The organism is Anaerocaecibacter muris (genome assembly GCF_943192945.1).
Taxonomy (GTDB): Bacteria; Bacillota; Clostridia; order Christensenellales; family Pumilibacteraceae; genus Anaerocaecibacter; species Anaerocaecibacter muris.
On sequence record NZ_CALPCE010000003.1, the window covers coordinates 173,015 to 230,685 of the forward strand.

The 57,671-nt window shown below is 53.0% G+C and carries 41 protein-coding genes (2 of these 41 running past the window's edge); 8 read left to right on the forward strand and 33 right to left on the reverse strand.

Annotated features, from left to right (window positions below; all coding sequences use genetic code 11):
- A protein-coding gene (locus tag NFR57_RS03920; RefSeq protein ID WP_251182530.1) for a DUF815 domain-containing protein crosses the window boundary here: on the reverse strand, positions 1-377 show its 5' portion. It extends 784 nt beyond the left edge of the window; the window shows 377 of its 1,161 coding nt (coding positions 1-377); it begins with the start codon at positions 375-377; its stop codon lies off the left edge, out of view.
- Between the two features lie 117 nt (positions 378-494).
- Between NFR57_RS03920 and NFR57_RS03925 the strand changes: the two genes are divergently transcribed.
- Positions 495-1,100, forward strand: a complete 606-nt coding sequence (locus NFR57_RS03925) for an AlkZ-related protein (RefSeq protein WP_251182531.1) — start codon at positions 495-497, stop codon at positions 1,098-1,100.
- A 95-nt stretch (positions 1,101-1,195) separates the two neighbouring features.
- Here NFR57_RS03925 and NFR57_RS03930 read toward each other — a convergent pair whose 3' ends face one another.
- A complete protein-coding gene (locus tag NFR57_RS03930) occupies positions 1,196-2,353 on the reverse strand; it encodes a hypothetical protein (protein ID WP_251182532.1) in 1,158 nt (385 codons plus the stop codon).
- 117 nt (positions 2,354-2,470) lie between these two features.
- Between NFR57_RS03930 and NFR57_RS03935 the strand changes: the two genes are divergently transcribed.
- On the forward strand, positions 2,471-2,776 hold the full coding sequence (locus tag NFR57_RS03935) for a DUF1540 domain-containing protein (protein WP_251182533.1): 306 nt from the start codon (positions 2,471-2,473) through the stop codon (positions 2,774-2,776).
- 97 nt (positions 2,777-2,873) lie between these two features.
- On the opposite strand, the gene NFR57_RS03940 is transcribed toward NFR57_RS03935, so the two are convergent.
- From NFR57_RS03940 to NFR57_RS03960, 5 genes are all read right to left on the reverse strand, one after another.
- On the reverse strand, positions 2,874-3,818 hold the full coding sequence (locus NFR57_RS03940; protein WP_251182534.1) for a hypothetical protein: 945 nt from the start codon (positions 3,816-3,818) through the stop codon (positions 2,874-2,876).
- A gap of 15 nt (positions 3,819-3,833) precedes the next feature.
- Positions 3,834-5,210 (reverse strand): asparagine--tRNA ligase, encoded by a 1,377-nt coding sequence (gene asnS, locus NFR57_RS03945; RefSeq protein WP_251182535.1) that lies wholly within the window; start codon positions 5,208-5,210, stop codon positions 3,834-3,836.
- Between the two features lie 185 nt (positions 5,211-5,395).
- A complete protein-coding gene (rhaD, locus tag NFR57_RS03950) occupies positions 5,396-6,277 on the reverse strand; it encodes a rhamnulose-1-phosphate aldolase (RefSeq protein ID WP_251182536.1) in 882 nt (293 codons plus the stop codon).
- A 1-nt stretch (position 6,278) separates the two neighbouring features.
- Positions 6,279-7,514 (reverse strand): L-rhamnose isomerase, encoded by a 1,236-nt coding sequence (locus NFR57_RS03955; protein ID WP_251182537.1) that lies wholly within the window; start codon positions 7,512-7,514, stop codon positions 6,279-6,281.
- A 57-nt stretch (positions 7,515-7,571) separates the two neighbouring features.
- Positions 7,572-8,870 (reverse strand): rhamnulokinase, encoded by a 1,299-nt coding sequence (locus tag NFR57_RS03960; RefSeq protein ID WP_251182538.1) that lies wholly within the window; start codon positions 8,868-8,870, stop codon positions 7,572-7,574.
- Positions 8,871-9,079: 209 nt separating this feature from the next.
- Between NFR57_RS03960 and NFR57_RS03965 the strand changes: the two genes are divergently transcribed.
- The gene (locus NFR57_RS03965; RefSeq protein ID WP_275557175.1) at positions 9,080-9,802 is read left to right on the forward strand and encodes a DeoR/GlpR family DNA-binding transcription regulator; all 723 of its coding nucleotides are present in this window, start codon (positions 9,080-9,082) and stop codon (positions 9,800-9,802) included.
- A gap of 465 nt (positions 9,803-10,267) precedes the next feature.
- Positions 10,268-10,795: a GNAT family N-acetyltransferase gene (locus NFR57_RS03970; RefSeq protein WP_251182540.1), complete on the forward strand. Its 528-nt coding sequence runs from the start codon at positions 10,268-10,270 to the stop codon at positions 10,793-10,795.
- 161 nt (positions 10,796-10,956) lie between these two features.
- Here NFR57_RS03970 and NFR57_RS03975 read toward each other — a convergent pair whose 3' ends face one another.
- Both NFR57_RS03975 and glpK read right to left on the reverse strand, forming a co-directional pair.
- Complete coding sequence (locus NFR57_RS03975) at positions 10,957-13,491, reverse strand: Tex family protein (RefSeq protein ID WP_476726952.1); 2,535 nt, start codon at positions 13,489-13,491, stop codon at positions 10,957-10,959.
- Positions 13,492-13,677: 186 nt separating this feature from the next.
- Positions 13,678-15,174: a glycerol kinase GlpK gene (gene glpK, locus NFR57_RS03980; protein WP_251182541.1), complete on the reverse strand. Its 1,497-nt coding sequence runs from the start codon at positions 15,172-15,174 to the stop codon at positions 13,678-13,680.
- 235 nt (positions 15,175-15,409) lie between these two features.
- On the opposite strand from glpK, the gene NFR57_RS03985 reads away from it, so the two are divergent.
- Both NFR57_RS03985 and NFR57_RS03990 read left to right on the forward strand, forming a co-directional pair.
- Positions 15,410-16,861 (forward strand): MATE family efflux transporter, encoded by a 1,452-nt coding sequence (locus NFR57_RS03985; protein WP_251182542.1) that lies wholly within the window; start codon positions 15,410-15,412, stop codon positions 16,859-16,861.
- A 144-nt stretch (positions 16,862-17,005) separates the two neighbouring features.
- A complete protein-coding gene (locus NFR57_RS03990) occupies positions 17,006-17,689 on the forward strand; it encodes a hypothetical protein (RefSeq protein ID WP_251182543.1) in 684 nt (227 codons plus the stop codon).
- Positions 17,690-17,813: 124 nt separating this feature from the next.
- Here NFR57_RS03990 and NFR57_RS03995 read toward each other — a convergent pair whose 3' ends face one another.
- The 12 genes from NFR57_RS03995 to NFR57_RS04050 form a co-directional block, all read right to left on the reverse strand.
- A complete protein-coding gene (locus NFR57_RS03995) occupies positions 17,814-19,637 on the reverse strand; it encodes a DnaJ domain-containing protein (protein ID WP_251182544.1) in 1,824 nt (607 codons plus the stop codon).
- A gap of 175 nt (positions 19,638-19,812) precedes the next feature.
- Positions 19,813-20,526 carry a GNAT family N-acetyltransferase gene (locus tag NFR57_RS04000; protein ID WP_251182545.1) on the reverse strand — a complete coding sequence of 238 codons (714 nt, stop codon included), beginning with the start codon at positions 20,524-20,526 and terminating at the stop codon, positions 19,813-19,815.
- A gap of 2 nt (positions 20,527-20,528) precedes the next feature.
- On the reverse strand, positions 20,529-21,065 hold the full coding sequence (locus NFR57_RS04005) for an inorganic diphosphatase (RefSeq protein WP_251182546.1): 537 nt from the start codon (positions 21,063-21,065) through the stop codon (positions 20,529-20,531).
- 265 nt (positions 21,066-21,330) lie between these two features.
- Positions 21,331-22,017 (reverse strand): SGNH/GDSL hydrolase family protein, encoded by a 687-nt coding sequence (locus tag NFR57_RS04010; RefSeq protein ID WP_251182547.1) that lies wholly within the window; start codon positions 22,015-22,017, stop codon positions 21,331-21,333.
- Positions 22,014-23,582 (reverse strand): ADP-ribosylglycohydrolase family protein, encoded by a 1,569-nt coding sequence (locus NFR57_RS04015; protein ID WP_251182548.1) that lies wholly within the window; start codon positions 23,580-23,582, stop codon positions 22,014-22,016. Before NFR57_RS04015 ends, NFR57_RS04010 begins: the two co-directional genes overlap by 4 nt.
- A gap of 130 nt (positions 23,583-23,712) precedes the next feature.
- Positions 23,713-23,859 carry a hypothetical protein gene (locus tag NFR57_RS04020; RefSeq protein WP_251182549.1) on the reverse strand — a complete coding sequence of 49 codons (147 nt, stop codon included), beginning with the start codon at positions 23,857-23,859 and terminating at the stop codon, positions 23,713-23,715.
- Positions 23,860-24,063: 204 nt separating this feature from the next.
- The gene (locus NFR57_RS04025) at positions 24,064-28,785 is read right to left on the reverse strand and encodes a hypothetical protein (protein ID WP_251182550.1); all 4,722 of its coding nucleotides are present in this window, start codon (positions 28,783-28,785) and stop codon (positions 24,064-24,066) included.
- 23 nt (positions 28,786-28,808) lie between these two features.
- Positions 28,809-30,383: an ABC transporter substrate-binding protein gene (locus NFR57_RS04030; RefSeq protein WP_251182551.1), complete on the reverse strand. Its 1,575-nt coding sequence runs from the start codon at positions 30,381-30,383 to the stop codon at positions 28,809-28,811.
- Positions 30,384-30,401: 18 nt separating this feature from the next.
- The gene (locus tag NFR57_RS04035) at positions 30,402-31,754 is read right to left on the reverse strand and encodes a hypothetical protein (protein WP_251182552.1); all 1,353 of its coding nucleotides are present in this window, start codon (positions 31,752-31,754) and stop codon (positions 30,402-30,404) included.
- An 83-nt stretch (positions 31,755-31,837) separates the two neighbouring features.
- Positions 31,838-32,716, reverse strand: a complete 879-nt coding sequence (locus NFR57_RS04040) for a carbohydrate ABC transporter permease (protein ID WP_251182553.1) — start codon at positions 32,714-32,716, stop codon at positions 31,838-31,840.
- Positions 32,717-32,735: 19 nt separating this feature from the next.
- Positions 32,736-33,758: a carbohydrate ABC transporter permease gene (locus NFR57_RS04045; RefSeq protein WP_251182554.1), complete on the reverse strand. Its 1,023-nt coding sequence runs from the start codon at positions 33,756-33,758 to the stop codon at positions 32,736-32,738.
- A gap of 22 nt (positions 33,759-33,780) precedes the next feature.
- Entirely contained in the window at positions 33,781-35,487 is a 1,707-nt protein-coding gene (locus NFR57_RS04050; RefSeq protein ID WP_251182555.1) for a glycoside hydrolase family 2 protein, read from the reverse strand.
- 296 nt (positions 35,488-35,783) lie between these two features.
- Between NFR57_RS04050 and NFR57_RS04055 the strand changes: the two genes are divergently transcribed.
- Positions 35,784-36,734: an ArsR/SmtB family transcription factor gene (locus NFR57_RS04055; protein ID WP_251182556.1), complete on the forward strand. Its 951-nt coding sequence runs from the start codon at positions 35,784-35,786 to the stop codon at positions 36,732-36,734.
- A gap of 602 nt (positions 36,735-37,336) precedes the next feature.
- Here the strand turns inward: NFR57_RS04055 and gyrA are convergent.
- The 5 genes from gyrA to NFR57_RS04080 all read right to left on the reverse strand — a co-directional run bounded on the left by gyrA (position 37,337) and on the right by NFR57_RS04080 (position 45,524).
- The gene (gene gyrA / locus NFR57_RS04060) at positions 37,337-39,871 is read right to left on the reverse strand and encodes a DNA gyrase subunit A (protein WP_275557173.1); all 2,535 of its coding nucleotides are present in this window, start codon (positions 39,869-39,871) and stop codon (positions 37,337-37,339) included.
- 44 nt (positions 39,872-39,915) lie between these two features.
- Complete coding sequence (gyrB, locus tag NFR57_RS04065; RefSeq protein ID WP_251182557.1) at positions 39,916-41,829, reverse strand: DNA topoisomerase (ATP-hydrolyzing) subunit B; 1,914 nt, start codon at positions 41,827-41,829, stop codon at positions 39,916-39,918.
- 279 nt (positions 41,830-42,108) lie between these two features.
- Positions 42,109-42,657 carry a DJ-1 family glyoxalase III gene (locus tag NFR57_RS04070; protein WP_251182558.1) on the reverse strand — a complete coding sequence of 183 codons (549 nt, stop codon included), beginning with the start codon at positions 42,655-42,657 and terminating at the stop codon, positions 42,109-42,111.
- A gap of 6 nt (positions 42,658-42,663) precedes the next feature.
- Positions 42,664-44,001 carry a TldD/PmbA family protein gene (locus tag NFR57_RS04075; RefSeq protein ID WP_251182559.1) on the reverse strand — a complete coding sequence of 446 codons (1,338 nt, stop codon included), beginning with the start codon at positions 43,999-44,001 and terminating at the stop codon, positions 42,664-42,666.
- A gap of 134 nt (positions 44,002-44,135) precedes the next feature.
- Positions 44,136-45,524: a TldD/PmbA family protein gene (locus NFR57_RS04080; RefSeq protein WP_251182560.1), complete on the reverse strand. Its 1,389-nt coding sequence runs from the start codon at positions 45,522-45,524 to the stop codon at positions 44,136-44,138.
- A 208-nt stretch (positions 45,525-45,732) separates the two neighbouring features.
- Between NFR57_RS04080 and NFR57_RS04085 the strand changes: the two genes are divergently transcribed.
- Positions 45,733-46,353 carry a thiamine diphosphokinase gene (locus tag NFR57_RS04085; protein WP_251182561.1) on the forward strand — a complete coding sequence of 207 codons (621 nt, stop codon included), beginning with the start codon at positions 45,733-45,735 and terminating at the stop codon, positions 46,351-46,353.
- Positions 46,354-46,578: 225 nt separating this feature from the next.
- On the opposite strand, the gene NFR57_RS04090 is transcribed toward NFR57_RS04085, so the two are convergent.
- From NFR57_RS04090 to NFR57_RS04120, 7 genes are all read right to left on the reverse strand, one after another.
- On the reverse strand, positions 46,579-49,326 hold the full coding sequence (locus NFR57_RS04090) for an alpha-amylase family glycosyl hydrolase (protein WP_251182562.1): 2,748 nt from the start codon (positions 49,324-49,326) through the stop codon (positions 46,579-46,581).
- 221 nt (positions 49,327-49,547) lie between these two features.
- A complete protein-coding gene (locus NFR57_RS04095; RefSeq protein WP_251182563.1) occupies positions 49,548-51,347 on the reverse strand; it encodes an ABC transporter ATP-binding protein in 1,800 nt (599 codons plus the stop codon).
- Position 51,348: 1 nt separating this feature from the next.
- The gene (locus tag NFR57_RS04100) at positions 51,349-53,097 is read right to left on the reverse strand and encodes an ABC transporter ATP-binding protein (protein ID WP_251182564.1); all 1,749 of its coding nucleotides are present in this window, start codon (positions 53,095-53,097) and stop codon (positions 51,349-51,351) included.
- Between the two features lie 38 nt (positions 53,098-53,135).
- Positions 53,136-53,582: a MarR family winged helix-turn-helix transcriptional regulator gene (locus tag NFR57_RS04105; RefSeq protein WP_251182565.1), complete on the reverse strand. Its 447-nt coding sequence runs from the start codon at positions 53,580-53,582 to the stop codon at positions 53,136-53,138.
- A gap of 152 nt (positions 53,583-53,734) precedes the next feature.
- Positions 53,735-56,077, reverse strand: coding sequence for an ABC transporter permease (locus NFR57_RS04110; RefSeq protein WP_251182566.1), 2,343 nt, complete (start codon positions 56,075-56,077; stop codon positions 53,735-53,737).
- 1 nt (position 56,078) lies between these two features.
- Positions 56,079-56,837 (reverse strand): ABC transporter ATP-binding protein, encoded by a 759-nt coding sequence (locus NFR57_RS04115; protein WP_251182567.1) that lies wholly within the window; start codon positions 56,835-56,837, stop codon positions 56,079-56,081.
- A 60-nt stretch (positions 56,838-56,897) separates the two neighbouring features.
- Positions 56,898-57,671: the 3' portion of a HAMP domain-containing sensor histidine kinase gene (locus tag NFR57_RS04120; protein ID WP_251182568.1), read on the reverse strand. 504 nt of this gene lie beyond the right edge of the window; only the last 774 of its 1,278 coding nucleotides appear in the window; its start codon lies off the right edge, out of view; the stop codon is at positions 56,898-56,900.

The following is a 57,671-nucleotide window of genomic DNA, read 5'->3' on the forward strand; positions in this document are numbered from 1 at the left end:
CCGACCGAAAACCCGCCGAACCCGAATTTGGGAAAGCAATCGCGCGATTCGTCCGTTATAAAATCGTCGGGCTTTATGAGCGACATTTGCTTAAACGTCAACAGTTCGGACTTGACCTGCGCTTTGAGCCTGTCCGACACGCGCTCGCCGCGTGCCGCCGCACGACTGAATACGTTGTCGTCCGACATTACGATTGACTTTATCCACTCGCCCGTGCAGTCGCACCCGCGTTCCGCCGCCGCGCGAAAAACGCACGCCGCCAACTCCACGCGTCGCGCTACGTCAGTGCACACGATGAGTTCGGCAAGCGGCGCAAGCTCCGCCGCGGTCTTGTGAAAAACCGCGATTGATTTATAACGCAGGTACAAACTGTTCATACTTAAAGTATAACACCGTTAGTCGCGGCTTGTCAACGACAATCGTTAATTCGGCGGCGGCTTCGATATTATTCGCGCTTATTTGACAAATACGGACGAATAAGCTAAAATGTGAATATGGATAAAATACACACGGCAGAAGATTTAATAGCGGCGGTGAACGAATACGGCGTGCTCCCGTTCTGGACGGACGAGGGGTTTTCCGCGTGGCAGATGAGCGGCGTAAACTTCAACGCGTTTTGGACGCTTCGGGAACAGGCGATTAACACCAACGAATTCGTTTACGGCAAGTTTGTCAACAAAAAGGCGACGTTCGTATCGAAAGAGGTTTTTCCCTATCTTGCCGCGCTTCGCCGCGACGGGTACGACTTCGATTCGCTGACCGACGAGGGCAAAGCCCCGCGCCGCGAAGTGGAAATAATGAACGCGGTCGGCGACAAGCCCACGCCGTCGTATACGCTCGGCAAATCCCTGCAAATGAAAGGGTTTGACGGCGCGGTCACTTCCCTGCAAAACAAAACGTATTTGTGCCTCAACTTTAAAAAGAGCGCGATGGGCACGGCGTTGCTGTGCAGACCGGAGGACGTGTTCGGTTACGACTACGTCCGCGGCAAGTATTCGCTTACGCCCCGAGAAAACGCGGTCGAGCTGTTGCGGCTTGCAAAAGGCTTGCACGAATTCGACGAAAAGACGCTCGACAAAATTCTGTCGCCCGCAATATAATTGCGTCGCCGCGCGCCCGTGCGTTTTACTGCGCCCCCGCTCTTATTCGATACAAATAACGGCTTGCTTATGCGAGCCGTTTTGTTTTTGGTTTATCACAGGTTTTTGATATATTCCGTCCAGAACCGCAGGTCGAGAATACAGTCGCAAACGCCGATTACGGAAAAGAAAAACAGCGCGACGGGGAACATCGCGGCGGCAACAGCGATCGCGCCCAACACGATATAAGCCGCGACGCGCGCTTTGCCCCTAAACAGCGTGGCGAAATACGTCGCGACAGTGATAAACGAAAACGCCGACGGCATGGTTACGAACAGATGCGTGCACGTTGCGGCAAGCGCGGAATAGCCGCCTACAAACTGCAATACCAAACCCGTTATCATTGCGGGAAGAACGCACGTCCAAAGATAGGCGCGCGGCATTTTCATTTGCGCGACGGGCGTGCGCATTACCCTTACCCCGCCGAGCGCGCGCGTGCTTGCGCGCAGGCTGTTTTCGGTGACGCATGCGTCGCGGCAACTCGACGTTTTTCGGTTGACTGCCAACGAAAAAAAGAAGCCCGCGGCGGCGACGATCGCTCCGTAATGGATACAGTAATACCACACGTATTCGCCCATTTCGTCGCTTGCCCAGTCGGCGAAAAATCCGATAGTCGCTTCCTTATAGCCTTTGTCCGACGGCTTTAACTTTGTTTCGCCGACGTTGAGCTTTACGCCGTTGTCGTAGTAATCGCGAGCGAAAAAGTCTATTACAAAGTCGTCGCTTTCGGCGGTGACATAGCTTGCCGCAATGTCGGCTATCGGCTTGCCCTCGGCTATCCTTACAACGGCGACGCCCGACATTGCCCCGACTATCGAAAACAGCGCGGCGACCGCGGCGGCGGCGAGATAGGACGCGCACTGCGCCGACAGGCACAGCCCGACAAGCGCGAACAACAGCGTGACAGAATATATTACCGTCAAAATATCGTAATTAAAAGTAAGCGCGACCGCGGCGTAACCCGCGACGCAGGCGGCGGGAAAATACGCGCCGAACCGACGGAAAAGCAAGTACAGCAATACTATAATTGCCGGCATAACGGGCAAAGCCGCCGTCGGCATTGCGCCCGCCATGATAAACAGGAACGGCAGTATTACATACGACAGCAGTTCGCACACACCGACGGGGCGTTGCGGCACACGCAAAAGCGCGGCGGATTTTTGTGCGTCGCGGGGCTGTATACGTTTGCAAATCGATCGCGTTCCCATATTCATTACCGTATATTATAGCTTAAAACTCGTATTAAATCAACATAATCGCACGGCGGCGCGGTATAATCTTTTAAGGTTTGGCAATACTATTGTTACAAACGACTTTTAGAGGAGCAAACCATGTACGATCTTAAATGCGGACAGAAAAACTGCAAATACAACCACGGCTACTGCTGCTGTGCCAAAGACATAGCCGTTTCGAGCGGCACGTGTTGCACGACCTATCAAAAATCGGACAACCCGAACAAAAACATCAACACCGAGAGCGCGGCGGAATTTGCCAAGCCCGACTATTCGGTTGACACGTCGGTCAGTTGCAACGCGCCCTGCCTTTTTAACCACTCCGCCAAGTGCATAGCCAACGGCATAACCGTTTCCACCGCCGACGACGGCACTGCGGAATGTTTGACGTTCATCAAGAAATAAACGTCTTGATTTTATAGTCAACTTAAATCGAACAAAACAAAACCGACGCGCGACTGTTGTTTGCGGGTCGGTTTTTTATTGTTTTTATTCGATTATATTACATTGCGCCGTCTATATTCTTTTTCATAAGTTCGGCGAGCTGTAAATATTTTTTGATTACCGCCGAGTCCGTATGCTGTGCGTACTCGCGCAAGTCGCGGATAAGGTCGGGCAGAGCCGCGCCGTCCTTATCGCGCACGACGCGCTCGGTGCGCGACGCGGCGTTCCAGTTCATAAGCCCCGCGCTGTCGGGGTAGCATGCGAGCATAGCCGTCGAGTAGTCGCAAACAAAATCGACGTCGCCGTTTTTCATGCGCTTTTCAAACACGTCGAATATGTATTCGCGCCGTAAATCCATAAACGGCTTATACCATTTGAGCAATTTATCCGCACCGTCCAGTTCCGCCTCGTCGCCGATAAGCGCGGATCCGCGCACCTCGACGGCTTGTTCGTACACCTTTTTGTCGTGCAGAATATCGAACAGCTTTTCGTCAAACTCCTCGTCAACAGGCTCGTTCGTAGCGTCGAGATAAAAATAATACGTAAACCACAGCGGGCGAAGTTCTTTAAACAGGTTGCACACGCAATATACTGCGGCGTACAGCGACAGCCCGTCGATAGGCGGTCTGTCCTGCGGCGGAATTACGCCCGACAGCACAAGTTTTTCAAACAGCGGCGAACCGTAGTCGTACTTGATAAAGTCCGAGCCGCGCCGCGTATACCACCGCCCGCCGCTCGGCAAAACGTCCGCCGACGCCGCAGTGCGCTTGAACTCCGCATTGTCCGCCGAATAGTCGGGGTGGCGTTGCGGCTCTATCAAAAAACAACAGCCGTACTCGAACAGAGTGTTGCTCGGCTCGGCGACATAGTCCGGGCAAACCGCGCACGCAAAACAGTACAGGTTGTACAACAGCGCGCGCTTTTGCGAATACGCGAGGTCGCTGTCGCCTATCGCCTCGAACGTCGGGTCAAACAGTTCCCTAACGGTGTCTTTAATATCCATATCCGCTCCGTGCCGTTACTTTAAGTCGTCCTTGGTGCGCGGGTATTCTATTACGTCGCGAATGTTAGCCATGCCCGTAACGTACATGAGCATGCGCTCCAAGCCCAGCCCGAATCCGCTGTGCGGTACGCTTCCGAACTTGCGCAAATCCAAATAGTCGGCGTAATCGGACAGTTTCATGCCGCGGTCGGTTATTTCCTTTAACAGCTTGTCGTAGTCGGCTTCGCGCTCCGAACATCCTATAATTTCGCCCACCCCCGGCACAAGCAAATCGGTCGCGGCGACAGTCTTGCCGTCGGGGTTCTGCTTCATGTAGAACGATTTTATTTTGCGCGGGTAGTTGACGACGAACACCGGTTTTTTAAAGTATTCGTCGGTCAGATAGCGTTCGTGCTCGGTCTGCAAGTCCAGTCCCCACTCGACGGGATAAACGAACTGCTTGCCCGATTTTTTAAGAACTTCGATTGCGTCGGCGTAATCTATGCGCGCAAAGTCGCTGTCAACGACGTGGCGGAGTTTTGCTAAAAGCCCGTTCTCAAACCGTTCGTCGAAGAACGCAAGCTCGGGTGCGCAATGCTCCAAAAGATGCGCGATTATGCTTTTTATCATGTCGGTCGCTATGCCGATAATGTCGTCGATATCGGCAAACGCGACCTCGGGTTCGACCTGCCAAAACTCGGCGGCGTGCCGCGGCGTGTTGCTGTTTTCGGCGCGGAAAGTCGGACCGAAAGTGTAGATTTTGCCGAGCGCGGTCGCCATGACTTCGCCCTCGAGCTGACCGGAAACCGTAAGCCCCGCCGACCTACCGAAAAAGTCTTTTTTGTTGTATTCTTCCTCGCTCTTTATCGACGGGTCGTAACCGACGGTCGTAACTTTAAACACTTCGCCCGCGCCTTCGCAGTCGCTGCCGGTGATTATGGGCGAGTGCACGTAGTAATAGCCGTTTTTGTGAAAAAACTCGTGTATGGCATACGACAGCTCGGAACGCACGCGGAACACTGCGTTAAACGTGTTGGTACGCACGCGCAAGTGCGGGATAGTGCGCAAAAATTCCATTGTATGCCGCTTTTTTTGGAGCGGATACGACACGTCGCTTCCGCCCAAAAGCTCCGCGCTTTCGGCAAGAATTTCCACGCTTTCGTCCTTCATGCCCTTTTCGACCGTGCCGACGACGCGCAACGCGCTTCCGAGCGCGAGCATGGGCGCAAGCGTTTTGTCGTCGAACTTCGCTTTGTCGAAAACGATTTGCATGTGATTAAGTTCGCTGCCGTCGTTAAGCTCGGCGAACGCGACGTTCTTGCTGTCGCGAGAAGTGCGCACCCAGCCGCACACCGCAACCTTTTTGCCGATATGTTCGCCCGAGCGAAGTTTATGCAATTCGATATGTTCCATAATCGCAACCTCTTACGTTTACGTGTTTTAACAATTATAATCTAACGGGGCGCGTTAGTCAACTGTATGACCGCAAGTTTTTGCCAACTGTGCGTCCGCGCGCCATGTCCGGTTTTCTGGCAAACGCAAAAGGCTTGCAAAAGCAAGCCCTTAACCTTATTTATAACATTATTCTTTATTATATATCAGTTTAAAAAATCTTTTCTGTACTTGACGCCAAACAGCTCCGCGAGCTTTACCATATCCTCGTCCTTAATGGTGTTTATGCGCGGGCGGTTGCAAGTGAGCATGTAGATTTGCGCGGCTTTTTCCACCGTTTCGATAAGCCCGAACGTTTCGTCCATGGTTTTGCCCGCGCCGTACACGCCGTGCATTGCCCACACGACAATGCGGAAGTCGCGCATTTTGTCGGCTGTCGCAACGCCTATTTCGTCGGTGCCGCAAAGCATCCACGGCAGTATTCCCACGCCGTCGGGGAATACAACTATGCACTCCGTGCACATCTCCCAAAGCGTGTGCGTCAACTTTTTTTCGTCAAGTTCGTGCACATAGTTCATGGCGAGCGTATGGGTCGGGTGGCAGTGCATGACGACGCGGTTTTCGGGGTCTTGCGCAAGCCGCGCCATGTGGCACATCATGTGCGAGGGAAACTCGGACGTCGTTCTGCCTCCGTCGGCAAAGCCCCACAAAAGCTCCACGCCCTTTTTATCCTGCGCGACGCGCACGATGCCGAGGTTGTTTTCGGGGTCGTCCTTGACGTTTTTAAAATATTTGCCTGTGCCCGTGACAATGAAAATTTTTCCGACAAGCGGCGTTACGTCGAACGCCGCGGCGTTCACGCCCATCAGCGGAATAGTGCGGATAACCTTGTTTAAGTCCAGATATTCGGCAACTTCCTTTTCGTCGAGCATATAACTTATATTGCCGCCGTTGCGCTCGTCCCAGCCCAAACGATACATGTTGGCGCAGGTGTCGCACATTTCTCTTACGAACGGCGCGGCCGTTATGTCCTTGCAAGCGCGCTTGATTTCCCTGCCCGCCTTTTTAATTTCATCCATGAAACCCATATTATTTACGCTCCTTTAAAACGTCGTTTTCGTATTTTCTTATTTCGGGCAAGTACGCTTCGCAAAGCCCCTCGCGTTTTAAGTATTCCTGCCATACCGCGCCGAACGGCAGGGTTTTGTATTCTTCCTGCGCGACCATGAGCGCGGTGAAGTCGCCCTCGTCCTGCAATTTTTTGAGCGGCGCGTCGTTTACGAGCAGTGCGTACAGCAATGCTTTTTGCACGGCGCGTTGACCCGTGACCCACGCCGACAGCCTGTTGATACTCGCGTCGAAATAGTCAAGCCCTATCTTGACTTTGTCGATTGCGTCGTTGCGCACAATCTCCTTGGCGATTTCTTTAAGTTCGTCCTCGAACAGCACGACGTGGTCGCTGTCCCAGCGCACGCCGCGCGTTACGTGAAGCGCGACCGTGTCGTAAAACGCCAACAGCGACGGGATTTTGTCGCTTACGTATTCGAGCGGGTGATAATGCCCGTTGTCCAAAAGACAGCAAATCCCGTTGTTTGCCGCATAGTTCTGATAAAATTCGTTGCTACCGACAGTATAGCTTTCAACGCCTATGCCGAAAACTTTGCTCTCCACCGCGACGGCGACTTTATTTCTGTCGTAACCGCACGACAGAATTTCGTCGAGCGATTTTTTAAGCCGCAGGCGCGGCGACAGCCTGTCGGCGGGCACGTCCTTAAACCCGTCCGGAATCCAAATATTCATAAGCGCGCGCGTGCCGAACTCGGTCGCAAAGTATTCGGAAATCTTAATGCACGCCTTGCAATGTTCTACCCAAAACTTGCGTATTTTTTCGTCGGGCGACGACAGCGTCAATCCGTCTTTGACGTTTTCGTGCGAAAACAGGGTCGGGTTAAAATCGATTCCGTCCAAGCCGAGCTTTTTGGCAAACTCCACCCACGGCGCGAAATGCTTGGGCGCGTAGGCGTTTCTATCGACTTTGTCGCCGCCGAGTATGGCATAGCTCGCGTGCAGGTTGAGCCGCTTTTTCCCCGGCATGAGCGAGAACGCTTTTTCTATATCGCGTTTAAGCTCCTCGAAGTTGCGCGCGCGACCCGGATAATTGCCCGTCGTCTGTATGCCGCCGCTCAAACTTCCGCCGCCGTCCAGTCCGATAACGTCGTCGCCTTGCCAGCAATGCACGCTTACGGGGATTTGACGCAAAGTGTTTAACGCCTTTTCGACGTCCACGCCGTAAAGCGCGTACTGTTTTTTTGCCTGTTCGTACATAAATATAAAATTCTCCTTTTCGGATATTGTTTGCACGGTTGCGCGCCGCGGCGATCGCTAATCGCGTTGCGCCTGAATTTTAAGATTGCCTATCGCCGTCGCTTCTATGGGCAACGCCGTGACCGTCACGCCGCACACGTCGTTGACAAGCGAATTGAGATACTTGTTTTTTGCGCCGCCGCCCACTATATACAGACGGTCGTACTTTTTGCCCGTGTTGGCTTGAAGTTCGGTTATGGCGCAGGCGTAGCCGTGCGCGAGCGAAATATACGCAGCGTTGAAATAATCGGCAACCGATTGGGGCTTGTGTTTGAGCATGCCGTCGAACGCCGTTTTCATGCTTACGGGCGACAGGAACGCTTGGTCGTTTATGTCCACGCTCTCTTTAAACGCACTCTTGCTCGCGCCGTCCGTTATTTCGTTCCACGGCGTGTCGGGGCACAGCTCGTCGCGCAGTCTGTTTACCACCCACATGCCCATGATATTCTTTTGATAGCGGATATAGCCCGCGCCGCCCTCGTTGCTGTAATTGGCTTTGCGGCTGTTTTCGTCCGTAACTGCGGCGGGAAGTTTCGCGCCGAGCAACGACCACGTTCCGCTCGATATGTAAAGTTGATCGCCGTCCATGGGTATGCCCTCGACCGCGCTTGCCGTGTCGTGACTCGCGCACAGCACCGCTTGCACGTCGCCGCCCACATACTCGCGTATTTCGGGTTTGAGCGAGCCGACGACCGTCCGCGGTTGCGACAGCGCGCAAAACAGATGATCGGGCAAGCCCAGTCGCCGTATTATGTCGCGGTCGTACTCGCCCGTCGCGCAGTTGACAAGCCCCGTCGTCGTGGCGTTGGTGTACTCGTGCGACTTGACGCCCGTCAGCTTATACGTAAGATATTCGGGTATCATCAAAAAGTCGGTCGCGTTGTCCAGCCTGCCGCTGTCCGCGTCGTCGCACAACTGATACACGGTGTTGAACGGCTGAAACTGTATGCCCGTGCGCGAATAAAGCTCGGCAAACGGCACAAGCCCGTGCACCCGCTCGATTGCGTTTTGCGTGCGCCCGTCGCGGTAGGAATGGCACGGCAATATTTCCTCGTCGTAATTTATAAGGACGTAATCGACGCCCCACGTGTCTATCGCAAAACTTTCGATTTTGGGGTACTTTTTAAGCGCGGCTTTGATTCCCTCGACCACGTTATCGAACAGCGATTTTATATCCCACGTCAGCTTGCCGTTTGCATTGCAAACGCCGTTGCCGAACCGATACACTTCGTCCGTAGTCATTTTCCCGCCGTCCGGCCAACCGACTATATGTCGCCCGCTCGACGCGCCTATATCAATGGCAAGATAATATTTCATATCCCAACGCTCCGCATATCGCCGCACCGCGAGGCAAAAACCTGTGCCGCCGCGCGACTTTTGTCTGCTTAAAGTATATCACAATATCGGCAGGTCTGCACGTTTTTGAGCAAATATGCTCATTATATTGACAATCGCGTAAAAATATCGTATAATTCGATCACAAACGCGCAAAAGAGGAACAACGATTGGACAACGAACGGCAAAATGTGATCTTGCGGATCATGAAATCCGAAAAGAACGTGACGGTACACGATCTTGCAAGCCGTCTGTATGTGTGCGAAGCGACCATCAGGCGCGACCTTACCGCAATGCAACGCATGGGCGTTGTGCGGCGCAGTCACGGCGGCGCGCTTATAGCGGAAGCGGCGGACGAAATTTCCATGTTTGTGCGCATGAACGTCAACGCAAAAGAAAAAGAGGCTGTCGCAGCAAATGCGTTGCCGCATATTCCCGATTTTAAATCGCTGTTTATAGACAGCTCGTCCACCGCGCTCGCGCTCGCGCAACGGCTGGACCTTGCGGGCAAAACGGTTGTGACCAACAACTTGCAAACCGCGCTGTCGCTGTCGCGCATGGAGGACATAAACCTTATAATATTGGGTGGAAACATAACACTGTCGAGCGTGTCGATAACGGGCAGTTGGACGGCGCGACAGCTTCAATCTTTTTCGTTCGATCTTATGCTTGCCTCGTGCGCGTCCATACGCAAAAGAACGGCGTTTGAAAAAACGCTCGACCAACGCGAAATAAAACAGGTCGCTTACGAAAATTCCGCCGTGCGCGTCTTGCTCGCGGACAGCACCAAAATAAACGCGCGCGCGGGCATTTACATTTTCGGCAATCTGTCCGAATTCGACTTAATCGTGTGCGACAAAATCCCGCCCGAACACGCCGAGGACTTTGAGGGTTTGCCCGTCGTCGCAAGCTGATTGTTTTCCGCCGCGCCGCCGATAAGAACCTAAAACGAACCCCATAGTTTTAGTTTTTTTCTTTTGCCGATTTAGTTGGCAATCGCGCCGTTATAAGCCGTAGAAACGCCCTTGTAGGCGCGTACTCGGTTTTGTCGGTATTTCTTCAACGGCGGTTATGCCGCGAAAGCCGCTTGACATGAGAAAGGGGCGTGTTAGGCTATTAACGCCAAGGCAACCCAAAACCCGATAGATTCTCAATCGGTCGGGTTGCGCGTTTCGCCCTTACTTGCCTATACACACGCCCCAACTTTACTGCTCTCTATTGTTATTTGCTTGTCTAACGTTCCAATGCGATTTTCAAGTTCGCGTAGGCGCCAAAATGATTTTTTACAGTTGCAAATAATAAACAAATACGATATAATTACTATACGATAAACGGTAATTTGCCGCACGGGAGCAAGCCGTGCGTTTTCGGAGATGAAAATGTATCACGAGATAAGAACGGAAAGACTGCTGTTGCGCCCACTGAATATCACCGATTTAGACTCCGTGCATGAATACGCGTCTGACGCCGAGAATACCCGATTTATGATGAGGATGCCGAAGCGAACGTTGGAGGAAACAGCAGAATTTTTGATCGGCGTCACCGAGGAATGGGAAAAAGACGACCCCGCTTTTTACGAATTTGCCGTTATATTGAACGGCTCGCTGATCGGCGCGGTTTCGGTATATTTGAATGATGAGAGAAATGTCGGAGAGTTAGGTTGGATATTGAACAAAAAATTTCATAAAATGGGTTATGCGTCGGAAGCCGCTATTGCAATAAAAGATTTTGCTTTGAATACCCTACATCTCAAAAAATTGGTTGCGCAATGCGATTACAGAAATGCGCCATCAGCTCGCCTTATGGAAAAAATAGGGCTTAAACTTGAAAGCGATGACGGTGTTAGAACTTATATAAAAAGAAACGAGACCGCAAGAGAATTGACATATAGTTTTACGGCTGATTAAAATTCGTTTTGGGTTACTGTTGCTCCGCCGATTTTGTTGAGCGCGCTCGGCGTAACGATCATTGCATTTAACCGCGATTTATCGAGCCGCGTACAATTTTTACGCAAGCGAAAACCCGACTTTACGTCGGGTTTTTACATTCTTGCGATATTGATTATGCGTTATTTTTTGTTGAACATTTTCGCAAGGGCGGCTAACTTTTCGTCCATGCTCATGTTCTCGGTGGACGGCGCGCGTTCGTCCGTTCTGTCGCGATAGCCGCTTTGCCGCTCCCTGTCGCCGAACGGTCTGCGTTCGCCGCTTGCGCCGTTCCTGCCGAAGTCGCGTTTTTCGCCGTCGCGCGGGCGGAAGTCGCGGCGCGCATTGTCGTCGCGGCGAGGCGCGCCGCCCTCGGCTTTGCGCTTTTCGCGCTCGGCTTGGCGTTGCAACCACTCCTCGTGTTTTTTGTCGCGCTCGGCTTTTATCTTTTGCCATTCCGCTTTTTTGTCGGCGCGCTCTTGCTTTTGCTTTTCGTACTCGGCTTTGCGCGCGTCGCGCGTCGCGGGGTCGAGCATGGTGAGCGCAATCCTGTGTTTTTGGTTATCGACCGACAGCACCCACACGTTTACTTTGTCGCCCACTTTGAGCACGTCCGACGGGTGCTTGATAAAGCTGTCCGAAATTTCGGAAATGTGCAACAGTCCGTCCTGATGCACCGATATGTCCACGAACGCGCCGAAGTCGGTCACGTTGCGCACAACGCCCTGTATCTGCATGCCCTCTTTAAGGTCGTTCATGTCCATGAGGTCGGAACGCAACACGGGCGGAGGCAGTTGGTCGCGCACGTCGCGCCCAGGCTTGATAAGCTCGGTAACTATGTCGTTAAGCGTCGGCACGCCCACGCCGATTTCGTCGGCAACGGTTTGCTCGCCCGCGTCCTTGACCTTTTGCGGCAGGTCGCCGAGTTTACACTCGCGCACGTCGGCTTCCGAATAGCCGAACTTTTTGATAAGTTTTTGCGCCGCGTCATAAGATTCGGGGTGAACGGCGGTGTTGTCCAAAACGTTGTCGCCGTCGGTAATTCTCAAAAATCCCGCGCACTGCTCGAACGCCTTTGCGCCGAGCTTGGGCACGCTCAACAATTCCTTGCGCGAGGCGAACCGCTTATTGGAACGGTACTCGACAATGTTCTTTGCCGTGCCTGAATTAAGTCCCGAAACGTAAGCGAGAAGCGAATACGACGCAGTGTTCAAGTCCACGCCCACGCTGTTGACGCAGTCTTCCACCGCCGCGGTAAGCGACGACACAAGACGCTTTTGCGGCATGTCGTGTTGATACTGCCCCACGCCGAGCGATCGCACGTCCACTTTTATAAGCTCCGCCAACGGGTCGAGCAGGCGGCGCGCAATGGAGATTGCACTGCGGATTGTGAGGTCGAGTTCGGGAAACTCCTCCGCGCCCAGCTTACTGCCGCTGTACACCGACGCGCCCGATTCGGAAACCACCGCGTAAGACACGGGGCGATCGAGTTCTTTAATGAGCTCGGCGACAAAGATTTCCGATTCTTTGGAAGCGGTGCCGTTACCTATGGAAATGCAATCTACGTTGTGCTTGGCAATAAGCGCTCTAAGCACTTCTTTGGCTTGCTCGATTTTCTTTTGCGGCGGCGTGGGATAAATAACCGCGCTGTCGAGGAACTTGCCAGACGCGTCGATAACCGCTATCTTGCAACCCGTGCGGTACGCAGGGTCAAGACCGAGTATTACTTTGCCTTTGAGCGGCGGCTGTAACAACAACGGTTTTAAGTTGCGCTCGAACGTTTTGATAGCCTGTTCGGACGCGCGGTCAAACAGTTCCGTCCGCACTTCGCGTTCGATACTCGGCTGAATAAGCCGTTTATAGCTGTCCTCTATCGTTCTGTCGATAAGCGCGTCGAACGCCGAGCTTTTCTTTTTTGCCGCGGAAATAAGTTCGAGCGCCTTGACTTCGTCAACATTGACGTTGACTTTAAGACACTCTTCCTTTTCGCCGCGAGTAACCGCGAGAACGCGGTGACTGGGCACGGTCGCAACCGCCTCGTCGAATTTGAAATACGTTTCGTATACTTTTTTCTTTTCGTCGTCCGTGCAGGACTCGTCGAGCGCGGCGACAAGCCGACCGACCGACATAGCCTGTTCGCGCAATGCCTTGCGGATAGCCGCGTCGTCCGAAATACGCTCGGCTATTATGTCGCACGCGCCGTCGATAGCGGTCTTGGCGTCGGGCACTTCCTTGTCCGCGTCGATATACGGCGCGCACAGTTCCGCCTCGTCGTAAGAAGCAAGCTCTTGCGCCTCGATAATATCGGCAAGCGGTTCCAGTCCGCGCGCAACGGCAACCGACGCGCGCGTCTTTTTCTTCTGCTTGTACGGGCGATAAATGTCCTCCGCCTCGGTAAGCGTTTTTGCCGCGTCGAGCGCGGCGGCAAGCTCGTCCGTCCACTTGCCCTGCGCCTCAATAGAGGCTTGAATTTCCTCTTTGCGCTTTACAAGTCCTTTTAGATACTCGTAACGCTCGGACAGTTCGCGTATGACCTGATCGTCGGTCGCGCCGTGCATCTCCTTGCGGTAACGCGCGATAAACGGAACGGTGTCGCCCTGATCGAGCAAATCCACAATGTTGGAGCAATGCTCCTCTTTGAGCGAAAATTCTTCGGCAAGTTGTTTCTTAATATCCATAAAATCCTCGTGTCGCGCAACTCTTTTGCGCACGTATTATTTTACAATATATCCGCGCGAAAATCAAATATTTTACACCACAATTATAAGCCGATTTTAGCGGCGGCTGTTCCGCATACCGCGTAAAATAATACAGCCCGCGTGCGTTGAGCATGTTAGCCGACGGCGGACAGCATGCGCCGCATACTATCTTCCCGCGCCCGACCGCGTGCGCGCCACGGCGTCCGCCCAGCCGTCGAGCAGACGCTTGCGAACGTCCTCCGTCATGCTCGGTTCGAACACGACGTCGCCGTCGCGCGGACGGCGCAAATCGTTCATGTCGTACACGCCCGTCGTCAAGCCCGCAAGGTACGCCGCGCCGAGCGCAGTCGATTCGACAACTGCGGGGCGGACAATGCGACAGCCCGTAATGTCCGCGGTAAACCGCATGAGAAAATCGTTAGCCGACGCGCCGCCGTCCACGGCTATCTGCTCGACGCGCATGCCGCAATCTTTTTCCATGGCGACAAGCACGTCGTTCACTTGATAAGCAATGCTTTCGAGCGCGGCTCGGACAAAATGGAAACGCGACGCGCCGCGGGTTATGCCCGTGACCGTACCGCGCGCATAAGCGTCCCAGTACGGCGCGCCCAGCCCGACGAACGCGGGCACTATGTACATGCCGAGCGTGTCGCTCACCTTTTCGGCGTACTCCTCCGTTTCCGCCGCGGTGCGCACCAAACGAAGCTCGTCGCGCAACCACTGCACGACTGCGCCGCCCACAAACACGCTTCCTTCCAGAGCATACTGCGGTCTGTCCGTCACGCCCGCCGCAAGCGTCGTAATAAGCCCGTGCTTGCTTGCAACGGCATTGTCGCCCGTATTAGTAAGCATAAAACAGCCCGTGCCGAACGTGTTTTTCGACGTGCCGCAATCGAAGCAACGCTGACCGAACAGCGCGGCTTGCTGATCGCCCGCAACGCCGGCAATGGGCACGCTCGCGCCGAACACGCCCGCGTCCGTGTACCCGAACATCCCGCCCGACGGCAGGACGCGCGGAAGCATGCTCTTGGGTATGCCGAACAGTTTAAGCAGTTCGTCGTCCCAGTCGAGCGCGTGGATATTAAACAGCATGGTGCGCGACGCGTTGGTGTAGTCGGTCGCAAAAATCTTGCCCGCCGACAGTTTCCACATTAAATAAGTATCGACGGTGCCGAACAGAAGATCGCCGCGCTCCGCGCGCGCCCGCGCGTTATCTACGTTGTCGAGAATCCACGCGAGCTTGGTTGCCGAAAAATACGGATCGACGGGCAAGCCCGTTTTGCGGTAAACAATGTCCGCCGCGCCCGCCGCTTTGAGTTCGTCGCAACGTTTTGCCGTGCGGCGGCACTGCCACACGATCGCGTTGCAAACGGGCGCGCCCGTGGTCTTATCCCACACGATCGTCGTTTCGCGCTGATTTGTTATGCCTATGGCGGCTATGTCGCCGCGGTTTAACCCCAGCCGCGCGATCGCCTCCGACGCGACCGCTGCAATCGACGAATATATAGCGAGCGGATCGTGCTCCACCCAGCCCTCGCGCGGGTAGAGTTGCGCGTACTCGGCTTGCGCCGTCGCAACAGCCGCGCCGCGCTCGTCGAAAACAATAGCGCGCGAGCTTGTCGTACCCTGATCGAGCGCGAGAATATAGCGTTGTTTGTCCATCGTTTTTCCGTCCGTAAAAATTGTAAAACAGCACGAAACCGTCGCCGCGCATGTTGGTTATACGCCGTATTTTAGCATAAATTCACGGCGTTGTCAATATGCGATCGGCGGCGCGCGCAACGCCTCGAAATGTATGTTTTAGCACAAAATTACGATCGAATAATACTAAAAAACTATTCGTAAAAACTTGCCTTAAAACAGTTGACTTACAAAAGCGCGGTGCTATAATGAGTGCATGAAAAAGCTCCCGACAATTTTCCGTCGCAAAGGCACGGCGGCGCTCGACCTGACGGTAGGAAGTCCGTTAAAGCGGATACTGACCTTTATGTTGCCCATGCTCATCGGCAACATATTCAATCAGTTGTACTCCATGGTCGATACCGTTATCGTCGGGCAAACGCTCGGATCGGACGCGCTCGCGGGCGTAGGTTCGACGGGCGCGATAACGTTTTTAATACTCGGGTTTGTGTCGGGCTTGACGCACGGGTTTTCGGTAGTAGTCAGTCAACGCCGCGGCGCGCACGACGAAGAAGGCATGCGCAAATCGTTCGCAACGGGCATTGCGCTTACAGTCGTGATAGTTTCCGTGCTTACGGTGATTGCGTTGGCGGTGACAAAACCGTTGCTCACGGCAATGCACACACAGCCCGATTTTTACCCTTACGCCTATCAGTATTTATCGGTCATTTTCGGCGGCATGTTGCTGTCCGCGCTGTCCAATCAGTTCGCGTCCACGCTCCGCGCTATCGGCGACTCGCTCATACCGCTGTTCTTCCTCGTATTCTCGTGCGTGTTCAACGCGAGCTTCGATTGCCTGTTTATAATGGTTTTCGATATGGGCGTGAGCGGCGCGGCGGCGGCGACCGTGCTTGCCAACGGTATTTCCGCGCTGTCCGTGTTTACTTATATGTGGATAAAATATCCCATGCTTCGGTTCAAGCCCAAGCACTTCCGACCCAACTTGAAACGTTACGCGACGCATTTGAAACTGGGCGTGCCCATGGCTCTGCAAATGTCCGTAATTTCGATAGGTATGATCGTAGGACAAACCGCGCTTAACACCATGAGCCCGACCGAAATAAAAGCATACGTCACCGCGACCAAAATCGACGGCTTGGCGACGTCCGTGCTGAACACCGCGGGCATTGCAACCGCGACGTTCGTCGGACAGAATTACGGCGCAAAGCGTTACGACAGAATAAAAAAAGGCGTAAAGCAATACACGATTTTTATGATAATAGTTTCGCTCGCGCTCGGCGCAACGGTGATTGCACTGCACCGTCCGCTCGTCATGCTGTTTATTTCGCGCGCCGAGCGAACCGAAGCGCTGTACGCGGGCGCGCTTAAATACCTCGTGTTCAATGCGGGATTTTATATACTGCTCGCCACGCTGTGCATTACGCGAAGCGGTCTGCAAGGCATGGGGCGCGGCACGCTCGCGCTTACAGCGGCAATGGCGGAAGTCGTCATGCGCGTGGGTGTCGCGCTAATCGCAATGCACTACCAAAGCTATACGATAGTGTGCATGCTTAACTGTATGTCGTGGATAGGCGCGAATATCATGCTGTTCCCCGCGTTCCTCGCAACATTGCGCAAATACGTGCCGCTGTTTAAACCGCATGCAAAATTTTTGCACCTGCCCAACCCCTCCGAAATCCCGTTCACTCAACCCAAAGAAGAAGATTAAACTATCAACCGCGCAAACTCGGTCTAATAGACATGTCAATTAAAATCGCCTATTGACAAACGTATAGTAATAGAGTATAATACAATAAAAGTACGTCAACCACCTGACGGGTATCCGTCACATATAACAATAAGGAGGGTTCTTATGAGCGCATTTAAAGTCGTCCGCAATCTAACTATAATTGCGGCTGTTTGCGCCATTGTGTTCTTGATAGTTTATTTAGTTTACGAAAGTAAATTTGAAAAATCAAGCGATTATACGGAAACTCAACACATACAACGTGTAACCGATTTGGCAAATAAACGTTATCTAAACGATGATACCGATTACACCGAGTTGCAAGTGTACCCGTTGTACGACGAAAACGATAAACTCACAAGTTTTTTGATTGAACTTAAACCTGTCGGATTTATGTATGTATTTTTAAACCATAATTCCAAATTAAATCACTTCGGTAACGGCATGTATTTACAATCAACATCAAATATTAAACCATGGGCAAGATATGTCGTAGAAACCGATAATGATGCTTATTTAAAAATACGCAATACTACATATAAGTTTAATGATCGGCGTTGGACGGAATTAGACGGAAACGACATGCCTATATTACATGAAACCAGTCATTTCAAAACCGCAAACATACAAGACGAAAAACGCTACTTTTTAAAATATCGCAGTAAATATATACCCGCAGTAAAGCGAAACGACAAATTCTTAAATCTTATTTCTATGGAATACATGGATATAAATTACAAGGATGAAATAATCGACCAACCAACAATAGATTTTATTGCACTAATACCCGAACCGGCTTTTCAACTTTAATATGGTCAATTATATATTCAATTTTATTAATCATTAGGAAGTTTAATTGTAATTTATGCGCAGGAAATTATAAAGTTTTTCTCTATATGTAAACACAGCAAAAAAGCTCGCAAATCAGCGAGCTTTAATTTTTAGTGGTTTTTGTTTGTTTGGATTTTTCGGTTTTGGACGCGCCGCCGGATTTTTCCGATTTGGTCGGTTTATCGCTCGTCGCCGCTATCGCCGCTATCGCCGCTTTGGATCCGAGTTTTGCCGCCTGACGAATAAAGCTGTTGCCCGTCGCTTCGTTGCGCTCTATACCCTCGCCGTTTACAAAGCACATGCCCAGATTGCACATGCCGTCGGGGTGTTTTTGTTTAGCTGCTTCTTTAAACCAGAACACGGCTTGTTCGTAATCGCGTTCTATTTCGTCGCCGTAATAGTACATTTCGCCGAGCGCGTTCTGCGCGTTGGGATCGCCTTCGAGCGCGTTTGCGGTAAGCTCGTCGAAGTGCGCCCAGAACTCCTTGCCCGCAAGCCTGTTGCGGTATTCTTCCATGATACTCTCGTTTTCCGCAATGAGCCGCCGCTCCTCGGCAATCGTTTCTTCGGACACGTCAATCGATTTGTTGTATTCCGCACGCTTTTCGGCATCCGACAAAACCGCATACGCTTCCTCGACCTTGGCGAGCTTGGCGACGATTGTTTCGTCGGTCTTGCCCGCGTAACGCTTGACGAGTTTTGCATGCGCGTCGGTTATTTCCTCGTCGGTCGCCCAAATAAGCACGCCCAAAACGCCGTACAGCGTGGGTTTGGCTTTGCGCCTGTCGGCTTGGGTCTTTTTTGCCCAGTCATCCATGCGCCGTTCGGTATCCGATATAAATTCCTCGCTCTGCGCGTACTGTTGCCACTGATCGTTTTCGGCGCGCAAAACATCTATTTCCGAAGTCAATGAGCCGACCTGTCGGTTAAGCTCGTCGATTTCCTCTTGCATTTGCCGACGTTTGTCCTGTTGTAACTGGATTTGCGCCTGATTGTTGAGATCCGCCTGACTTTTATCTTGTTCGAGCTTCTTTATGCACAGCAACGCTTTTTCCAGTTTTGCGCGCAAGTCCGCGCTTTCCGATTCCGCTTTGCGCGTCGCCGCCTCGGCTTTTTTAGTTGCCGCTTCCGCTTTTTTAGCCGCATCCTCCGCCTTGCGCACGGCTTCGCTGTTCGCGCCGCCGTCCTCGCGCAAAGTTTTGAGTTGTTCTTCTATATCCTTGGCGCGAATTTGTTCCTGCGACAACTCCCTGTCGCGGTTGAACAGCTCGACTTCCAAATCCCTGCGGTCCTGTTCCGCGTCGGCGAGCTGACGTTTTAAATCCGCCGTTTCCGTTTCGAAGTTCTTTTTTATCTTTCTGTTTTCGGCGAGCAGACTGCGGACACTCACATTGAGCCGAGATATTTCCGACTCCGCCGCCGCTTTCGCTTCCGACGCGCCCTGCTCCCTGCCGCTCTGGAACGCCTGATTGCGAAGCGCCTGAACCTGCGCTTGCATTTGTGCGGTTTGATACTGCGCCTGTGCTTGCGCTTGGGCTTGCGCCGCCTGCCGCGCGCGCGCAATCGTCGCGTCGCGCCGCGCGCTCGCGTTTACGTTCATGTTGTTCATTGCGCCGTTGCGATATGCCGCTTGACGCGCCGCCTGCCGTGCCGCCGCTTGAGCCTGCGCGCGCTGACGCGCTATCACGTCCTCGGGATTGAGCCGCGTCGACGTCGCCTCTTTCAGCTTGACGTCATATTCGGCGCGCGCTTTGGGGTCGGACAGCACGGCGTTCGCCTCGTTGATGTCGGCAAACTTATCCGCCGCAGCCGCGTCACCGGGGTTTACGTCGGGGTGATAACGCTTGGCGAGAACGCGGTAACTCCGCTTAATGTCCGACTCGGTTGCCGTCTGTTGAACATTGAGAATTTGATAGTAATTTTTCATCTACTCCTCTGTGAGCGCAAACGAATAATTTATACCCTGTAATTGTACAACCGCGCGCGAAAATTGTCAAGCGCACGCGCACACTTGCTTTATTTGCCGCGCGCCGCTGTTTTTGCGCCCGCAGCGTTTTTCCCGCCCTATTATTTTACGCGCCGCGCGCGGTCGATAATGCCCGTCATTTTCTGTCCGAACGCTCGACCTTTTCAAACCAAAACGCATAGCCCGTCGCGGGGGTAAGCCCCAGCTTATGTTGCAACGCGAGGCTTGCGGTATTGTCCGTATACACGTCGCACAGCGGGACGCGCCCGTATGTCATTATGTAGTTGATTAAAAACCGTTCGAGCGCCGCGCCTATGCCGCGCCGCTTAAAGCCGTCGTAAACTTCGAGCATACCCATTGTTCCGTCGCCGTGCCTGCCTATAAAGCCCGCGAGCTTGCCGTCCGCAATCGCGCCGAACACGCCCTGCGTGCGCATGATTTCCGCCATGTGCTCGACTGTGTAGCTTCCGCCGCGATTGGTGTACGCGTCCAAAACCGTTTGAGCGAGCGACGGCGCAAGCCGTTTAACGATCACGCCGCGCGGCAAATCCACCGCGGGCGGCATAGCGTCGAGGTATGCGAACATCTTGCACGCGGGCGCGTACAGCCCGACCGTTTCGGGCAAGTTATTGTCCGCGCCGAACACACATATTTTGCCGTACAGATTGTATTCGTCCGCATAGCGGTAAAAATCTCCGCCGTCCGCGAGCACGCACATACTCCACCTGCCGACGGAAATGATAGCGGCGCGATCGTCGCGTACTATAAGCCGCGCGCCCTCGTGCATAAGCGCGTCGTCGAACGCAACGCGTTCTATTTTATATTCCGATCTGTCGAGAATATCCGCCATGCTCACCGCTTTGCGCCGAACTTATCGGCGTAATTTTTTATACATTTTTTTATGATTTCCAACGCCGCGTCGCGCCTGCACGTTTCCTTGACCGCGGTTATCTTGTGTTCGAGTTCCTTGTACACCTCGAAGAAATGCGTCATTTCCTCGTACACGTGCGCGGGCAAGTCCGTTATGTCGGCAAACCCGTTATACGTGGGGTCGTTGACGGGCACGGCGATAATCTTTTCGTCCAGCTCGCCGCTGTCTATCATTTTGATAACGCCTATCGGCACGCACGTGACAAGCGTCATGGGAAATATAACTTCGTTGCAAAGCACCAACACGTCCAGCGGATCGCCGTCGTCGGCGAGCGTGCACGGTATAAACCCGTAATTGGCAGGATAAACGGTGGACGTATACAACACCCTGTCCAGCCGCACAAGCCCCGTATTTTTGTCGAGTTCGTACTTGGCTTTACTGCCCTTGGGGATTTCTATTAACGCCTCGAACCTGTCGAACGCGATACGTTCGGGCGATATGTCGTGCCAAATGTTCATTGACTTATCCTCCGCTCACCATTATAGCACTTAACGCCGCGATTGTAAACTCTATTTTGCGCGCAAAAAAAGCCCGCTCGCGCGAACTTCTTTTAACGGTGTTATATGGTATTGTGTGTGGAGTTTGTAATTGCCGCGCTACTCTGCGGCGGTTCGCCTTGATTTCTCCGCTACGCGCGTGGACGCGCTTCGGTCGAAATGATGGGAGGAAACGGCGTGAACGCGTTGCTCGAAATTATGGGAACACGTGCAACACCATGCCGATTTACTTTGCGGCTTTAATCGCTTTATAAATTCGTTCGGCGATTTCGTTCATGCCTTTATCGCCCGGGTGCGCGGCGACGCCCGCGTGCTCGAACTTGCCCACCGCTTTCATTTCGTCGAGGTTGCCCAAGTCGTGCAGTTGCGCGAACGCATAGCCGCGCTGTTCGGCAAGCGCGCGCACCGCCGCGTCAAACGATTCGTATTCCCAAAACAGGTCGGTGATAACAACCATACGCGCGCGTGCGGCGAAGTAGTCGATAAGTTTTTCGTAATGCGGCATGAACTCCGCCGCGCGATTTAACAGCCCCGCGTTTTCGCCCAGTCGCACTATCACTACGTCGGCTTCAAAGTCGCGCGCGGCGCGATATTTAAGGTCGAACAACTGCCCGTCGTTCCACGAACTTTCCCACTCGCTCATATTGCACACACAGTACGACGGTTTTTTGCCGTCGCGTTCCAACATGCCTATTAGACGGTGGACGTAATCGTTTTGCGCGCACGAAGCCGCCATGCCGTAATCGCCGTGCCAGCCTATATCGGGCTTTACGCCGTGGCGCGTAATGGAGTTGCCTAAAAACAGTATTTTTATATCCGCGTCGGCGCGCACGTCGAACTTGACGCAATCGCTGTCCGCTATCTGATTGGTCGCGGGCACGTCGTTGTTTATTAAATCCGATTGAAGTTTCATTTTTGCGAATTGTCGGCGAACAGCGCGAACGGCACATACATGCGCTCGCCCCTGCCGTTGACGGACAGTTCTATCGTAAACTCGTACTTGCCGTTGCGGATGTTTTCGGGAGTAAACGCGAACTCGCACGAATTGGTGTGATTAACCTTACTGCCGTGCCAGTGTTCGAGTCCCACGCAACACTCGGTCGCGCCCGCGCTCGTCCAGTCGTGCGGCAAGCCGTACAGCTTGACCGTGACGTACTGCGGCAAATACAGCTTGTTGCACAGCGTAACGGTTATGCGCTTTTGCTCGCCGTTTTTGACGGACACCAACGTCTTATCGAACGCGACTTTTGCGGTAAGCCCCGAAAAGTGCCGCCTGATCGTGTTGGGGCTGTCTTTGAGCAAGTCCTTAAAGTTTTCCTGCTGATAGGGATAAAACGCGTTCTCGTCGTAAGCGAGGCTGTTTGCCGCGATGACGTTAAAACCATGCTCGGCAAACTCGCAACGCTCGGACGACACGACGGGAAACTGTTTTACAACGCGGTCGCACAGCGCGCCGACAGATTCGGGCGCGTTTAAAAGCCCGTCGCCGCGCAGACAGCACGTGACGATTTTGTCCGAACAGCCGTTTTTCCATTTGTCGGGGATTTTATCCGCGCCGTTTATTATGCCGAGAATAGATCCGAGCGTGCCCGCCGTGCAGTCGGTGTCCTCGCCGCAGTTGACCGCGGTGCAAACGGACTTGCCGAAGTCGCCCTCGCCGTACAGCCAGCCGATTATGACAATGCCGATACTCGCGGGCGCGTCGTAACCGTGCACGGAGGGCGGCAGGTCTTTCTCCTTGCTCTGTGCGGGGCATTTTTTGCAAGCGGGAACAAGCGCGGTACCCTGCCACTCGCCGTTCATTTCGCCGAAGCTGGACGGCTCCGCAATCAAAAGTTTTTTGCGCGCGGTCTTAAAGTCGTCGCCTTTTTTGTAACAGTCGAGCGCCAAATTTATCGCGTTGCGCACGCCGCACTTTTCGGGCAAGTACGACAGACCTATCTTTATAAGTTTGTTTACGTCGCTCTCGAAAAACGCCGCCGCTTGAACCGCCGCGGTAAACACCGCCGCATATATGCCCTCGCCGCTGTGATCGACGCACGCGTCGTAGTATGCGTAATTAGCCGCGAGCGCGGGATTGCCCGCGCACAGGCACGCCCAAATTTCTGTACGAATCCACGCGCCGTTGCTGTCGCGGTTTTCGTTGCGCAAGTGACCGGAAAGGGGCGGCGCAATACCCATGCGATAATTATTCGCGCCCGTGCCGTACTCCGAAATAACCGCCGCGACATAGTTTTGCCAATACTGCGCGAGCGTGTGCGAGTCTATGTTTTTGCCCTCGTGCTCGATAGCGGCTAACCATACAAGCTGTAAATCCACGTCGTCGTTGGGAACGGGCGACGACACGTCCTGCATAAAGTCGTCTATGTCGTAAACGCCGCGGTAGCACTCGAACGGCGCGCCCAGCGTGCCGCCTACGTTTTTGCCGATATAGCAACCGCGAACCTTGTCGCAATAGGTTTTGTAGTCGATTTTCATTGATATGTCACTCCGTAAAAAAGTAATAGTTTTTATACGTCGAGTATACACGCATTAACGCTTAATGTACAGCGTTTTTTAAAATTTTTTTGCGCGCAGACCCAAATATTTGCAAAAGAATATCGCCGAGCTACGCAAGACGTAATCCCGCCGATACCTTTAATCGATTGTAACACGCCGATAGCGAGTAAATTTCAACCGTTTGCGTGCCGCCGTCGCCGTCGAGGTTATCCCGACGGCGGCTGACGTTCGCTGTAAAGCAGTTTCGTCTTACCACAAAACTACCTGTTAATGGGGCATTGTTATCGCGCCTATCGGCTATATCGCCATGGCGTTGCCGCCTTGTACGTTGCCGTCTGCGCTGTTCTGTTTTGCGTACCGCCGTCGCCGTCGGGCTGTCCGACGACGACGAACGTTCGCTGTATAGTAGTTACATATTTTATTACGAAACTACCTATATGGGGGACTTGTTAATAGGCCGTTACGCCTTTTTTACGCCGTAAAGCGAAGTGAAGTAGAACGTTTGTCCGTTCCCGTCCATTATGCGGTATTCTAATTCTTCCATACGATGCGATAAAAATTTGTCGTAATTTGATTCGGATATAGTGACTTTCGTCCACTGCCCTGCGGTAAGCGCAGTATCGCCGGTCCATTCTATACCTGCTTTTGCGCCGCTCGCGTCGGTATATACGTAGAAGTAAAGTTCGGAATAGTGATACACGTCGCGCACGTTCACGCCACCTGCATTGATCTTTATATTGTAATAATCTGCGCTGTCGGGCGTAATTTTAAGCGATCCGCTGTCTGTTACCGTGCTGTCCGTGCCGTTGTATACCTTTTCCGTACTCCACTCGCCTTTTGCTGCGCCGAACGAGAAGTCGAGAATTTTGGGTGAAGTGTACTTACCGAGCTTCGCCGACGAAACGTATACCGATTCGTCATTATTGAAGCCCATCAGACGAATTATCCACTTTCCGCCGCTGTATGTCGGTATGTTGGACTCACGAAGCCCGAGATGCACTTTCGTCCACGCGCCAGCCGTCAACGCCGTATCGCCGTACCAGTGACAGCCTATGCTCTTGCCGCTCGCCGCGACATATGCGTAAAACTCGATGTAGTCGTAATCACCGAAGTCGAACGTCAAGTACGCATAGTCTTGGTTGCCGTGATCTTTATCCTTGACGGTTATTTTCGCCGAACCCGCTTCCGAGTCGTATTTCTGCTCGGTCGAGTATTCTACCGTTGCCTTACCGTCGTTTGCCGTTATGTATTTGGAAATCGCGTTTGCGCTCGGAGTGAATACCGTACCGTCTTTGGGCATTAAGCGGTAAGAAACAATCTTGTTGGGACAGCCGTCCGCTTTGTACACGGCGTTTATTACCTGCGCGCCTTTGTAAGGAAGCGTTACCGCCGTGCCCGACAGCGTAAGTCTTTCGCCGAACTGGTCTTCCACGCGATCGATACTTACCGTTCCCTCGCGCTCCTCGCCCAACCAGTTGGCGACTTTTGCGTTTGTGGGGATAGTATACGTGTCGTTTTCGTAATAGATGATGTTCTGCGGTCTGTCGATAACTATTTCGCCGTAGTTTTTAAACTCGTTGTTTCTGTACAGGTTGACTTTTTGTTCGCCCGTAACAAACTCGATGTTGGAGAGCGTGCCGTTGACCATGCCGGTACCCGCTCGCTCGCCTATACCGAACGAATTGCCCGTAACTTGAAACCCTGCAAAGGACGCGGTGCCGACGTGCCAACCTTGATTGCTCGCATTGTGGCGTATGTACATGTCTATCTTGTCGCCTTGACGGACGAATACCACTCTGACGGGGCTTTCGGACGAATTGCGCAAGACCTGCCGCAACGCTTCGGGCAACTCCTGCACAAGTTCCATTTGTTGCCACGCACCGCCGTAACCGCCGAAACTGCGTTTTGCTATGTCGCTGTGCATTTCCACGCCGAGGAGCTGATTCGTACCGCCGACATACGCGCCGAAGTAGTTCCAACCCGTTTTAGGCAAAGTCATGTCGTAACGGAGTACCCACTGCTCGCCCTCGCCGACTTTGTAAGATTTTGCGTCATTTCCTTCGGTTTGATAGTCGGTTACCTTACCCCAAGTCATGTCGGAGTAGCCGCTTGCGAACTTGACGGAAACGGTATATTGCTTTTCGACCGCGATAAACGTGTCGCCGCCTATGGCTTTGCCGTTTACTACGAAACAGTCGAATATTTTGCCGCTCGGCACGGTGCCGTTAAAGACGAGCTTAACTTCGTCCTCTTTGTTGTATACCGTTTTGCCGTCCTCGGTAGCTATGCCCGTTCCCTCGAACTTAACGGTTGACCGCTCGTAAGGCACGCCGTAAAGCGGAGTTACCCAAACGGGATTGTTTCCGCAATTACCTATTCTGTAAATGAACGCTTTGGGACCTTTTTCCCAAATGTTTTGTTCGTCTGTATTCTGTGCGGCATGACTTCTGTTAAACGTGACTTTAGTCCACGTATACTTTTTAATGAGCGTGTCGTTGCACCACCAACTTCCCGTAAAAGGCTTTGAATTCGGATAAGAAATTGCTCCGCCCTCGGCTTCTTCCGCTTCGGTGTAGATATAGAAGTAGACTTCCTTGTAATCGTCGAGATTATCCACCAATGCGTTATCGAACGCTATGGTTTTATCGTTGCTGCCCGCAATGACTTTAACCGATCCGTCCACCGTGACCGCACTGTCCGCGCCGTTATACGTTACTTCCGTATCGTAACTTACGGACGCGGGCTTATAACCGTCGTTCGGATATACATAGCCGGCTTTGTTTATTTCGTTGAGCGCAACATTGTCGTTTGCGACTTTATCGCCGAACACCGCCTCGACATTATGCGTCGTTCCGTTTGCGGTAAACACGTTGCCGTCAAGAACCCTACCGTCCACCTTGAAGCCCGTGCAATACTTACCTGCGGGAGCTTTGCCGCGCCAAATAAGCGTAACGGTGTTACCCTTTGCGATGTCCGCAGTGCCCTTGTATCCGTCCGCCGTTATTATTCCGTCAGCAAGCGTGAGCGTGCTCTTATCGGCGTACACGGCTGCGACACTGTGCGATTTTGCCGTGACCGTCATGACGTTGCCCGATATAGGCTGCCCGTCAACGGTGAAGTGCAAGAACATTTTGCCTGCGGGCGCGGGATTTGCGGTAAGCGTTACCCAATCGCCGACCATAGCGGTCGTGCCGACGTCGGCAGTGCAGTCTGTGAGTTGAAGCGTTGACGCCCACTCTGCCATAAACAGCGCGACTTTTTGTTCGCCCGATACGCCCCTGATGTTTGTGTAAGTGTGCGGCTTGATGCTGTCGGCTCTGCGTTCGCCTATGCCGAAGCTGCTGTCAACGCCGAGAGAGTCGTGATTGACCGTCGTGAAGTACAGCATATCGTTGCCTTGGGAGAAGAACACTTTTATCTTGCTTCCGTCGCGCACATAGGTGATTGTTACGGGATTTGCTTGTGTAGCGCCCATCAACAGATCTTTAACGCCGCTCGGATTGAATTCGGGGAAGTTCTTATCCCACGGCGAGCCGTAGCTTGCGAACTTTATGCCGTTGGAGAAGCCGGGGTTCAACTCGAAGCCGATCAGCTTCATTTCCCCGCCGACGTATAAGCCGATATAGCTCAAATCCTTAACGTCGTACACGTCATAGGACAACACCCATTTATCGCCCTCGCCTATCTTGTACTTCCAAACGTTGTCGTTGTGGCCCGCATATTCGAGCGTGGGATTTTCTACCGTGCCCCACGTCATGTTGTCTTTGGTGAGTTCGCCGTCTTTATATATAACGCCTACGTTATAAGTGCCTTCCGCGGAAATAACAAAGTTGTCGGCGATAAGCGGCTTGCCGTTGAGCGTAAAGCAGTCTATCGACTTACCCGCCTGCTCGACAGCCGACAAATAGACGGTGTCGCCTACGTAATACTTTTCCGATCCCAAAATTACGTTATCGGACTGCGCGGTGACGGTCGCGCGCTGTTTGGGCGTTGCCGTCATTGCCGAAAAGTACACGTTGCCGTTGGGGATAACCTTTTGACCGTAATCGAAGACCATGCGGATCGTCTGACCGGATATATCCGTCAAGCCTATGAACTTGCGGTTATCCGCCGTCTTGTTGCCGTCCGTGCCGCCCCAGTTGCGCGTGGACCATGTAACTTTTGTCCATACGCCTTTTTTGCACGGGGTGTCGTTCCACCACATCGATCCGACGACTATGTCGGCGGCGGTTTCGTTGTACACCCACATTTCGAGCGATTCGTATTCGGTAAGGTCGATTACCGCGGGGGTGTGGATATACACAAGCCCCTCGTTGTAACGCGTTTCCTTTTGCCCGTCGAACGAAACTTTATAAGACCCTGCGTCGTTGCCGTGCACCTGCGCGCCCGCGTCCGTCTTTTTGACGTAACTGCCGCTGTACAGGTTGGGTTCGTACACGCTCGCTTGACGCGCGCCAAACTCCTCGTCGAAGTACGCAACCTTGTGCTCGACAAAGTTTTGCGGGCCGTCAATATCGCGCTCATACGGATAATCGTTATAGTTGCCCGCCGCGTCCTCGACGTGAATAAGTATGCGATATTTGCCCGATGCATGCGTCGCCGCAAAGCGGTCGCCGTCGATAAGCTCCACTTCGGTTTCCGTCTTTTTGTCGTCGTCGGCGATGTGGTAAACTTTGGTGTAGCACTTGCTCGTTACATAGTCGCCCGACAGCGTGTAGCTGGGTATGCGATACGTGTTGCCCTTAATAAAGAACGACGGCAGCGCGCCCGCATTGAAGTTTATCGTCGGCGCGGTTCTGTCTGCAAAGTCTATCGTTATCGTCGCGTCTTTTACTCTGTCCGATTTGGCGGTGTAAGTAAAGTTATACAAACCCGCTTGTTCGACAAGCACGGAGTTGTTGGTTACTTGCAAAGCGTCGCCTCTCTCGTCCGTGACCGATTTGAGCGATACGGTGTAGCCCGCGAGGATAAGACCGTAGTCGTTGACTACGTCGTATTTGGGGCTGATATACGTGCCGAGCTCCGCCTGTATCGTGGCGGACGGAACGTTGATGTGCCCGACGACGGTGTTTCCCGTATCTATTTGTTTGTCGCAAGCGACAAGCGCAACGCTTGCCGAACCGACCGCGATTGCCGCAACGACGGCGACGGACAGTTTTTTACGCGAATTTTTATTGTTCATCTCATCTTCTCCTTGATATTTTATTATTTAAGGGCGTCAAGATAGTTTTGCCAGTTGTCCTGCAATCCCTTTTTGCAGGTGGCAAGTAAATTTTCCGCCGTTGTGCCGTTGTACAGTTTGGCGTCGGGACCGTTGGCGTTTACAAGGTCGCCCAAGCCGCCGCGGTAAACCATTTGCGATCTGTTGTGCGGGAAGATAGGTATCATGTCGTTGCCGAACGCGTCAAGCCGCGTGCGAACGAAGTCGCTGACAGGCACCGTTTCGTCGGGAGTGTAGCAAGGATAGCACAAGCCTTTAAGCTCTTTTGCGATTATCTTTTGCGCACGATCGGAATACAAATACGTCAAGAATTTTTTAGCAAGCGCTTTTTTGCTTTCGGGACGGTTGGCAGGTATGCCCAGCGGATAGTTGGGCGTTGCCGTGTAGCCCATAAGCCGAGCTTGACGCACCGTTTCAAAGTCCTCCGCGCTCACGCCGTCTACCGACGTTTTGCCCTCGTCAACCGCTTTGACGACTTCGGACAGTTTTGCGTCGGTGTTGACTGTGGCGAGCTTACCTATTATCTCACTGACAACGGGCGCGCGCATCATGCCTATGTCTTGCGGGTGCGACAGCAGATAGGACGACATTTCGTTTTCCAGCCAGTCGCCGTTTACCATGAACGCGACTTTCTTTTTGTCGTCCACGAAGCCGCCGCCCAAGAACGCGCGCTGCGCTTCCTCGAACGTCATGCGGCTCGCAAGCGAGTGCGAATAGCCGTTTTTGCTCGACAACAGGCGCGACAGAGTTTGCAACGAATATTTGCGTCCGTCGGTATCGTTTATTTCCGTACCCTTCTTCCATTCGCCGCTCGCGGAATCTTTATATTCGCCGTACCAATAATGCTCGAACGACTCCAAACCGTCGTACTGCGCCCACCAAACCGTGCCTAAATAGTCCCAGTTATAGTTGATGCCCGTCGCAAGACCTACGGTATAATAACGCTTTGCTTTGAGCTGATCGCCCATCTTAAACAGTTCCGTAGTGGTGCGCGGCAATTCCCAGTTGCCCTCGCCGAACGCTTCGTCCAAAGTGTCCGCGTTGTAGCACATCGCCGACACGGAGTTTTGCGTAAACATTTGATAACGCTTGCCGTCTTTGGCTTCGATATATTCGTAAAGCGTTTGGTTCATCTTGTCTTTAATCGCTTTGTTTTCGCCCTCGTAGGTCGAATTGTAAACGGACGTGATGTCTTCCAGACGCTTCGCGTCCTCCGCTTGATACATGTTCATAAGCGGCATTACTATGTCGAACCGTTCCTGATTGTTTACCAAAAGCTGTTGGATTTCGCCGACGGTATAGCTCGGCTCCCACTTGACGGTTTTGCCCGTAAGCGCTTTAAAATCCGCCGAAAGCAGTTTATTTGTTTCGTTGCCGAACCCGCCCGCATAGTAGTGAACGGTTATGCTCGCCGCCAAGCCGTCGTCGTCCGGCTTTATGTTATCATCGCCGCCGTCGCCGGTCGAGCCGCCGCGTTTAATGGGTCCGCATGCGGTAAGAGCGCTTACCGCCATCAACGCGCCGAGCGCGGCGCATATCGATTTAAAATATTTTTTCATGGTATTTCTCCTATTTCCCTATATTTTCAATTTGAGAGGTATTACAAACACGCCTTCGCCCGACGGTATATCGAGAGTTAGTTTGTTGTTTTTTACTTCGTACACTTTGCGTTCGCCGCTTTCGTATACGATTGCGCGGTTGCAGTCTTTAAAGTCTATCGTGACTTTGTCGTCCGTGTCGTCGGTCGGCATTGTGAAGTTGGTCACCATAAGCGCGTTCCTGCCCTCGTCGTCCTTGAACTGACCGATAAGCGTGTCTTGGGTTGCGGTGACTTTTGTTGCGCAGTTGAGTGCGGTGAGTTCTTTATAGAACCCGAACGAAACGTTTTCGTATTCCTCGTCGTCTTCGAGGTTGTACTGACCCTTGACGGACATTGCGCCGTCCCAGTCGAACGACAGATATACATGGTCGAACTTGGCTATTTCCGCGTTGACTTCCTGCGCCCAGTAATACGAAGGAGTGGGCGTGCAGGACGTATCGTATTCTACGCAACCGCCGCCGAATTCTTCTATAAACGACTTGCGGTAAGTAAAGTAGGTGTAGCCGTTAATGCCGAACGCCATGTCGGTATATATTTGATAGGTAAAGTCCTTGCGGCTCAACGTTTCGCGGTTGATCGAACTGCTGTAATTCTGTATGAACATGTGGAATTCGCCGTCGTAATCTTTTGCATAGTTGGCGTACACAGCCATTGTGCGCAACCACCGCGAATCCAAAGTGTACACGCCGCGCGTTTCCAAAAGCGGATAAATGTCCGTGGAGAATATCTTTCTGCCGTCTATCTTGGACAAAACTTTATTATAAAATTGCTCCATGTAGTCTTCGGTCGTTGTCCACGTATTGTCGCCTATGTTGTTGGCGGGGTTGCCGTTTACGTACAGCGTCATGTCTTTGCCCGCATACAGCTCGTTATACTCCTCTATCATTGCGGCAACGCTGTCGAAGTTGTTAATATGCGGTTCGTCCCAAACATTTATCATGTCTACCGCGGGATACACGCTATAATCGGTCATATCCGCGGGCTTATTGTCGCTGTTGCCCGTCGCAATATCGTTGCCGACAATCGCTTTAAGCCCGACTTTTTCGCAATGACGGAGCTGATCCAAATATGCTTCGGTGCCTTTTGTCGCCATCGATCCGTCTATGAACATGTGCGTAAGACCCATGTCTTTCGCCATTTTGTAATCGGCTTCCGTGTTAATAGGAACGTCCCAGCCGCCGACCCACATCGACTTATTATCTTGCCATTCGGGATATGTTTCCTTGCCGTAAGCGGATCCGCCGCCTCCGCCGCCTCCGCCGCATGCCAACAGCGTGCAAGACGTTATCACCGCCGCCATTGTCAATGCCGATTTTTTGCCTAATTTCATAAAATTCCTCCTGAATTTTTTATTCGGTTATTTAACGCTTACCGCGTTGGAGTTGTAGAAGCCGCGCCGCGCGCGACCGAGGTTTAGCCTTTTATTCCGCCGACGCTCATGGATTCCATCATCGTCTTTTGGAAGCATATAAACAGAACTATTACGGGTATTACGCTCAACAGCAAGCCTGCGAACAATACGGGATAGTTGAACTGCCGCGTTTGCGAGAGCTGGAATATATACAAGCCCGACGACAGCGTGGGGAACGATTTTAAGAACAGCGTCGGTTCCATATAGTCGTTCCACATGCCGACCATGGACACTATAAACAGCGATCCCATGACGGGCAACGCTTGCGGCAACATAATTCTGAAAAACACTTTCAGGTGCCCCGCGCCGTCTATGAATCCCGCTTCCGCATACGTCCACGACAGAGTTTTAAAGAACGACAGCAGTACGACGAAGTTAAAGCCGAAGCCCGCCATTTTGGTTACAAGCAGTAACGGCGAGTCGTATATGCCCAAATTGTTGTAAACGAGATACTGTGCGGGGAACGCGCCGACAATGGGGATCATCATCGTCACTATCGCCATCCAGTAAATCACGTTGCGACCGGGGAAACGGTATTTGGCGACTACGTAGCTTGTGATTGCCGACGTGAACACGCCGAGCGCCGCGCCGCCGCACGCATACCATATCGAGTTCCACAGCATGACGAACATGTTGCTGTCGCCCGCTTTAACTTCCTTAAACGCCTGACCGTAGTTGGAAAACAGCCATTCTTTGGGCAATAGATTTTTTTCGTGAAACTCGTCTACGCCTTTGAGCGATATGGAAAACGCGTACAGTACCGCGAATATGAGCGAGGCGGCGTACAGCGTGAATATCACGAACACGATTATCTTTATCGCCAAAAAGTCCTTTTTGACTTTGACTGTCGGTTTTGTTCCTATCGGTTTTACTTTTGCCATGATTTTTACCGCCTCCTCCTTAATACGTTACCTGCGGATCGACCTTGTTGAGCGCCCAGCGCACAAGGAACACGATCGGCACGCTTACGAGCGTAAAGAACACGCCCACCGTTGCCGGATAGTTGAGGTTGGCTTTGGACGTTTGGTTGTATATCCAGAACGATATTGTCATGTGCGCCGCGTTGTCCACGCTGTCGCCCGCGCCGAAAAACAGCAGTATCGGTCCCGTGCTGTTGAACATGGACGTTATTACGAGTATGAGCGTCGTGGATATTGTCGGCCACACCATGGGGATTATTATTTGAAACAGCTCGCGCCACCACGGCACGCCGTCGAGCATGCCCGCTTCTATTACTTCCTGCGGGATACGGCTCATCGCGCTTTGGTACAACAGCATGTTTACGCCCAAGCCCGTCCAAACCGTATACGCGATTATCGTGCCCGTAACGCGGGATTCTTCGCCCAACAGGTTGGGCATTCTCAATCCGAACACCGTAAGAAGTTTGTCGAGCGGTCCGCCGTAAGATATGATCTGTTTGTACGTTGCGACAAACAAAACCGCGCTTATTATCGCCGGCAAGAAGAACATGACGCGGAAAAACTTGAAGCCCCACACCTTTTTGTAAAGGAAGTACGCTACAAGGAAGGACACGGGGATCATGCACAGCCCCGCCGCAAAATATTTCATTGTGTTGATCAACGCGATATGCACCACTGCGTCGGAATTGCCCAACTCCTTAAACAGTCGCGTAAAGTTATCCATCGACCAAATAAACAACTCGCCGCCGTCGTCCGCGTATCCGAAGAACGACTGAAACGCCATCATGATGGAGTTGGCGTTTATCCAGATATAAAATATAGCGAACTGGATAAGCGGCAACAACAGCATGCCGTAAGCGAAAATTATTTCTTTCAATCGCCTGTTGGATATGCGCGATCTGCGTTTGCCGTTTTTTGCGTTCGGCTTTTTCGCCTTTACGTCCGCTTCAGACGTTTCCGCCGCGTTTACCGCGGCGATCGCTTGTTCTGCGGTTGCTTCCATCGAACTACCTCCTTACTTACTTTTATTTTTCGATAGCGGCGACGCGCGTATTGCACTCCGCTATCCGTCTCATAGCGTCGTCGCTGAACTTTTTGTCGCGCGCGTATGAATACAGCCCGTTTTGTTCCTGCTCCACGTCGTATAACTGCGTGTAGCAAAATCCGCTTATCTTTTCGCAGTCGAGGTACGCCGTCGTCATTTGCAGGTATTCCGCCAAAAACAGCTCCTCGCTCGCCACAGACCTATAACCCCAGCCGTCGTCGTCGCTTTTTGCAAACAACATTCCGCCGTACTCGCTCGCGTTGAGCGGCAGTCCGCAGTCATACAAAATTTGCTCCTGCGCGCTGTCCGGCGCGTACACCGTGTCCATTGTTAAAGTATCTGTATTTTTTATATCTTCTATATACGATACCGTTTCCGCGCCGCTGTGGTAGTTGTGAAAATCGAATATGTCCGTGTACCTGCCGTGATAGCCGCCGCTCGCGTCCACGCACGGGCGCGTCGGGTCGAGCGATTTGGTCACGTTGTACGCCGCTTCGACAAACCGCACGTCGCGCACGAGCTTGGCGTTGTCGAGGTCGCTCCACGCTTCGTTGAGCGGACACCACGTTATTATGGACGGGTGGTTGAAGTACTGTTCCACGACCTCGCTCCACTGCGACACGAACACGCCGAGCGCTTTTATGTCGTCGCATTTCATGCCCCAGCTCGGGAACTCGCACCACACCAGGTATCCCGCTTTGTCACATTCGTACAAAAACCGTTGCTCGAACACTTTTTGGTGCAGGCGCGCACCGTTAAAGCCGAGCGCTTTGGACAAAGCTATGTCGTGCGCAAACTGCGCCGCGTCCTTCGCAGTATATATCCCGTCCGCGTAATAGCCCTGATCGAGCACCAGACGTTGAAAAACGCTTTTGCCGTTTAGCATGAATTTTCTGCCCTGATACGTCGCTATGCGGAAGCCGAAGTAACTTTGCACTTCGTCCTCGCCGAACGTCGCCGTTACGTCGTAAAGATTTCCCTCGCCCACGCTCCACAGCGCGATCTCGGACAGCTCTATATCGAACGTGTGGCGGTACTCCACCTCGCCGCGCGCTTCGCCCACGCGCTTGCCGTTTAAAAACACGCCGATACTCGCCATGCCGCAACCTTCCGTCAATAACTCGACGCGCACCGTTTTGTAATCGGATTGAGGATAGAACTTAATCGATTTTATGTAATTTACGGGCGTGCGTTCCAACCACACCGTTTGCCATATACCCGTCGAACGCGTGTAAAAGCAACCGTGCGAATCGGGCTTTTTGCTCTGCTTGCCGCTCGGTATGTTTTCGCGCACGTCGTCGTGCACCGCCACCGTTATGCGGTTTTGCCCCTTGAACACATAAGGCGTAATGTCCGCCTCGAACGCCGTGTAGCCGCCGACGTGTTCCGTCACACGCCTGCCGTTTACATACACGGTCGCAATATAATCCACCGCGCCGAAATGAAGCACAAGCCTACCGCGCATATCCTCCGCGGTCACGTCCACCGTTCTCGAATATACGCAGTCCGTTATGTAGTCACGATCGCCTATACCCGATAAAACGGATTCGGGGCAAAACGGCACTTCAATCTTTTGCGTAAACTCGACGTCGGAAGTATAAAGGCACTTTGCGAAATCCCATGCTCCGTTAAGGCACATGTACGAACGTCGTTGAAATTGGGGGTTGGGATGTTCGTTCCTGCTCATTTTCGACTCCTTTTAATATTTTAGGTACTTTAATTTTAGCATACGGCTTGCAGTTATACAATACATACGACGGTTCCGCTTTTCGACTGTTTGTCGGGCGAATACTTCCATAATTTAAAAGCCTTGCCAACTATTGCGCAAATGCGCGCAGGCACGCTCCCACATTATGGAAACGACACAGACAAAATTGACGATAAAAAACTAACCGTTACCAAATTTTGGAAGTTATACTCAAACACTTGAAAATCCGCGCGACTTGCGGTATAATATAGAAAAACACATACGGGTTAGGGGACATGGCTGACGTTAGCAACGAAAAACATCTGTCGTTTAAAATAGACAAGACTGCCGACCACGAAAAAATAGTCAAGGTCGCGCGGGCGTTCGCCTCCGAGGAACGGTTGGCGATTTTGAAATACATGCTCAACAAGTCGGTGAGCGTGTCCATGATTGCGAACGAATTAGACATGCCTATATCCAGCGTGTCGCGGCATATAGACGTGCTGTCCGACGCGGGGCTTATAGTAATAAGCTATCAACCGGGACTTAAAGGGCACACAAAGTTCTGCGCGCAAGCCGTGCTCGACGCAAAAATTTCGCTCGACGCAAAAGGACTCGAAAACAAGTCCAAGTCCTTTATCGTGGAAATGCCGATCGGTATGTATTCGGACTGCAATATCGACGCTCCGTGCGGCATTGCGGGTAAGGACGACGCGCTCGGCACGTTTGACGACGTCAAGCTGTTTTACACGCCGACGCGCGCGCTCGCGGATTGTCTGTGGTTTAAATCGGGGTTCATATCATATCTGTTCCCCTCCCCACCCCTTGCCGAAAAGACCGAACGTCACCGCATAAGTTTTTCGCTTGAAATATGTTCGGACACTATATATTACAACAACGATTGGCCGAGCGACATAACGGTCAAGATAAACGGCGCGGAAGTAATAACGTTTACTTCCCCCGGCAACTTCGGCGGCAAGCGCGGCAAGTACACGCCGCAATATTGGCCCGTTAATTGCTCGCAGTTCGGTCAGCTCAAAAAGATTTCGATTGACGCCGACGGCGTGTATTTGGACAACGTTTTCCAACACAAAAAACTGACGTTCGCGGACTTGCACCTGTTTGACGACGAATATATTAAGTTTGAAATAGGCGTTGACCGCAACGCCGTGCACTGCGGCGGCATGAGCCTGTTCGGTAAAAACTTCGGCGACTTCGACCAAGCCATTATCATGAAAATATCGTAGTGGGATTAGCGGTAAATTTCCGCCTCACTCCGCGGCGGTTCGCCTTGATTCCTCGACAAGCTCGGAATGATGGGTATTGTGGGCTTTACACGCACATCATTTCGAGCAAGCTCACAAAGGCGTGTCCCGTTTTTTTCCCATCATTTCGACCGTAGCGAGCATAGCGAGCGAAGCGGAGAAATCAAGGCGTAAGCCGCACCAAGCACAGCTTGGATTTCTGCCGTGTGTGAGCTTTGAACGTTTATTGTGTTTGCACCCGAATAATTGCGTTACGTTAATGTGACAAGCGTAACGGCTTGTCCTCTCTGCGGCGGTTCGCCTTGATTCCTCGACAAGCTCGGAATGATGGGGTGTTGGTTATTGCTTTACCTCTTTGCGGCGGTTCGCCAGCTCAATCGGCAAGCTCGGAATGATGGGTGTATAAGCATTTCTTTCTATATATAAAAATCAAGGCTTGCGCGTAGCGCAAGCCTTCCGCAACTATTATCTCTTATCTCTTATTTATTATCTTATTTTTATTATCTTATCCCCGCCGCACTATCTTTCATTATAAAAGGCTTGTGCATTTCACTCTGCACAAGCCTTTTATAATGCTTTTTATACTACTCTGCCGCGGGTTCGCCGCCCTCGCCGTTATCGTCTATAATTTCCTGATGCGGCGCGGTCGCAACGCACACGACGTTGCCCTGGTTCTTGACGCGCATCATTCTTACGCCCTGCGATCCTCTGCCTATCTTGGAAATTTCCTTGACGAGCATTCTTATAATCGTGCCGTTGTCGGAAATGACCATGACGTCCTCTTCGGGATCGACGAGTTTCAAGTTGACAAGCCTGCCCGTCTTTTGGTTGAACGTGCCTGCTTTTATGCCTTTGCCGGCGCGCGACTGCAAGCGGAACTCCTCTATATCCGTGCGCTTGCCGAAGCCGTTTTCGCTGACCGTAAGCACGTCGCAATCGGGCTTGACGATGGTCATATCTACTACGTTATCGTCTTCGTCGAGCCGCATTGCTCTAACGCCTTGCGTATCCCTGCCCATGAGCCTGACGTTTTCTTCGGAGAATCTTATGCACTTGCCGCTCTGCGACGCGATAAGAATTTCGTCTATTCCGCCCGACTGTTGCACCGAGATAAGCTCGTCGCCGTCGTTGAGCTTGATTGCGACCTTGCCGACCTTGCGTATCAGTCGGAACTCGGTCAAGGCAGTCTTTTTAATCATGCCGCGCTTGGTCGCCATGACGAGATTGCCTTTATATTCGTCTTCCTTAATGGGAATAACCGCGCTGACCTTTTCGCCGTCGCCCAACTGCAACAGGTTGACAATGGCTCTGCCGCGCGCCGTGCGCTCCGCTTCCGGCACTTCGTAAGCCTTTGCCGCATACACTCTGCCGAAGTTGGTAAAGTACAACAGCGTGTCGTGCGTATTGGTGACGAACATTTTTTCGACAAAGTCCTCTTCCTTGGGACGGTGCGCCGTAACGCCCTTGCCTCCGCGGTGCTGGGCTTTGTATTCCGTCGTCGGCAAACGCTTGATATACCCGTAATGGGTCATGGAAATTACAACGTCCTCTTTGTCGATAAGGTCGCCGATGTCTATTTCGTCGTAATCTATAACGAGTTCGCTTCGGCGCGGGTTGTCGTAAGTTTCCTTTATCTGTTGCAATTCGTCGCGAATAATGTCCGTAACGCGTTTGGGACTGGCGAGTATGCTCTTGAAGTCGGCTATCTTTTCCTGCAAAGCGACAAGCTCGGCTTGTAGCGCGTCTATTTCCAGACTGGTCAAGCGACGCAACTTCATTTCGAGTATTGCGTTTGCCTGCTTGTCGGACAGGTAGAACTCCGCCATCAATCGTTCCGCCGCTTCCACGTTGTCGCGGCTCTGCTTGATTATCTTGATAACGCGGTCGATATTCGCTTGCGCCTTTACAAGCCCCTCGACTATGTGTTCGCGCTCCTGCGCCGCCGCCAAGTCGTGCTTTGTGCGACGCACGATAATTTCCTCTTGATGCTTCAAATAGTATTCGAGCATCTCTTTGAGGTTGAGGATTTTCGGCTCGCCGTCGGCAAGCGCGAGGAACGTTATGCCCTGCGACACTTGCAGGTTGGTATGCTTGTACAGCATGTTGAGCACGACTTGCGCTTGCGCGTCGCGCTTGACTTCTATAACGATGCGCATGCCGCTGCGGTCGGATTCTTCCTTGATGTCCGAAATGCCTTCGATGCGTTTGTCCTTGACAAGCTCGGCGATTTGGACGATAAGTTTTTCCTTATTGACTTGATACGGCAATTCGGTTACGACTATGCGCTGGCGCATGAGGTCGCTGCCCTCGCGCACGGGATATTCTTCTATATCCGTCTTGGCGCGGATTATAACCCCGCCCTTGCCCGTTTTGTACGCGCGCTTGACGTTGGCTCTGCCCATGATAAGCCCGCCCGTCGGGTAGTCGGGCGCGGGCACTATTTTGCAAAGATCGTCGATTGTAATATCGGGATTGTCGATAAGCGCGTCGATTGCGCCTATTACCTCGCCGAGGTTGTGCGGCGGGATTGCCGTCGCCATACCTACCGCGATACCGTCCGAACCGTTGACCAACAAGTTGGGAAAGCGCGACGGAAGCACGGTCGGCTCTTGCAACGAGTCGTCGAAGTTGTTTGTCCAATCGACCGTTTCTTTGTCTATGTCGCGCAACATTTCCGCGGAAATCTTGGCAAGACGGCACTCGGTATAACGCATAGCCGCGGGCGGATCGCCGTCCACAGAACCGAAGTTGCCGTGCCCGTCTACAAGCGGATAGCGCATGGAAAAGTCCTGCGCAAACCGCACCAAAGCGTCGTAAACCGACGAATCGCCGTGCGGGTGATACTTACCCAAAACGTCGCCGACGACGCGCGCGCACTTGCGGTACGGCTTGTCCGACCACAGCGACAGCTCGCCCATAGAGTACAGTATGCGGCGGTGAACGGGTTTAAGACCGTCGCGCACGTCGGGTATGGCGCGCGACACGTTGACCGCCATAGCGTAAGCGATAAAGCATTGCTTCATTTCGTCTACGACGTGCGTTTCGACTATCTTGGTGTTGTCTATATATTCCTTGCTCGGCATGTCGCCGCCCTTGATATGGATACCTTTTCTTGCCATAACGTTCTCCTATTTATTGCTCCGTGTAATCCGTATGAACGCAATTATATATCGAGTTCGGTGACGAGCTTGGCGTTTTGCTCGATAAACTGACGGCGAAGCTCCGGCATGTCGCCCATGAGCACGCTGAATATTTCGTCCGCCTCGAACGCGTCCTCCATGGTTATGCGTTTGAGCGTTCTGTGCTCGGGGCTCATGGTAGTAAGCCACAACTGCTCGGCGTTCATTTCGCCCAAACCTTTGTAGCGTTGCAGTTCGCAACCCTTGCGACCGAGTTGATCGAGCGCTTCGTCGCGCTCCTTTTCGTCATAGCAATACATTTCCTTTTTGCCCTTTGCCACTTTGTACAGCGGCGGGAGCGCGGCGTAAACATGCCCGCGCTCGATAAGCGGGCGCATAAAGCGGAAGAAGAACGTCAACAGAAGTATACGAATATGACTGCCGTCAACGTCCGCGTCGGTCATACATATTATCTTGTCGTAGCGCAGTTTACTCTCGTCGAACTCGTCGCCTATGCCGCAACCGAACGCCGTAATCATGGCTTTGATTTCCGCGTTTTCCAGAACGTGGTTAAGCCGCGCTTTTTCGACGTTGAGAATTTTACCGCGCAACGGGAGTATCGCTTGGAATCTGCGATCGCGCCCCTGTTTTGCCGTGCCGCCCGCGCTGTCGCCCTCGACGATAAATATTTCGCACACGGACGGGTCGTGGTTGGTGCAGTCCGACAGCTTGCCGGGGAGCGACGCCGTTTCAAACACGCCCTTTCTGCGCGTGAGTTCGCGCGCGTTGCGTGCCGCGTCGCGTGCGCGCTGGGCGGTAATTGTTTTTACGACAAGCTCTCTGGCTTCCTTGGGATTTTCTTCGAGGTACGTGCCGAGCGCGTCGGTCACCGCCTTTTCCACCTGCAAACGCATGCTCGAATTGCCCAGCTTGGTTTTGGTCTGTCCCTCGAACTGCGGGTCGGTTAGCTTGACCGACACGACCGCCGTTATACCCTCGCGCACGTCCTCGCCCGCAAGTTTTTCGTCGTCTTTTATAAGGTTTTGTTTGTGCGCATAGTCGTTGATGACTTTTGTGAGCGCGTTTTTAAACCCGACAAGGTGCGTGCCGCCCTCCTCGGTGTTTATGTTGTTGGCGTAGGTGTAAATGAGTTCGCTGTACCCGTCGTTGTACTGTATGGCGTACTCGACCTCGCTGTCCTTAAATATCTTTTCGCCGTAAATTACTTCGGAGAACATCGTCTGCTTGTTGCGGTTAAGATATTCTACAAAGTCCTTGATACCGCCGTCAAAGCGGAAAACGTCGCGCGCCTCCCTGCCCTTGCGGTTGTCCGTCAACTCGATTTCCAAACCCTTGTTAAGGTACGCGACCTCGCGCAACCGCGTGCGCACCGAGTCGTACTGGAAGTCGATTGTTTCAAAAATTTCGTCGTCGGGGAAGAACGTAATTTTCGTGCCCGTCTTGTCCGTCCTGCCCGCCTCGGCAAGCGGCTTCATTGGCACGCCGCGGTTGTACCGCTGACGGTAGATCTTGCCGTCCTTGTAAACTTCCACGTCCAGCCATTCCGACAGCGCGTTTACGCACGATACGCCCACGCCGTGCAAACCGCCCGACACTTTGTATCCGCCGCCGCCGAACTTACCGCCGGCGTGAAGTTTGGTGAGAACGACCTGAACGGTAGACACCTTCTCTTTGGGGTGAATATCCACGGGTATGCCTCTGCCGTTATCGGTAACGGCTACCGCGCCGTCGCGCGTGATTTCCACGACGATCTTATCGCAATAACCCGCCAACGCCTCGTCAACGGAGTTGTCTACAACCTCCGTAATAAGATGGTGAAGTCCGTGCTCGTCCGTCGAACCGATATACATACCGGGACGCTTGCGTACAGGTTCTAACCCTTCGAGTACCTGTATAGAACTTGCGGTGTAATTGCCGCTATCCGTCTTTCTCGCCATAAAAAGCCCTCCGTGAATCCGTTTTGACGATTCGATAACATTATACCATAAACCTTGACAAAAACAAAGCGTTTTAACCGAAATTTCAGTCGGTTTAGGATAAATATTTTTAACAACATGCCGTCAAACGCTCAAAAACACGTCTATTTGACACAAACCCGCAGTTTCGGGGTGGAATATATCGCGAACGTTTTATCCGTCACGGCGCAAATTACAAACCCGCGACAAAAAACGGCAAGGCTTTTTCGCCCTGCCGCAACGTCGTTTTTGCTTTTATGGTCAAAACTGAATTTTATCCCTGATTTCGTCGGCTTGACCGTCGCCTATCAACAGGCGGACAAGCTCCAAACCGAGCTCGATAGTACAGCCCAAGCCGCGCGCCGTCGTCACGTTTCCGTCGGTTACAACGCGCGCGGAGGATTGTATTTGCGCGCCTGTCATATTATCCTCGAAGCCCGGATAGCAAGTCGCTTTTTTGCCTTTTAAAAACCCGTTCGCGCCCAACACCAACGCAGGCGCAGCGCATATCGCCGCGACGCGCCGACCGTCAGAAAGCGCTTGCTTTATTCCGTTTATAAGAGGTTTGCATACGGCAAGGTTGCGCGTGCCCGGCAATCCGCCCGCGACGAAAATAAGATCGGCGTCGCCGAAATCGACTTCGTCAACCGTTTTGTCCGCGGTAATGGTCACGCCGTGCGAGCTTACTATGGTTTTGCCGCCGACCGCGACAAGCGAGGTTTGCACGCCCGCGCGCCGCAGTATGTCCACTACGCCCAGGCACTCGACTTCCTCCGTGCCGTCGGCTATCATTGCAATCGCTTTAATCACAGTCTATTACGCCTCTTGCTTGACGCCCGAAACCGAAATGCCGCCGATTGCCACCGACGGGGCTTTGACGGCGAAGTACGTCAGTTTTTCGTCGTTGCCCACCGCCTTGACGTTGGCAAAATCGGTCATTATGTTGCCCGCGACCGTTATGAGCGACGCAGGGCGGTCGAGCTTGCCGTTTTTGATTACAAACCCGCTCGCTTGCAACGAGTAATTGCCCGACTGTCCGTCAAGCCCCGAATGTACGCCGTTAAGCTCGGTAATATACAAGCCGTCGCGCACCGCCGCAAAGACCTCGGCTTGCGTCATGTTTCCGTTTTTGACCGTTATGTAACCGATCGACGGGCGAATATTCCCGCCGACAAGTTTGCCGTTGCCGGTGGACTCAACGCCCGCGCGCTTCGCCGTTTCGAGATCGTACACATATCCCGTCGGCACGCCCTTGTCGATTAGCGGCATATTTTTGCAAGGCACGCCCTCGTCGTCGAACGCAGAGCAAAACACGTCGCCGCCTATGGGCGTTTGCTCGACGCAGAACAAAGGCGAAAACACCTGCTCGCCCATTTTGCCCTCTAACAGCGACATGTGCTGTTCCGCGTCGAACGCCGAAAATCCCGCGCACAACGCCTGTACAAGCGTCGCCGTGCAGTCGGGCGAATACACAACGTCGTATTTGCCGGTATCGACCGTGCCGCCGCCGAACTGCTTTATTGCGTCGTCGGCAAGCGTTTTTACAAACCCGTCCGCGTCGAACGCGTCGAGGTCGGATATTATTTTATAGTGCGACCCGCTTTGCACCTCTTTGCCGTCGGTCGCCTTGACCTCGGCGAAAATAAGCGCGAAGTTAGCTCGACCCGTGACGTCCAAACCTTTGCTGTTTATAAGGCGTTGCGTCATGTCCGAATATTCGAGCGTAACGTTTACATGCTCTATGCGCTTATCTGCGGCAAGCGCGCTCGCCGCGATATTCTTTGCCGTCGCTATAAACCGCTCCGCAGGTACTTGCGCCAAGCCCGCGCGGAACGTATCTACTTTATCGTACTTGTACTTCGACCCGTCCACAAAGAACTCGGGATCGACCGGATTGCCGTACTCCGCCGATTCTTTGAGCGAGGCGATCGCTATATCTATAACCTCGTCGTCGGCGCGGTCGGACGTGAACACGCCGCACTTGCCGCCGACAAGTCCGCGCACCTTGAACGTCCCGTCGTCGGCGACCGTGTAGTTTTCCAGTTCGCTATCGAACACGGCGACAGACAGCTTGCTTTGCGCGCCTATCCGAGCCTCGAATACGTCTATTCCCGCCGCTTTTGCGGCTTTGAAAAGTTTATCTATATTCAACATTTTCGTTATCTCCTTTTTAGATCGAATAAAATTATAAGCGGTAAAATGCTTGCTTCGTTATTCTAAACAGAATACCGCTAACATTCACAGTTTAATGCGGTGAACGGGCACGACGCAAGCGTCCGCGAAACGCATTATGATTTGCCGCCGACGGTCATTTCTCTGACACGCAACGTCGGTTGCCCGACAGCCGCCGCGACCGAACCGGATGCCGCACCGCACATGCCCGCGGCGAGTTCCGCGTCGTTGCCGACCATGTCGATTTTGGTCAGCACGTCGTAACCGTACCCGACAAGGCACGCCGCTTTTACAAGCGTGTCGAGCTTGCCGTTTTTGACGATATACGTCTTGGACGAAGTAAAGTTGAACTTGTCTGTTGTGTGGTTGACCGACCCGCCGTTGAACGCCACGCAGTACAAGCCGTACTCGGTTGCTTTTATAATTTCCTCGGGGGTGCTTTCGCCCGCCGCTATGTACGTATTGGTCATGCGCGTAGTAGGCAGATATTTGTACGATTCGCGACGGCACGCGCCCGTCGGTTGCGCGTTCATGCGCCGCCCGTCGAACGTATCGACCATATACGATTTTAGCACGCCGTTTTCTATAAGCACGTTACGCGTGCACGGCTCGCCCTCGTCGTCGAAGCACGCGCTGCCCCAGCCGTGCTCGACAGTGCCGTCGTCTATCGCAGTGACGACGTCGGACGCGACTTTTTGTCCGAGCTTGCCCGCAAACGGCGAAGAATTATGCGAAATTGCCGTGCCTTCGAGCGGGTGCCCGCACGCCTCGTGGAACAGCACGCCGCCGAACCGATTGCCGATAATTACGGGCATGTTTCCCGACGGGCAGTCCGGCGCGGACAGCAACGCCACCGCGTCCTCCGCCGCCTCCTTCGCGCCCGCGACAAAATCGGTCTGCGTATAAAATTCCGCGCCCTTTGTAAGTCCCGGGGAGAACGTGCCCGTTTGGAACTCGCCGTTCTCGGACGCGACCGCCATTGCCATTACGCGAGTGCGCACGCGCCTGTCGTCAACGACCCGACACGTGTTTTGCGTAGCGGTATAAATTTGCACGTATTCGTCCGTTTCAATAGCCACGCACCGCGCGTTGACTATGAGCGGCGAAGTTTCGTACATAGCCGTTTCGCCGCGCTTTAAGTATTCAATTTTTTGCGCCGTCGTCATTGCGCCGTGCTCTTGTTCGGGCGCGTGCATGCCGTTACCCGTCCGTTCCTCGAACTCGGTTACTTTAATAACGCGCTCGCCGTCAAACGACGCCGCGAGCTTTTTGGCAAGATCGGTAAGCGACCGCTCCGATAAATCCGACGTGTAGCCGTAAACCTGCCGCAGTCCGCGCATCAACCTTACGCCCGCGCCGTAAATGAGCCGCGACGACACGTTGTCCACGCGCTTATAGTTTAGCTCGACCGTGCGCGCCGTCTTGTTCTGCACGTACAGTTCCGCAAAGTCCGCGCCCGTCGCAAGCGCGGCGTTTAGCACGTTTTTAGCAATTCCGTTATCCATAAACTAACCCTCCGTTCCCGAATTTTAATACGATCCCTCGCGCCGCTGATGCCGCGGCGTTGTCTTTGGTTTTTCATATATAATGTAACCGCAATTATTATATCACATATTCGCAACGAATTGCAATCTTTTTAACCGCGCCGCGCGGTGCGGTTTATCGCGGTTTTCGCCGCTTGATTTAGCCGCGCATTTGTGATATAATGCGCGTATGGAAAAACTGTGCGTGATTTTCGGCGCGGGCGACGTGTTTGCGCCGCGCAAAAAGTTCGGCAAGACCGACCTAATCATCGCCGCCGACGGCGGATATAGCGCGGCGGTTGCGGCGGGACTTAACCCCGACGTTATTATCGGCGATTTCGATTCGAGCGACGCGCCCGAAAACACCGCCGCGCACGTGATAAAACTAAACCGCGACAAGGACGACACTGACATGCTCGCCGCGGTCAAGCTCGGACTGCGCCGCGGATACAAAACGTTTGTCATTTACGGCGGCACGGGCGGCGACAGGCTCGACCACACCGTCGCCAACTTCGGCGCGCTCGCCTATTTAAACGCGTTCGGCGCGCAAGGCTATCTTGTGGATCGCGACGCCATTGCGACGGTTATAACCGACGGCAAGTTCGCCGTGCCCAAACAGGCGCGCGGCACGGTGTCCGTTTTCGCATACGGCGGCGTCGCCTCGGGCGTGAATTTGGAAAACCTTCAATATTCGCTTACCAACGCCGAGCTTACCCCCGAATATCCGATAGGCGTTTCCAACGCGACAGGCGACAAAGCGGGCGTTGTGTCCGTAAAAAGCGGATCACTGTTAATTTTCTTTCCGCGATAGTTGCGTGCCCTTATTCCCATCATTTCAATCGATCATTAAAGACGCGTTCGTGCCTTCCCCCCATCATTTCGACCGAAGCGTGTAAGGACGCGCGCAGCGGAGAAATCAAGGCGTCAGCCGCATTGTTTTTTGTTTTGCTTTTCCTCTTTGCGATAAGCGTTTCTTTTCTATATAAACAAAGGCTTGCGATTATCGCAAGCCTCGATTTATTTTTCTTTATTATTTTTAATTCTTAATCACTGCCGTGCCGTAAGGCGCGATATTACTCGCATTGCCGAAAACGGCGTTACCGCTGACGCGTTTGCTTTCGGTCGTGAAGTTGTGATATACGGTCAACGACTGCGTTCCGTCGGTCACGGTTATTTTGAGCATGCCGTCGCTCGTCGAGCACGTCGCGTCGCCGTTTATCAAGCACGGGTATTCGTTGCGCAACGCCGTCAAGCTCTTTAAGTAGTTTAGCAGCGAGTTTTGGTCGTCGGACTGCTCCGCAACGCTCACCGTCGCGGCGTTTAGCTCCTTGCCCGAAATAACGTTACTGCAACCGTTTTCCCAGTCGCGCGTCCACTTCATAGACTGACGATAGTTTTTATCGTTGCCCGCTTTTCCCATCAGCCCGATCTCGTCGCCGTAATATATCCAGCTCAACCCCTGCATTGTCATAGTGACGGCAAAGTACAGTTTTATCTGGTCTTGGTTTGTAAAGTACGACGACAGCCGCGGAATGTCGTGGTTGGAACTTATATTGGAATTGATTGCTCTGTCCTTGCGGAAGGACGCGTACTTTTGCGCGTTTGCGTTTGCGGAGTTTGCCACCGCGCTCGCATTGCCCGATTTAATTCTGTCGGGCAGAGAGTAGTGCATACTGAAATCGAACAGCGAGTCCATGCCCGCATAGAATGGCGCGACGTTGTCGGCATTGCCGTCAAGCTGTTCGCCGAGCAAAAAGCAATGCGGATATTTGGATTTGAGTTTGCCGTTGAACTCCTTAAAGAACTCGACGTTTTTATCGAGGTTGTACTGCCAACCGCTGTCGCCCGCTATTCTGTCGGTCGACGCGTTCTCGCTTTCGTCGGACATAAACACGTGCTTGATTGCGTCCATGCGGAAGCCGTCCAGCCCGAAGTTCATCCAGTACGCCGCGACGTCCGCCATGGCGTTGCGAACCGCTTGACAGTCGTAATTGAGTTCGGGCATGTTACTGCCGAACGACGAATAAAAATACCAGCCGTCGCCCGACGAATATTTGCGTGTGCCGCCCGTCCTGCTCCATCTGTAAAAATCGCGGTAATGCACTTCGGCGGTGGTGCCGTCCTGATACGTAACCGTTTCCACAACACCCGCTTTGGACTTGATAAACCACTCGTTATTGGGCGAAGTGTGGTTGACGACCAAGTCCATAATGACCTTTATTCCTTTTTGGTGCGCTTTGTACACAAGCTCGCGATAGTCGGCGTTTGTGCCGAACTTGCCGTCGATACAGTAATAGTCGTAACAGTCGTAACCGTGATAGGAATTACTGCTCTGCACGGGCGTCAGCCACAAAACGTCCACGTTGAGATCGTCGAGGTAATCCAGTTTTTGGATTATGCCGCGAATATCGCCCACGCCGTCGCCGTCGCTGTCGCAGAACGACGCGACGAATATCTGATACCCTACGCCCGTTTCGTCGTATTCGGTCGCGGTTGCGGCGACGGGCAGGCTTGCCGCCTCACTGCGCACAACGTCGCTTATGTTCTCGCGCAACGGCTCGGTCACGCCGCCGCCGGACAACGACCCGTCGGACAGATAGTTCTTGCCGTCCGATGTGTTGCCCTGCTTGATAAACCAATGATAGCTCCCGCCCACGCGCATGGCGTCGGCGAGCTTGACCGAATTGTCGCCGCCGTCCTTTTCCCAGCCGGGGCGCGTAACTATAAAGTTTATTTCGTTCAATCCCACGCACGGCGCGTCCGTCAAATCCACGGCGAACACCGCGCCGCTTTCGTCCGTAACAACTATATCGCCGTATTCCGCATTTTGTCCGTTGCCCCACACGTACATATAATAATTTTCGTAATCGCCCGCGGGACGAAGATAATGTATGTACAGTGTGTTATCCGCGCTGACGGACGGCGTGTAATCTACGCGATCGCTCGATCCGCCCGAGCCCTGCTTCCACCGCGCATAAAGCGTGGTATTGCCGTAAACTTTATCCGACGCGAACCGCCACGCGGTATCGCCGTCCTCGACATACCAGCCCGCAAGCTCGTACCCGTCGCGCGAAATCGTCGGCGCGACAATCGTGCCGCCGCTCTTGACGCGTTGCGCGGGAGGGTTGGACAGCCCGCCTTTGCGCGCGTCCAGTCCGACGTTAAAAGTTACCGTGACAACGTCGTTGCCGCCGACTTCGCCGCCGCCGACGTCCCGCCACTTGGCATAAAGCACGGTCGCTTTGGTTACGACGTCCGTATCGAAATTCCACGCGGTGCGATACGTCCTATCCGTGTACCAGCCGTCGAACGCTTTGCCCGCCATGCTCGGCGCGGGCGGCTCGGTTATCTTCCCGCCTTTCGGCACGGACTGCGACGGCACTGCGGTACCGCCGTCCGTTACGAACACAACCGCAACTTTCCCGTCGCTCTCCTCCGTACTGCCGTCGGGTTTTATCCATTTGGCGTACAAAACGGTTTCGCCTTTGACGACGTCGGTATCGAAATTCCACGCCGTCTTATACGCTTCGTCGGCGTACCAACCGCCAAAGGTCAAGCCCATTTTTGTCGGGTCGGGCGGGCGCGTTATATTTTGCCCGCTTGTCACCGTCTGTTGCTCGACGGGCGTGCCGCCGTTTACGTCGAACACGACTGTATAACTCGTCGGTTCGGGCGTAGGTTGCGCGGCTTTTCCGCACGCGGTCAAAAACATGCACAACGCCAAAACGCCGACGAGCAAAACAGCAATCGCCGACACACTTTTTTTTGCGTTATTTTTTACCATTTAGTTTCCCCTGCCGATATATAATTGATTGACGTATATACATAATACTTTTTTTCGCGCGGTTTGTCAAGCGGTTGACCCGCAACCGACCGACAAGAGTCTAACCGTTATTGCACAGTCATAAAAGTCGTGACCGATTGTTCGATTTCATAAATCAATCAACAAAACCCCCGCGCTCATGCTTGGTTGCGCGAGGGTTTTGCTTTTACATATAATCTCTATCAATCGGTTGCGCCTGCGAACTGCGCGTTGTACAGCTCGGCGTAAAAACCTTTCTTCTGCAATAACTGTTCGTGGTTGCCCTGTTCTATAATATCGCCGTCTTTAAGCACCATTATTACGTCTGCGTTTTTAATGGTAGACAGTCTGTGCGCTATTACGAACGACGTTCTGCCTTCGGTCAGTTTATCCATTGCGTTTTGTATAGCCAACTCGGTGCGCGTATCGACGTTGCTTGTCGCCTCGTCGAGTATGAGTAGCGGCGAGTCTTTTATCATTGCGCGCGCGATAGTGAGCTGTTGCTTTTGCCCTTCCGAAATTTGCGAACTTTCGCTTATTACAGTATCGTACCCGTCGGGCAGACATGCTATATAGTGCGACAACCCCACCGCGGCGCACACCTCGTTCAGCCGTTCGTCGGTCACGCCCTGTTTGTTGTACACAAGGTTCTCGCGAATAGTGCCCTCGAACAGCCAAGTATTTTGCAATATCATATCGAACAGGTCGTGGACGCGCTCGCGCTTCATGTCCTTTATCGACGTGCCGTCAATCCTGATGTCGCCCGCGTTAAGCTCGTAAAAGCGCATTAACAGATTGACTATCGTCGTTTTGCCTGCGCCCGTCGGACCGACTATCGCCACCTTTTGCCCCTTTTTGAGTTCTGCCGAAAAACCGTGGATAATCTCCTTATCGGGCAAATATCCGAACCTGATGCTGTCGAACGTGACGTCGCCTCGCGGGTTGTCTATGTGCGCCGTCTTTTTGCTCTCGTCCGACATTTCCTCGCTTTCGAGCATGCCGAACACTCGGCGACTCGCGGCGGACGCTTGCTGTATAGACGTCATTGCCTGCGCCATTGTGCCGAGCGGTTGAGAGAACAGTCGCGCGTAAATTACAAACGCCATGAGCGTGCCTATATCCACCGCCTTGCTTCCGTTTATTATCATGGAAATGCCCACGACGAATATAAGCAGGTACGACAGGTTGCCGACAAACATCATTATAGGTTGCATCATGCCCGACAAAAACTGCGACTTCCAATCGCTTATCGCAAGCGCGCCGTTTACTTTGGCAAACTTACGTCTTACGGAATGTTTTGCGTTGTACGCTTTGACCGTGGTGTGTTGCGTAAATACTTCCTCGATTTGACCGTCGAGCTCGCCCAACTGTTCCTGTTTTTTGTCGAAGTGCTTTTGCGAAATTTTAAGAATAATCGCCATAAACACAAAGCCCAAAAGCGACGCGCCTATCGTGGTGAGCGCGAGCACCGCGTTGGTCTTAAACATCATTACCACCGCGCCGATAAACAGCGCAATAGCCGATACAAGGTTTGCCGTGCTCTGGCTCAACGTCTGCGAAATCGTATCGATGTCGTTTGTCATGCGACTCAATATGTCGCCCGTCGTCGTAGTGTCGAAGTAATTAAGCGGCAACTTGTTTATTTTGCCGTTTATGTCGCTACGCAGTCGCTTGGTCGCGCGTTGCGTCACGGTCGCCATTATAAACTGCTGACCGTAAGACAGTATCGCGCCCACGCCGTAAATTATTACAAGCCCTACGCAAATGTCGAGCACCGCGCGCATGTCTATGCCCAACATCAAGCCGTCCTTGATCGTGTTTGTCAAGTCGGATATTCTGTCGGGACCGATAATCGTGCACACCGCGCCGCCCACGGCGAGCAGTATCGCCGAGATTATGGCGGGCAAATACCCTTTGCAGTACGCGAGCAGTTTTCCGAACGATTTGAAATCGGCTTTGTCGCGCTTTGCGCCCTTGTCGTGTTTTTTCATCATAGGGGGCATATTACAATTCCTCCTTCGACAGTTGCGACAGCGCGATCTCTTTGTACACGGGACAGGTTTGCAACAGTTGTTCGTGCCTGCCCATGCCCGCAATCTTGCCGTCGTCCAAAACGATTATTTTGTCCGCGTTCATAATTGTGCCTATGCGTTGCGCTACTATGACAATCGTCGCGTTTTCAAACCGCTTTTTGATATTGCCGCGCACCAGCATATCGGTCTTGTAGTCGAGCGCGGAAAACGTGTCGTCGAATATCATAAGCTCGGCGTTTTTGTACACCGCGCGAGCAATGGACAATCGCTGTTTTTGCCCGCCCGAAAAGTTTGCGCCGTCCTGCGCGACGGGCGCGTTAATCCCGTCGTCCAGTCCCGCGACGAACTCCGCGGCGCACGCCGTTTCGAGCGCGACGGTTAAGCGCGCTTCGTCCGCCTCGTCCGCGCCGTAAGCGACATTGTCCTTTATATCGCCTTTAAACAGCACTGCGCGTTGCGGCGCGAGCGCGATGTTGTCGCGCAAAACTTCTTCGTCGTAATCCTTTACGTTTACTCCGTTGAACAGCACTTCGCCGTCGGTCGCGTCGTAGAACCGTTCCATAAGATTGACTATCGTCGTTTTGCCCGAACCCGTCGCGCCGATAAACGCGACCGTTTCGCCGCGATTGACAGAAAACGATAAGTCGGACACGACCCTGCCGTCGCCGCGATCGTATGCGAACCCGACGTTTTTAAACTCCATAACGGGCACGCCGTCCGCGCGCTTTACCTCTTTTACCGCGCCGCTTCGCACGGAACGGTGCATGACAAGCACTTCGTTTATGCGCTTGCCCGAAACAAGACTGCGCGGCAGAATCATAAATATCATGATTAAAAGCATGAACGCCATGACCACTTGTATCGCGTACTGCGTAAATACGGTCATATCGGCAAACATTTCCACTTTGTCCATGCCGACCGCGTCGTTTATGAGCGCCGCGCCTATCCAGTACACCGCGAGCGTAAGCCCGTTAAGACATATCGTCATAATCGGCATCATAAGCCCCAACCACCGCGACGTAAACAGTTGGTTGGACGCGACCTTGTCGTTGACCGTTTCAAACTTGCCGCTCTGATAATCTTCTGCGTTGAACGCGCGCACTACGCGCACGCCCGTAACGCTCTCGCGCGTCGCGGTGTTGAGCGCGTCGGTCAGCTTTTGTATGCGCTTGAACTTGGGATAGCAAATGCCCACAAGCATGCCCACTGTCACGACGATTACGCCCACGACCACTGCGGTCGCTACCGTCCACTCCACGGCGGTAGACGATACCTTTAATATAGCCCATACCGCAAGCACGGGCGCTTTTATCAGAAGTTGCAAGCCGACAGCGATAAAAGTCTGCATTTGCACCACGTCGTTGGTCGTGCGCGTTATAAGACTGGACGACCCGAACTTGTTTATTTCCGCCGCGGAAAACGAAGTAACCCTGTCGAGCATTGCCTTTCGCAAAGTCTTGGAAAAATTTGCGGCGGTGTGCGCGGCGAAAAATCCGCACACGACCGAACACGCCGCGCTCCCGAACGCATACAACAGCATAAACCCGCCGTTGCGCCACACCACGCCCATAGTCATACTGTCGCCCACAACCTCTTTCATAAGCCGCTGCGTGTATTCCGGCATAGTCATGTCGCAGTAAACCTGCGCGACGACAAACCCCGCGCACAGCGCGGCGAACAACCAGTCGCGCGGCTTCATATATCTTAACAGTTTAAACATTAAACCTCCTTTCGGCAATTACGGCACGACGTTCGGCATTACTCTTTGCCGTCCGACTTTTCGACTATCTTGTTGAGCGCCGCGCCTATCTTTCGGGAAACGCGCAAAAATTCGTACATGTCCGCTTCGCCGACGTTTTCCATGAGATAGTCCACGAGTTTCGCAAGCTCCGCCTGCTTGGCGCGCAATGCTTCCCGCCCGCCCATTGTTATGCGCACGACCGTCCTGCGCGCGTCGCGGTCGGACGGCATGCGCGCAATGAGTCCGCGCGATTCGAGCGTCCGCAACGCCGAAGCAACGCGCGGCGTGGACATGCCGAGCGCCACGGCAATATCGCCCGCAACCGTTTCGTCGTCCGCCAAAGCAAGCATGCGCAATATCGCATAAAGCCCCTTGCCGCTGTCGTCCAGATCGCGGAAGAACCGCTTGGGCTGACCGTCTACAAATCTGTCGAGAAAGTCGATAGCTCTTTGTTCGTCTACCATAAAAATTACCTAACCATATTAGATAATTTATTATACCGCCGCGTCGCGCTTTCCGTCAAGCGAATTTGCGCGCGATTTCGCAAATACACAAAACCGCGCGCAATATACACATATATGCTTAAAATATTCATTTTGTTATTTTCCGCGTGCGGTCAGTCCGCCGCGAGGATATTTTTGGGCGATATTTTTCGTATGCGAAGCGACATCAAGCAAGCGAGCGCGAACGACGCGGCTATAAGCCCGAAGCCTGCGGCGACGTTAAACGCTATGGGAATATTGAAAGTGCATTTGACAATGCCTATCCCGCTTAAAAACAGCGCGGTGAGCGGATTGATTATAACGCTGCTCAACACCAACCCCAACACCGTCGAGAGTACTACCGCGGGCATAAACGACAGCGACGTTTGAAGTATCAGTTGTTTGGTGGTAAAGCCTATCGCTTTGAGTATTCCGTAATCGCGCATTTTGTTATTAAGCGTCGTGCGCGTCAACAGATACAGAACGAACGCGATAATAAGCGCGGACAAAATCAAGATCGCGACGACTATTATTGTCACCAAAGAAATGTAAACGCTGCCCGTTCCCTCGATAGTCGCCTGCATGTTGACTGTGACGTTTACAAACCCCGCGAATTTGGTTTTGTATTCGATGTTAAACGCGTCTATGTCTACGCCGTCGGCAAGATTGACGTAATAACTTATGTCCGAAAGCGTGCCCAACCGCTCGTAACCGCTTCGCGTCAATAGGCAATCCCTGCCGAGGTTATTTGATATTTGCGTAAAACCGCTTATCAAATATTTGTACGTTTTTCCGCCGGCCGTTATTTCTATTATGTCGCCTATTTCAAAATCGTTTGCTTTGGCGTACTTGGCGGCGATTGCTATTTCGTTGTCGTACTTGGGAAACCGACCTTTGTAAACAACGTTTAAATTATTCACACGCGAAAAGTCGTCGCACATCGTAGCCATAAGCTCCGCGCCGCCGACGTGCGCGACGTTTACGGAGTTGTAGACGTATGCTTTTTGCACGCGTTTGTCCGCGTTTATCGTCGATAAAAAGTCGCGCTCTATTTCCGACCGAATATTGATACAACTGTCCGACGTTTCGCCGACTATAAGATTGATAAAAGGCTCTTGATCGACAATCACGTTTTCGATCATCAGTCCCGAAAACACGACCACCAACGACAAAACAAGCATTGTTATGCAAACAACGACGTTGTGTTTTATACCCGCGAGCGTGGTTTTCAGCGCGAGCGCGCCGTTTAGCGGCGCTACCGTCGATTCGAGCGGAACGCGGTTGCGCTTAAAGTTGTGCGTGCGCACGCCTTGCCGCAACGCCGCTATCGGTTCTATGCGCTTTATCTTGCGCGCCGCAAGCCACACGACAAGCGCGACCGCGCCGCACAGTATGGCGACGGAAATCAACAGCGGCAACGGCAAAAACTTAACGGCGTAAGGTATGCCCGTCTGCGCTATCATCATGGCGTTGACTGCGGGGAATACGCAATAGGACAGTCCCGCACCCGCAAGCGCCGCGACGACGGTTATAAAAAGGAACTGCGCGAGCAGCGTAGTAACGAGTTGCCGCGACGTATAGCCCGCGGCTTTGAGCGCGCCGAGGTTTTTGATATTGACCTGTATATAATTGACTATGTTGGACGCAATTACGACAAGCGCAATCAACAGCACGAAAAACGCCATTGCGCTGACTATGCCCGAACATATCATTTGCGAGATGTACCGCGACTGCGAAACAATGTCGTAACAGTTGCTCGCCATGCGCGCGTCGTTAAACCGTTCGGCAATGCGCGCTTTTAGTTCCGATTCGTAATTGAGGTTGATCGATTTGTCTTTGAGCCGCACCGAACACAAGGCGGACGGCGACGCGTATCCCGTCGCTTCAAGCTCGGCGTACTTGTCGCCCGTAAGTATTATTTGCGTGAGCGAGCAGTTGTGCGACCCCATCATCACGCTGTTGAAAAATCCGCAAACATCATACTCGACGGTGCGACTGCCTATCGTAATTTCCACCGTTTTGCCGACGGCTGTTTCGTCCGATTTATAAATCATAGGCATGTATACTCCGCTGTCGGCGGCGCCCGTTTCCACTATTTCCGCCCTGCCTATGCGGCGGGTCAACGCCGCGGCTTTTTCGGTGAACACAAACTGCGCGTTCATTACTCCGCCGTTATACGGGAATGTTCCTACCGCGAACATACAATCCGTCAAACAGTATTGCGCGACGCGATTGTCGCCGTCGAGTAGCTCCGTCATGAAATCCTCGACGGGAGCGGACGAACCATACGAAACAACCGTGACGTGTTCGGCGTTCAGCTTGTCGTGATAGCGGTCGAAATTTGCTTTATAATCCATGGACAGCATGAGCCATAGATTGAACATAAACGACGCTATAATTACAAGCGCTATTAACGCCGCCGTCTGCCCTTTGGCTTTGCGCATGTTCGATCGGGCGATTATAAACGTCTTGCCCATGCTACCACCCCATGTCGCGCAAAAACGCAGACAGCTTTTCGTGCCGCGCCGCGTCGCCGTGCTCGTATTTGCCCAGATCGCACTCGCCCAAAATCACGCCGTCTTTTAAGTACACTATGCGGTTGCCGCGCCGCGCCGAACGTATGTCGTGCGTGACCATGACCACGCTTTGCCCGCGCGAATTAAATTCCGTCAGCACGCCCAAAACGTCCAAGCCCGTCTGCGAGTTGAGCGCGCCCGTCGGTTCGTCGGCGAACAGTATTTCGGGCGAATTGATAAGAGCGCGCACTATGCCGACGCGTTGCGCTTCGCCGCCCGACAGTTGCGAGGGGAACTTTTTTTGCGTTTGCTCTGATATGCCGACCGCCGCAAACAGTTCGCGTGCGCGCCGTACAACCGCCTTTTTGTCCTTGCTTACAAGCAAGCCAGCCGTCAACACGTTGTCCGTAACGCTCATGCCGTCTATAAGATAAATTTGCTGAAACACAAACCCGCAGTGTTCGCGGCGAAACACCGCCAACCCGTCCTGCGACATGTCCGATATTACCTTGTCGCCGAACGTGACCGCGCCCAGCGACGGCGTGTCCATGCCCGATAGCGCGTATAAAAGCGTGGACTTGCCCGCGCCGCTCGCGCCCATTATAACGGTAAAATCACCCTCGTACAGTTCGAGGTTAATATTTTTGAGGACGTGTTGAAGCTCGCCGCCGTTGGAAAACGACTTGCTCAAATTTTCGGTTTTCAATAAAACTTTATTCACGGTTTTCTCCTTTACGCCTCGATTATACGCTCTATAATATTAACCGTCTTTAACGATTTCTTAATTATTTCTTAAATTCGCGCCGCTCGTCGCAAGCGAAACCGTGACGCGCAAACCGCGATCGCCGTTCTCTATTATAAGCGCGCCGTGCATTTCCGTCATAAACCTGTCCGAAATATACAAGCCCAACCCCGCCCCGTCTATGCCCGCGCAGTTACCGCCGCGCATGAATTTTTCTTTGAGGCGCGGCAGTTCTTCCGCCGCAACGCCGCCGCCCTCGTCCTCCGCCGCGATATTCAGCCGCCCGTCCCGTAACTCTGCCGTTAAGGATACAGGCGTGTCGGCGTACTTGTACGAATTGGCAAAAACGTTGTCGAACACCTGCTGTAACCGAAGTTTGTCCGCGACCACCATCACGGACGGAATTTCGGGCAACGCCGCGCGGCGTTTATAGTCCGCGTTTTGTATGAGCGCGACAAGATCCGCGCTGTCAATGTCGGCGGGCGACACCGTCAGTTTGTCCAACTCCTCCAAAGTCGCCGTGAACAGGTTGGATACAAGCGCGTTGACAAGGTCGGCTTTTTCGGTTATTCGCGCATAGCGTTCGCAATCCCTGTCGTCGGACGACTGCGCCGCGCCCACTTCCGCAACGGCTTTTATGCTTGCTATGGGCGTTTTTATGTCGTGCGACAGCTTTGCAACAAGTTCCTTTTTGCTCGCGTTGGCGCGCGCTTCAGCAATGCGCGCTTTTTTCAGCTCCGACCGCATAAGGTCGAAACTTTCCGTGAACGCGCCGAACACGTTTTGCCTGTCCATTTCGAGCGGAATATCCAG

What these genes read in the sequence shown, in the direction of transcription:
- NFR57_RS04080 (WP_251182560.1), bottom strand. Translation starts at nt 45,524, where the DNA reads ATGGATAACGGAATTGCTAAAAACGTGCTAAACGCCGCGCTTGCGACG.
- NFR57_RS04015 (WP_251182548.1), bottom strand. Translation starts at nt 23,582, where the DNA reads ATGAAAATCGACTACAAAACCTATTGCGACAAGGTTCGCGGTTGCTAT.
- NFR57_RS03975 (WP_476726952.1), bottom strand. Translation starts at nt 13,491, where the DNA reads ATGGATATTAAGAAACAACTTGCCGAAGAATTTTCGCTCAAAGAGGAG.
- NFR57_RS03960 (WP_251182538.1), bottom strand. Translation starts at nt 8,870, where the DNA reads ATGAAATATTATCTTGCCATTGATATAGGCGCGTCGAGCGGGCGACAT.
- NFR57_RS04090 (WP_251182562.1), bottom strand. Translation starts at nt 49,326, where the DNA reads ATGGTAAAAAATAACGCAAAAAAAAGTGTGTCGGCGATTGCTGTTTTG.
- NFR57_RS04105 (WP_251182565.1), bottom strand. Translation starts at nt 53,582, where the DNA reads ATGGTAGACGAACAAAGAGCTATCGACTTTCTCGACAGATTTGTAGAC.
- NFR57_RS04040 (WP_251182553.1), bottom strand. Translation starts at nt 32,716, where the DNA reads ATGGCAAAAGTAAAACCGATAGGAACAAAACCGACAGTCAAAGTCAAA.
- NFR57_RS03990 (WP_251182543.1), top strand. Translation starts at nt 17,006, where the DNA reads ATGAGCGCATTTAAAGTCGTCCGCAATCTAACTATAATTGCGGCTGTT.
- NFR57_RS03985 (WP_251182542.1), top strand. Translation starts at nt 15,410, where the DNA reads ATGAAAAAGCTCCCGACAATTTTCCGTCGCAAAGGCACGGCGGCGCTC.
- glpK (WP_251182541.1), bottom strand. Translation starts at nt 15,174, where the DNA reads ATGGACAAACAACGCTATATTCTCGCGCTCGATCAGGGTACGACAAGC.
- NFR57_RS03940 (WP_251182534.1), bottom strand. Translation starts at nt 3,818, where the DNA reads ATGGATATTAAAGACACCGTTAGGGAACTGTTTGACCCGACGTTCGAG.
- NFR57_RS03935 (WP_251182533.1), top strand. Translation starts at nt 2,471, where the DNA reads ATGTACGATCTTAAATGCGGACAGAAAAACTGCAAATACAACCACGGC.
- NFR57_RS03925 (WP_251182531.1), top strand. Translation starts at nt 495, where the DNA reads ATGGATAAAATACACACGGCAGAAGATTTAATAGCGGCGGTGAACGAA.
- NFR57_RS04055 (WP_251182556.1), top strand. Translation starts at nt 35,784, where the DNA reads ATGGCTGACGTTAGCAACGAAAAACATCTGTCGTTTAAAATAGACAAG.
- NFR57_RS04085 (WP_251182561.1), top strand. Translation starts at nt 45,733, where the DNA reads ATGGAAAAACTGTGCGTGATTTTCGGCGCGGGCGACGTGTTTGCGCCG.
- NFR57_RS03955 (WP_251182537.1), bottom strand. Translation starts at nt 7,514, where the DNA reads ATGTACGAACAGGCAAAAAAACAGTACGCGCTTTACGGCGTGGACGTC.
- NFR57_RS04035 (WP_251182552.1), bottom strand. Translation starts at nt 31,754, where the DNA reads ATGAAATTAGGCAAAAAATCGGCATTGACAATGGCGGCGGTGATAACG.
- NFR57_RS04110 (WP_251182566.1), bottom strand. Translation starts at nt 56,077, where the DNA reads ATGGGCAAGACGTTTATAATCGCCCGATCGAACATGCGCAAAGCCAAA.
- gyrB (WP_251182557.1), bottom strand. Translation starts at nt 41,829, where the DNA reads ATGGCGAGAAAGACGGATAGCGGCAATTACACCGCAAGTTCTATACAG.
- NFR57_RS04030 (WP_251182551.1), bottom strand. Translation starts at nt 30,383, where the DNA reads ATGAAAAAATATTTTAAATCGATATGCGCCGCGCTCGGCGCGTTGATG.
- NFR57_RS04045 (WP_251182554.1), bottom strand. Translation starts at nt 33,758, where the DNA reads ATGGAAGCAACCGCAGAACAAGCGATCGCCGCGGTAAACGCGGCGGAA.
- NFR57_RS03995 (WP_251182544.1), bottom strand. Translation starts at nt 19,637, where the DNA reads ATGAAAAATTACTATCAAATTCTCAATGTTCAACAGACGGCAACCGAG.
- NFR57_RS04095 (WP_251182563.1), bottom strand. Translation starts at nt 51,347, where the DNA reads ATGCCCCCTATGATGAAAAAACACGACAAGGGCGCAAAGCGCGACAAA.
- NFR57_RS04075 (WP_251182559.1), bottom strand. Translation starts at nt 44,001, where the DNA reads ATGTTGAATATAGATAAACTTTTCAAAGCCGCAAAAGCGGCGGGAATA.
- NFR57_RS03930 (WP_251182532.1), bottom strand. Translation starts at nt 2,353, where the DNA reads ATGAATATGGGAACGCGATCGATTTGCAAACGTATACAGCCCCGCGAC.
- rhaD (WP_251182536.1), bottom strand. Translation starts at nt 6,277, where the DNA reads ATGGGTTTCATGGATGAAATTAAAAAGGCGGGCAGGGAAATCAAGCGC.
- NFR57_RS03970 (WP_251182540.1), top strand. Translation starts at nt 10,268, where the DNA reads ATGTATCACGAGATAAGAACGGAAAGACTGCTGTTGCGCCCACTGAAT.
- NFR57_RS04025 (WP_251182550.1), bottom strand. Translation starts at nt 28,785, where the DNA reads ATGAACAATAAAAATTCGCGTAAAAAACTGTCCGTCGCCGTCGTTGCG.
- NFR57_RS04100 (WP_251182564.1), bottom strand. Translation starts at nt 53,097, where the DNA reads ATGTTTAAACTGTTAAGATATATGAAGCCGCGCGACTGGTTGTTCGCC.
- gyrA (WP_275557173.1), bottom strand. Translation starts at nt 39,871, where the DNA reads ATGGCAAGAAAAGGTATCCATATCAAGGGCGGCGACATGCCGAGCAAG.
- NFR57_RS04005 (WP_251182546.1), bottom strand. Translation starts at nt 21,065, where the DNA reads ATGAACATTTGGCACGACATATCGCCCGAACGTATCGCGTTCGACAGG.
- NFR57_RS04010 (WP_251182547.1), bottom strand. Translation starts at nt 22,017, where the DNA reads ATGAAACTTCAATCGGATTTAATAAACAACGACGTGCCCGCGACCAAT.
- asnS (WP_251182535.1), bottom strand. Translation starts at nt 5,210, where the DNA reads ATGGAACATATCGAATTGCATAAACTTCGCTCGGGCGAACATATCGGC.
- NFR57_RS04000 (WP_251182545.1), bottom strand. Translation starts at nt 20,526, where the DNA reads ATGGCGGATATTCTCGACAGATCGGAATATAAAATAGAACGCGTTGCG.
- NFR57_RS04050 (WP_251182555.1), bottom strand. Translation starts at nt 35,487, where the DNA reads ATGAGCAGGAACGAACATCCCAACCCCCAATTTCAACGACGTTCGTAC.